Source organism: Micromonospora echinaurantiaca, from assembly GCF_900090235.1.
Taxonomy (GTDB): domain Bacteria; phylum Actinomycetota; class Actinomycetes; order Mycobacteriales; family Micromonosporaceae; genus Micromonospora; species Micromonospora echinaurantiaca.
In genome coordinates, this window is the sequence record NZ_LT607750.1 from 745,719 (window position 1) to 803,228 (window position 57,510).

Annotated in this window: 50 protein-coding genes and 2 tRNA genes (2 of these 52 running past the window's edge); 40 read left to right on the plus strand and 12 right to left on the minus strand. The window is 73.3% G+C overall.

The window, feature by feature from the left end:
- On the minus strand, positions 1-431 hold the 5' portion of the coding sequence (locus tag GA0070609_RS03485) for a roadblock/LC7 domain-containing protein (protein WP_088992460.1). 67 nt of this gene lie to the left of the window's left edge; only the first 431 of its 498 coding nucleotides appear in the window; it begins with the start codon at positions 429-431; its stop codon lies off the left edge, out of view.
- 194 nt (positions 432-625) lie between these two features.
- Between GA0070609_RS03485 and GA0070609_RS03490 the strand changes: the two genes are divergently transcribed.
- The 7 genes from GA0070609_RS03490 (at position 626) to GA0070609_RS03520 (ending at position 7,692) form a co-directional block, all read left to right on the plus strand.
- Complete coding sequence (locus GA0070609_RS03490; RefSeq protein WP_088997464.1) at positions 626-979, plus strand: VOC family protein; 354 nt, start codon at positions 626-628, stop codon at positions 977-979.
- Positions 980-1,078: 99 nt separating this feature from the next.
- On the plus strand, positions 1,079-2,335 hold the full coding sequence (locus GA0070609_RS03495) for a deoxyguanosinetriphosphate triphosphohydrolase (RefSeq protein ID WP_088992461.1): 1,257 nt from the start codon (positions 1,079-1,081) through the stop codon (positions 2,333-2,335).
- A 10-nt stretch (positions 2,336-2,345) separates the two neighbouring features.
- Positions 2,346-3,182 (plus strand): siderophore-interacting protein, encoded by an 837-nt coding sequence (locus GA0070609_RS03500; RefSeq protein ID WP_088992462.1) that lies wholly within the window; start codon positions 2,346-2,348, stop codon positions 3,180-3,182.
- 93 nt (positions 3,183-3,275) lie between these two features.
- A complete protein-coding gene (locus GA0070609_RS03505) occupies positions 3,276-4,910 on the plus strand; it encodes a BCCT family transporter (protein WP_088997465.1) in 1,635 nt (544 codons plus the stop codon).
- An 84-nt stretch (positions 4,911-4,994) separates the two neighbouring features.
- Positions 4,995-5,150, plus strand: coding sequence for a hypothetical protein (locus GA0070609_RS03510; protein WP_157748046.1), 156 nt, complete (start codon positions 4,995-4,997; stop codon positions 5,148-5,150).
- A gap of 107 nt (positions 5,151-5,257) precedes the next feature.
- On the plus strand, positions 5,258-7,156 hold the full coding sequence (dnaG, locus tag GA0070609_RS03515) for a DNA primase (protein ID WP_088992464.1): 1,899 nt from the start codon (positions 5,258-5,260) through the stop codon (positions 7,154-7,156).
- Positions 7,156-7,692, plus strand: coding sequence for a hypothetical protein (locus tag GA0070609_RS03520; RefSeq protein ID WP_088992465.1), 537 nt, complete (start codon positions 7,156-7,158; stop codon positions 7,690-7,692). Before dnaG ends, GA0070609_RS03520 begins: the two co-directional genes overlap by 1 nt.
- Positions 7,693-7,755: 63 nt before the next feature.
- On the opposite strand, the gene GA0070609_RS03525 is transcribed toward GA0070609_RS03520, so the two are convergent.
- Positions 7,756-8,775 carry a TAXI family TRAP transporter solute-binding subunit gene (locus GA0070609_RS03525; RefSeq protein ID WP_231928518.1) on the minus strand — a complete coding sequence of 340 codons (1,020 nt, stop codon included), beginning with the start codon at positions 8,773-8,775 and terminating at the stop codon, positions 7,756-7,758.
- Positions 8,776-8,777: 2 nt separating this feature from the next.
- Positions 8,778-10,883, minus strand: coding sequence for a TRAP transporter permease (locus GA0070609_RS03530; protein WP_088997466.1), 2,106 nt, complete (start codon positions 10,881-10,883; stop codon positions 8,778-8,780).
- Between the two features lie 477 nt (positions 10,884-11,360).
- Between GA0070609_RS03530 and GA0070609_RS03535 the strand changes: the two genes are divergently transcribed.
- Together GA0070609_RS03535 and GA0070609_RS03540 are read left to right on the plus strand one after the other, a co-directional pair.
- Positions 11,361-12,293, plus strand: coding sequence for an ABC transporter ATP-binding protein (locus tag GA0070609_RS03535; protein ID WP_088992467.1), 933 nt, complete (start codon positions 11,361-11,363; stop codon positions 12,291-12,293).
- Positions 12,294-12,375: 82 nt separating this feature from the next.
- Positions 12,376-12,921, plus strand: coding sequence for a hypothetical protein (locus tag GA0070609_RS03540; RefSeq protein ID WP_157748047.1), 546 nt, complete (start codon positions 12,376-12,378; stop codon positions 12,919-12,921).
- 44 nt (positions 12,922-12,965) lie between these two features.
- Here the strand turns inward: GA0070609_RS03540 and GA0070609_RS03545 are convergent, their stop codons facing one another.
- Positions 12,966-13,211, minus strand: coding sequence for a flavin reductase (locus tag GA0070609_RS03545; protein WP_088992469.1), 246 nt, complete (start codon positions 13,209-13,211; stop codon positions 12,966-12,968).
- 496 nt (positions 13,212-13,707) lie between these two features.
- Between GA0070609_RS03545 and GA0070609_RS03550 the strand changes: the two genes are divergently transcribed.
- Positions 13,708-14,511, plus strand: a complete 804-nt coding sequence (locus tag GA0070609_RS03550) for a helix-turn-helix domain-containing protein (protein WP_231928520.1) — start codon at positions 13,708-13,710, stop codon at positions 14,509-14,511.
- A complete protein-coding gene (locus tag GA0070609_RS03555) occupies positions 14,502-14,690 on the plus strand; it encodes a DUF397 domain-containing protein (RefSeq protein WP_088992470.1) in 189 nt (62 codons plus the stop codon). The genes GA0070609_RS03550 and GA0070609_RS03555 overlap by 10 nt, the downstream gene beginning before the upstream one ends.
- 59 nt (positions 14,691-14,749) lie before the next feature.
- Here the strand turns inward: GA0070609_RS03555 and GA0070609_RS03560 are convergent, their stop codons facing one another.
- Positions 14,750-15,088: a hypothetical protein gene (locus GA0070609_RS03560; protein ID WP_088992471.1), complete on the minus strand. Its 339-nt coding sequence runs from the start codon at positions 15,086-15,088 to the stop codon at positions 14,750-14,752.
- Positions 15,088-15,402, minus strand: coding sequence for a PadR family transcriptional regulator (locus tag GA0070609_RS03565; protein ID WP_088992472.1), 315 nt, complete (start codon positions 15,400-15,402; stop codon positions 15,088-15,090). Before GA0070609_RS03565 ends, GA0070609_RS03560 begins: the two co-directional genes overlap by 1 nt.
- Before the next feature lie 137 nt (positions 15,403-15,539).
- Between GA0070609_RS03565 and GA0070609_RS03570 the strand changes: the two genes are divergently transcribed.
- On the plus strand, positions 15,540-15,851 hold the full coding sequence (locus GA0070609_RS03570; RefSeq protein ID WP_231928521.1) for an ArsR/SmtB family transcription factor: 312 nt from the start codon (positions 15,540-15,542) through the stop codon (positions 15,849-15,851).
- Positions 15,848-16,261: an SRPBCC family protein gene (locus GA0070609_RS03575; RefSeq protein ID WP_088992474.1), complete on the plus strand. Its 414-nt coding sequence runs from the start codon at positions 15,848-15,850 to the stop codon at positions 16,259-16,261. Before GA0070609_RS03570 ends, GA0070609_RS03575 begins: the two co-directional genes overlap by 4 nt.
- A gap of 33 nt (positions 16,262-16,294) precedes the next feature.
- Here GA0070609_RS03575 and GA0070609_RS33015 read toward each other — a convergent pair whose 3' ends face one another.
- Complete coding sequence (locus GA0070609_RS33015) at positions 16,295-16,462, minus strand: hypothetical protein (protein WP_157748048.1); 168 nt, start codon at positions 16,460-16,462, stop codon at positions 16,295-16,297.
- A 96-nt stretch (positions 16,463-16,558) separates the two neighbouring features.
- Between GA0070609_RS33015 and GA0070609_RS03580 the strand changes: the two genes are divergently transcribed.
- The 21 genes from GA0070609_RS03580 to GA0070609_RS03680 all read left to right on the plus strand — a co-directional run bounded on the left by GA0070609_RS03580 (position 16,559) and on the right by GA0070609_RS03680 (position 44,344).
- Positions 16,559-17,359 (plus strand): ABC transporter permease, encoded by an 801-nt coding sequence (locus GA0070609_RS03580; RefSeq protein WP_088997468.1) that lies wholly within the window; start codon positions 16,559-16,561, stop codon positions 17,357-17,359.
- Between the two features lie 11 nt (positions 17,360-17,370).
- Positions 17,371-18,180: an ABC transporter permease gene (locus GA0070609_RS03585; RefSeq protein ID WP_088992475.1), complete on the plus strand. Its 810-nt coding sequence runs from the start codon at positions 17,371-17,373 to the stop codon at positions 18,178-18,180.
- A gap of 182 nt (positions 18,181-18,362) precedes the next feature.
- The gene (locus tag GA0070609_RS03590) at positions 18,363-19,394 is read left to right on the plus strand and encodes an LLM class flavin-dependent oxidoreductase (protein ID WP_088992476.1); all 1,032 of its coding nucleotides are present in this window, start codon (positions 18,363-18,365) and stop codon (positions 19,392-19,394) included.
- A gap of 19 nt (positions 19,395-19,413) precedes the next feature.
- Entirely contained in the window at positions 19,414-20,151 is a 738-nt protein-coding gene (locus GA0070609_RS03595; RefSeq protein WP_269459288.1) for an NADPH-dependent F420 reductase, read from the plus strand.
- A gap of 231 nt (positions 20,152-20,382) precedes the next feature.
- Positions 20,383-21,396: a YihY/virulence factor BrkB family protein gene (locus tag GA0070609_RS03600; protein ID WP_088992478.1), complete on the plus strand. Its 1,014-nt coding sequence runs from the start codon at positions 20,383-20,385 to the stop codon at positions 21,394-21,396.
- Between the two features lie 315 nt (positions 21,397-21,711).
- On the plus strand, positions 21,712-22,890 hold the full coding sequence (locus GA0070609_RS03605) for an ROK family protein (protein WP_088997469.1): 1,179 nt from the start codon (positions 21,712-21,714) through the stop codon (positions 22,888-22,890).
- A complete protein-coding gene (locus GA0070609_RS03610) occupies positions 22,887-24,476 on the plus strand; it encodes a sugar ABC transporter ATP-binding protein (RefSeq protein ID WP_088992479.1) in 1,590 nt (529 codons plus the stop codon). The genes GA0070609_RS03605 and GA0070609_RS03610 overlap by 4 nt, the downstream gene beginning before the upstream one ends.
- Positions 24,473-25,594, plus strand: a complete 1,122-nt coding sequence (locus GA0070609_RS03615; protein WP_088992480.1) for an ABC transporter permease — start codon at positions 24,473-24,475, stop codon at positions 25,592-25,594. The genes GA0070609_RS03610 and GA0070609_RS03615 overlap by 4 nt, the downstream gene beginning before the upstream one ends.
- A gap of 120 nt (positions 25,595-25,714) precedes the next feature.
- Positions 25,715-26,770, plus strand: a complete 1,056-nt coding sequence (locus tag GA0070609_RS03620; RefSeq protein ID WP_088992481.1) for a substrate-binding domain-containing protein — start codon at positions 25,715-25,717, stop codon at positions 26,768-26,770.
- Between the two features lie 53 nt (positions 26,771-26,823).
- Positions 26,824-28,035, plus strand: coding sequence for a Gfo/Idh/MocA family protein (locus tag GA0070609_RS03625; RefSeq protein ID WP_408630654.1), 1,212 nt, complete (start codon positions 26,824-26,826; stop codon positions 28,033-28,035).
- A 578-nt stretch (positions 28,036-28,613) separates the two neighbouring features.
- Positions 28,614-29,774, plus strand: a complete 1,161-nt coding sequence (locus GA0070609_RS03630; RefSeq protein ID WP_088992483.1) for an inositol-3-phosphate synthase — start codon at positions 28,614-28,616, stop codon at positions 29,772-29,774.
- Positions 29,758-30,666 (plus strand): SCO3242 family prenyltransferase, encoded by a 909-nt coding sequence (locus tag GA0070609_RS03635; RefSeq protein ID WP_088992484.1) that lies wholly within the window; start codon positions 29,758-29,760, stop codon positions 30,664-30,666. The genes GA0070609_RS03630 and GA0070609_RS03635 overlap by 17 nt, the downstream gene beginning before the upstream one ends.
- A complete protein-coding gene (locus tag GA0070609_RS03640; protein WP_088992485.1) occupies positions 30,663-31,724 on the plus strand; it encodes a sugar phosphate isomerase/epimerase family protein in 1,062 nt (353 codons plus the stop codon). Before GA0070609_RS03635 ends, GA0070609_RS03640 begins: the two co-directional genes overlap by 4 nt.
- 123 nt (positions 31,725-31,847) lie before the next feature.
- Complete coding sequence (locus GA0070609_RS03645) at positions 31,848-32,468, plus strand: EboA domain-containing protein (RefSeq protein ID WP_088992486.1); 621 nt, start codon at positions 31,848-31,850, stop codon at positions 32,466-32,468.
- Positions 32,468-33,334, plus strand: coding sequence for a TatD family hydrolase (locus GA0070609_RS03650; RefSeq protein ID WP_088992487.1), 867 nt, complete (start codon positions 32,468-32,470; stop codon positions 33,332-33,334). Before GA0070609_RS03645 ends, GA0070609_RS03650 begins: the two co-directional genes overlap by 1 nt.
- Positions 33,334-34,530 (plus strand): metabolite traffic protein EboE, encoded by a 1,197-nt coding sequence (gene eboE / locus GA0070609_RS03655; protein ID WP_088992488.1) that lies wholly within the window; start codon positions 33,334-33,336, stop codon positions 34,528-34,530. Before GA0070609_RS03650 ends, eboE begins: the two co-directional genes overlap by 1 nt.
- A gap of 76 nt (positions 34,531-34,606) precedes the next feature.
- Positions 34,607-36,064, plus strand: a complete 1,458-nt coding sequence (locus GA0070609_RS03660; RefSeq protein WP_231928522.1) for an alkaline phosphatase family protein — start codon at positions 34,607-34,609, stop codon at positions 36,062-36,064.
- Positions 36,061-37,128 (plus strand): polyprenyl synthetase family protein, encoded by a 1,068-nt coding sequence (locus GA0070609_RS03665; protein WP_088992489.1) that lies wholly within the window; start codon positions 36,061-36,063, stop codon positions 37,126-37,128. Before GA0070609_RS03660 ends, GA0070609_RS03665 begins: the two co-directional genes overlap by 4 nt.
- Positions 37,129-37,454: 326 nt before the next feature.
- A complete protein-coding gene (locus GA0070609_RS03670) occupies positions 37,455-40,325 on the plus strand; it encodes a PQQ-dependent sugar dehydrogenase (RefSeq protein WP_088992490.1) in 2,871 nt (956 codons plus the stop codon).
- 76 nt (positions 40,326-40,401) lie between these two features.
- Complete coding sequence (locus GA0070609_RS03675; RefSeq protein WP_088992491.1) at positions 40,402-42,510, plus strand: ThuA domain-containing protein; 2,109 nt, start codon at positions 40,402-40,404, stop codon at positions 42,508-42,510.
- 826 nt (positions 42,511-43,336) lie between these two features.
- The gene (locus GA0070609_RS03680; RefSeq protein ID WP_088992492.1) at positions 43,337-44,344 is read left to right on the plus strand and encodes a sugar phosphate isomerase/epimerase family protein; all 1,008 of its coding nucleotides are present in this window, start codon (positions 43,337-43,339) and stop codon (positions 44,342-44,344) included.
- Positions 44,345-44,512: 168 nt separating this feature from the next.
- On the opposite strand, the gene GA0070609_RS03685 is transcribed toward GA0070609_RS03680, so the two are convergent.
- The 3 genes from GA0070609_RS03685 to GA0070609_RS03695 form a co-directional block, all read right to left on the minus strand.
- Positions 44,513-45,586, minus strand: coding sequence for a sugar phosphate isomerase/epimerase family protein (locus GA0070609_RS03685; RefSeq protein ID WP_231928523.1), 1,074 nt, complete (start codon positions 45,584-45,586; stop codon positions 44,513-44,515).
- A gap of 123 nt (positions 45,587-45,709) precedes the next feature.
- Positions 45,710-49,039: a ThuA domain-containing protein gene (locus GA0070609_RS03690; RefSeq protein ID WP_088992494.1), complete on the minus strand. Its 3,330-nt coding sequence runs from the start codon at positions 49,037-49,039 to the stop codon at positions 45,710-45,712.
- A 278-nt stretch (positions 49,040-49,317) separates the two neighbouring features.
- A complete protein-coding gene (locus tag GA0070609_RS03695; RefSeq protein WP_088992495.1) occupies positions 49,318-49,728 on the minus strand; it encodes a hypothetical protein in 411 nt (136 codons plus the stop codon).
- A 281-nt stretch (positions 49,729-50,009) separates the two neighbouring features.
- On the opposite strand from GA0070609_RS03695, the gene GA0070609_RS03700 reads away from it, so the two are divergent.
- The 6 genes from GA0070609_RS03700 (at position 50,010) to GA0070609_RS03725 (ending at position 56,530) form a co-directional block, all read left to right on the plus strand.
- Positions 50,010-50,085, plus strand: a tRNA-Asn gene (locus tag GA0070609_RS03700).
- A gap of 279 nt (positions 50,086-50,364) precedes the next feature.
- A complete protein-coding gene (locus GA0070609_RS03705; protein ID WP_088992496.1) occupies positions 50,365-52,479 on the plus strand; it encodes an MMPL family transporter in 2,115 nt (704 codons plus the stop codon).
- Complete coding sequence (locus GA0070609_RS03710; protein WP_088992497.1) at positions 52,469-53,707, plus strand: NAD(P)/FAD-dependent oxidoreductase; 1,239 nt, start codon at positions 52,469-52,471, stop codon at positions 53,705-53,707. Before GA0070609_RS03705 ends, GA0070609_RS03710 begins: the two co-directional genes overlap by 11 nt.
- Positions 53,708-53,751: 44 nt before the next feature.
- The gene (locus GA0070609_RS03715; protein WP_088992498.1) at positions 53,752-54,705 is read left to right on the plus strand and encodes a hypothetical protein; all 954 of its coding nucleotides are present in this window, start codon (positions 53,752-53,754) and stop codon (positions 54,703-54,705) included.
- Positions 54,702-56,390 (plus strand): M16 family metallopeptidase, encoded by a 1,689-nt coding sequence (locus tag GA0070609_RS03720; RefSeq protein WP_088992499.1) that lies wholly within the window; start codon positions 54,702-54,704, stop codon positions 56,388-56,390. Before GA0070609_RS03715 ends, GA0070609_RS03720 begins: the two co-directional genes overlap by 4 nt.
- A gap of 63 nt (positions 56,391-56,453) precedes the next feature.
- Positions 56,454-56,530 (plus strand) — tRNA-Ile (locus GA0070609_RS03725).
- A gap of 15 nt (positions 56,531-56,545) precedes the next feature.
- Here GA0070609_RS03725 and GA0070609_RS33500 read toward each other — a convergent pair.
- Both GA0070609_RS33500 and GA0070609_RS33505 read right to left on the minus strand, forming a co-directional pair.
- The gene (locus GA0070609_RS33500; protein WP_197700210.1) at positions 56,546-57,190 is read right to left on the minus strand and encodes a site-specific integrase; all 645 of its coding nucleotides are present in this window, start codon (positions 57,188-57,190) and stop codon (positions 56,546-56,548) included.
- Positions 57,187-57,510, minus strand: the 3' portion of a protein-coding gene (locus GA0070609_RS33505; RefSeq protein ID WP_172899282.1) for a phage integrase central domain-containing protein. It continues 54 nt past the right edge of the window; only the last 324 of its 378 coding nucleotides appear in the window; its start codon lies off the right edge, out of view — the gene reads right to left on this strand; the stop codon is at positions 57,187-57,189. The genes GA0070609_RS33500 and GA0070609_RS33505 overlap by 4 nt, the downstream gene beginning before the upstream one ends.

Here is a 57,510-nt window from a genome sequence, read left to right on the forward strand (position 1 = left end):
CGGGTGGGGGTGCGCGTGGCGAGCGGGCCGAGCGTGGCCGGCAGCGCGCTGGCGCCGACCGGGCGCCGGTGCTCCAGCGCGGCACCGGCCCGGCGGGCGACCGCGCGGGCGTCGGCGTGCAGCGCGGCGAGGTCGCCGGTGGCCTCGGTGACCAGGGTGAGCAGCGCGTCGGGGCCGGCCGGGTAGGTCACCACGCAGCCGGCCGAGGTGTGCACCACGGACTCGCGGAACTCGCCCCGGCGTGCCGTGTCGGCCACCCGGTTGCCGAGGCCGAAGCCGGCCGCCGCCAGCGCCGCCAGGTGGGTCGCGTCCGTCGTCGGCAGGTCGCTGGAGATGAGCAGGCCGTCGGTGCCGGCGAGCACCGCGCCGACGACCTCCGGGCGGCGCCCGCGCAGCCCTCGCAACTCCGTTCCCACCACGTCCTCGTCCACGCGTGTCTCCCCGTCGTGTCTCCGGTCGGTCGGTCACGTTCCGCATCGACGACGCTACCGGTGGCCCCTGCCGTCCCGCGATCCCGTGACGGTCGGCGATCGGTTGGCAACTCTCGTCTGATCGGGGGTTGCGGGCCGCCGCACCGGACGTCGCGGGCGCGCCGGGACGGTCGTCCGGGCGTACCCTGATCGACATGAGCAGCGCCTGGGAGAGCCTGACCGTCGATGCCCGGGACCCGGCCCGACTGGCCCATTGGTGGGCCGAGGCGCTGGGCTATCAGGTGGTCACCGAGAAGCCGGACGAGGTGGAGATCCGCCAGTCCGCCGACCGGCTGCCGGGCATCGTGTTCGTGCCGGTGGCCGACGGCAAGGAGGGCAAGAACCGGCTCCACCTCGACCTGCGCCCCAGCGACCAGGAGGCCGAGGTCGAGCGGCTGGTGGACATGGGCGCCCGGCACGTGGACGTCGGGCAGGGCGACGTCGGGTGGACGGTGCTGGCCGACCCGGAGGGCAACGAGTTCTGCGTGCTGCGTGAGCGCGAGGGGTGAGCGGGTCTTGCGAGCCCCCAGCCGCGAACCGGGGTGGCCCGGCAGCGTGACCAGGCCGGTGGCCGGTTGACTGTCCAGCCCGAGCCCGGCCGGCCCGGGGTGGACGACCCGGCCGAGCGCCGGGTCGAGGAGCCGCCGAAAGACTCCGGCTACGGGCGGTCGCCGTACGAGCGGGACCGCGCCCGGGTGCTGCACTCGGCGGCGTTCCGCCGGCTCGCCACGAAGACCCAGGTGCACACGGCCGGCACCGACGACTTCCTGCGTACCCGGCTCACCCACTCGCTGGAGGTCGCCCAGATCGCCCGCGAGATGGGCGCACGGCTGGGCTGCGACCCCGACGTGGTGGACACCGCCGGGCTGGCCCACGACCTGGGCCACCCGCCGTTCGGGCACAACGGCGAGGCCGCGCTGGACCAGCTCGCCGCGGCCTGCGGCGGCTTCGAGGGCAACGCGCAGACGCTGCGGGTGCTGACCCGGCTGGAGGCCAAGGTGCTGGGCCCGGACGGCTCCTCCGCCGGGCTGAACCTGACCCGGGCCTCGCTCGACGCGGTCGCCAAGTACCCCTGGCCGCGCCGCCCGGGGCAGCGCAAGTTCGGGGTGTACGCCGACGACCGGCCGGTCTTCGACTGGCTGCGTACCGGCGGCCCGGGCGGTGACCGGTGCTGCCTGGAGGCGCAGGTGATGGACTGGGCCGACGACGTGGCCTACTCGGTGCACGACGTGGAGGACGGCATCCACGGCGGCTACGTCACGCTGCACCCGCTGCTGACCGACCCGGACGAGCGGGCCGCCCTCTGCGCCGACGTCGCCGCCACCTACTCCGGCGAGTCCCCGGCCGACCTCGGTGAGGTGCTGGTCGACCTGCTCGCCGACCCGGTGCTCGCCCCGCTCGCCGGGTACGACGGCAGCCACCGCGCGCAGGCGGCGCTGAAGGCCACCACCAGCGTGTTGACCGGCCGCTTCGTCTCCGCCGCGGTGGCCGCCACCCAGGAGCGCTTCGGCGTCGGCCCGCACCGCCGGTACGCCGCCGACCTGGTGGTGCCGCGGTCGATCCGGGCCCGCTGCGCCCTGCTCAAGGGCATCGCCCTGCGCTATGTGCTGCGCCGACCGGGCGCGCGGGGTCGGTACGAGCGGCAGCGGGAGGTGATCGCCGACCTGGTCGCGGTGCTGGCCGACCGGGCACCGGACGCGCTCGACCCGGTCTTCGCGCCGCTGTGGCGGGCCGCCCCGGACGACGCCGCCCGGCTGCGGGTGGTGGTCGACCAGGTGGCCTCGCTCACCGACCCGGCGGCGGTGGCCTGGCACACGCGGCTGGTGGGCGGTACCCCGGTCGGGGACCTGCCGAAGTTAGGCTAACCTAACTGGCATGACGGAGCGCGCCAAGAAGGTCACCACCGCCCGGGTGCTGCGCACCTCGCGGCCCACCCCGCACCTGATCCGGCTGGTGCTCGGCGGCGAGGAACTGGCCGGCCTGCCGGTGGGCGAGTTCACCGACCACTACATCAAGATCCTCTTCCCGGCGCCCGGCGTCGACCACCCCGACCCGGTGGACCTGGCCGCGATCCGTCGTGACCTGCCCCGCGAGCAGTGGCCCCGGCTGCGCGCGTACACCGTGCGGGCCTGGGACCCGCTGGCCGGGGAGCTGACCGTCGACGTGGTGCACCACGGCGACGAAGGGCTGGCCGGCCCGTGGGCGGCCGCGCTGCGCCCGGGCGACCCGGTGCGCTTCGTCGGCCCCGGCGGGGCGTACGCGCCCGACCCGACCGCCGACTGGCACCTGCTGGTCGGCGACGAGAGCGCGCTGCCGGCGATCGCCGCCGCCCTGGAGCGGCTGCCCGTCGGCGCCCCGGCCGTCGCGCTGGTCGAGATCGGCGACCCGGCCGACGAGCAGCTGCTGCTCAGCCCCGGCGCGGTCCGGCTGTCCTGGCTGCACCGCGGCGACCGGCCGGTCGGTGAGGGGCTGCTGGCCGCGATCCGCGAGCTGGAGTTCCCGCCCGGTGACGTGCACGCCTTCGTGCACGGCGAGGCGACCTGGGTCAAGGAGCTGCGCCGGCTGCTCCGGGTGGAGTGGGGCGTCGCCCGGGAGCGGCTCTCCATCTCCGGCTACTGGCGGCGGGGCATGAACGACGAGGGCTGGCGTTCCACCAAACCCGAGTGGAATCGCCAGGTCGAGGCGGAGGAGTCCACCAGCCTCGCCGCCTGACCCGCCGCGACCCCCGGCGAAGCCCCCGGGCTGACGTTTCCGCGATCCCCACCGGCGGCCCCCTCCGGTCAGCAGGATGGGGTGGGGGTGCGGATGACCGAGCAGCAGGAGGCGCCGGTACACCGGGGGCGCGTCGACCCGGTGGTACTGGCGCTCAGCGTCGGCGGGGTGCTGGCCGTGGTGGCCTGGGGCGTGCTCGCCCGCGGCTCCCTGGCGGCTTTCGGGGAGTCCGGGCTGGCCTGGACGATCGGCACCTTCGGCTGGTTCTTCGTCCTGGCGGCCGACGCGTTCCTGGTGCTGGCGGTGGTGATCGCGGCGAGCCGGTTCGGCCGGATCCGGCTCGGCGCCGACCAGGACGAGCCCGAGTTCAGCTCGCTGGCCTGGATCGCGATGATGTTCAGCGCCGGGATGGGGATCGGCCTGGTCTTCTTCGCCGTCGCCGAGCCCATCCAGCACTACGCGACGCCGCCGCCGGCCACCGGCGTCGCACCGCAGACCGGCGCGGCCGGCGCGACGGCCATGCAGTACACGCTCTTCCACTGGACGCTGCATCCCTGGGGGATCTACGCGGTGGTGGCGCTGGCGCTGGCGTACTCGACCTTCCGGAAGGGCCGGGAGAACCGGATCTCCGCCGCGTTCCGTCCGCTGCTCGGCGACCGGGCCGACGGGGCGGCCGGGCGGGCGATCGACCTGCTGGCGGTCTTCGCCACCGTGTTCGGTTCGGCGACCAGCCTCGGCCTCGGCGCGCTCCAGGTCGCCGCCGGCCTCGACCTGGTGGCGGGCGTCCCGGACACGACAGCGGTGGAGCTGGTCGTGATCGGCGGGCTCACGCTGGCCTTCGTGATCTCGGCCTTCTCCGGCCTGCACAAGGGCATCAAGTGGCTCTCCACCACCAACGTCCTGCTGGCGGTGCTGCTGATGCTCTTCGTCTTCGTGGTCGGGCCGACCATCTACACGCTGGAGGTGCTGCCGGCCTCGGTCGGCGACTACCTGAGCAACCTGCTGTTCATGTCCACCCGTACCGGCGCCTTCTCCGACCCGTCGTGGCTCGGCTCCTGGACGATCTTCTACTGGGCCTGGTGGATCTCCTGGGCGCCGTTCGTGGGCACCTTCATCGCCCGCATCTCCAAGGGGCGGACGATCCGGCAGTTCCTGGTCGGGGTGCTGCTGGTGCCGAGCGGGGCCAGCGCGGTCTGGTTCGCGGTGATGGGCGGCAGCGCGCTGCGGGCGCAGGCCACCGGCGCGCGCGACCTGGTCGCGGACGTCGAGGCGGGCACCGAGCAGGCGCTGTTCGGCCTGCTGGACGCGCTACCGCTGGCGACCCTGACCAGCGTCCTGGCCATGGTGCTGATCGGGCTGTACTTCGTCACCAGCGCCGACTCCGCGTCGCTGGTGCTCGGCTCGCTGAGCTCCCGGGGAGCGCTGCGCCCGCACCGGGTGCTGGTGGTCACCTGGGGGGTGCTGATCGGCGCGACGGCGGCGGTGCTGCTGCTGGCCGGCGGGCTCGACGCGCTGCAACAGGCGACGATCATGGTGGCGCTGCCGTTCGTGGTGGTGATGCTCGGCCTGGCGGTGGCGCTGGTCCGGGACATGTCCCGGGACCCCACGGTCAACCCGCCGGCCCGCAACCGCCGTTACGGCCTGGCCGCCGCGATCCGCGCCGCCCGGTCGTACCAGGAGGAGGATCCGCCGCCGGTGCGGCGCTACCTGCGCCGCCGCCCCCGGTGACCCGCGCCCACCGCCGTCATCGCGCAGGTGCTGCACTGCGTGCACGACGACGGTGGGCGCCTGACGCCGTCGGCGTGCCCGGGCATGGTCGAGCACCTGGAGCGGGAGCGGGCCCGCATCGCCGAGGCGATGGCGCGGCTCGGCACCGAACGGCAGGCGCTCGACACCCTGCTCGCCGCCATGCCGACGCGGGACGGCCGGTCCGACGTCCCCGGCCGGGAGCAGCCGGCCGGGGAGTAGCCTCGTCCGCGTCCCGGTCGGCCGCGTCCTTCCCTCCGGCTCGGCGTGGCGGTCGGCGCCACACCGGGGCGTCCCCCGGCGGCGGAGCGTCGGTCCGGCAGGGCAGGATGTACGCCGAGGGGGTGGCGAGCATGGCTGGGCGGATCCGAGACGAGGACATCGCGCTGGTCCGCGAGCGCACCTCGATCGCGGACGTGATCTCCGAGACGGTGACCCTGAAGTCGGCCGGCGGCGGCAACCTCAAGGGCCTGTGCCCGTTCCACGACGAGAAGAGCCCCTCGTTCAACGTCTCGCCCGCCCGCAACGTCTGGTACTGCTTCGGCTGCGGCGCCGGTGGCGACGCGATCAAGTTCCTGATGGACGCCGAGCACCTGAGCTTCGTCGAGGCGGTCGAACGGCTCGCCGCCCGGGCCGGCATCCAGCTGCGCTACGTCGAGGGCGACCAGGCCGCGCCGCGGGCCGCCCGGCCGCAGCACGGGCAGAAGCAGCGCCTGGTCGCCGCGCACGCCGCCGCCGTCGAGTTCTACCGGGCCCAGCTCGGCACGGCCGGGGCCCGGCCGGCCCGGGAGTTCCTCGCCCGCCGCGGCTTCGACAAGGCCGCCGCCGAGCGCTACGGGTGCGGGTTCGCCCCGGACGGCTGGGACCTGCTCACCAAGCACCTGCGTCAGCAGGGCTTCACGCACGACGAGCTGGTCACCGCCGGGCTGTCCCGGCCGGCCCGTTCCGGCTCGCTGATCGACCGGTTCCGCCGCCGGTTGATGTGGCCGATCCGGGACATCACCGGTGACGTGATCGGCTTCGGCGCCCGGAAGCTCTTCGACGACGACGACGGCCCGAAGTACCTGAACACCCCCGAGACGCCGATCTACAAGAAGTCGCACGTCCTCTACGGCATCGACCAGGCCAAGCGCGAGATCGCCAAGCAGGGCAAGGTGGTCGTGGTCGAGGGCTACACCGACGTGATGGCCTGCCACCTGGCCGACGTGCCGACGGCGGTGGCGACCTGCGGCACCGCGTTCGGCGCCGACCACATCGCCGTGCTGCGCCGGGTGCTCTTCGACAGCGACGAACGGGCCGGCGAGATCATCTTCACCTTCGACGGGGACGCCGCCGGGCAGAAGGCCGCGCTGCGGGCGTTCGAGGACGACCAGCGCTTCGTCGGGCGTACCTTCATCGCGGTCAGCCCCGACAACATGGACCCATGCGAGCTGCGGCTGGCCAAGGGTGACCTGGCGGTGCGCGACCTGGTCGCCCGCCGCGAGCCGCTGGTCGACTTCGCGCTGCGCCACGTGATCAGCCGGTACGACCTGGACACGGTCGACGGTCGGGTGGAGGCGATGCGTCGGGCCGCGCCCCTGGTCGCCAAGCTCAAGGACCGGGAGAAGCGCCCGGAGTACGTCCGCAAGCTCGCCGGCGACCTCGGCATGGAGATCGAGCCGGTGCAGCGGGCCGTGCTGGCCGCCGCCTCCGGCCAACCCGGCCGGGAGGCCGCGCCCGCACCGTCCCGGCCGGCCAGGCCCGAACCGACCGTGGACAGCCCGCAGTCGATGGTCGAGCGCGAGGCGCTCAAGCTCGCCCTCCAGGAGCCGGTGCTGGCCGGGCCGATGTTCGACGCGGTCGAGGCGGTGGAGTACCGCCATCCAGTGCACGCCGCGGTGCGCGCCGCCGTGGCGGCGGTCGGCGGGGCGTCGGCCGCGACCGGCGGCGCGGTCTGGATCTCCTCGGTCCGCGACGCCTGCGAGGATCTCGCCGCCCAGGCGCTCGTCGGCGAACTGGCCGTGGAGCCGCTGCGGATCGACGGCGAGCCGGATCCGCGCTACGTCTCGGTAACCATGGCCCGGTTGCAGTGGGGCTCGGTGACCAGCCGGATCAAGGAACTCAAGTCGCGGATCCAGCGGATCAACCCGGTCAGCAACAAGGACGAGTACTTCGCGCTCTTCGGCGAGCTGCTCTCGCTGGAGCAGCACGCCCGGGCGCTGCGCGAGCAGGCCGCGGGAGGGCTGTGATGGGACTGTTCAACCGCAAGCCGAAGCTGCCGGCCGCCGCCCGCCCGCCGCTGGCCGCCGAGGAACGGGTGCTGGCCTGGGCCGCCGCCGGCAACGGCGAGGGCGACGGGGTGGTGGTGGCCAGCAACCTCGGGCTCTGGCTGCCCGGCCGGGGGCACCGGCTGGGCTGGCACGACATCCTCAAGGCGGTCTGGTCGGGCCGCGAGCTGACCGTCACGCCGGCCGAGCGGGTCGCCGAGCGCGACGGCTACCTGGTGGTCGCCGACTGCCCGGCCGAGACGTACCTGCTGCTCGATCCGGGGGACCTGCCGCACCAGGTGCGCGCCCGGGTGACCCGCTCGGTGGCGTACACCCAGCACCACCCGCTGCCCGGCGGCGCCGGCCGGGTGGCCGCCCGGCGGGTGCCCGGCATGGACGGTCTGACCTGGACGGTTCGGCTCGACCCCGGCACCCCGGTCGACGACGACGCGGTGCTCGCCGAGACCGACCGGCTGGTCGCAGCCGCCCGCGCCGCCACCGCACCCACCGACGTCTGACCACACCGGCCACCGGTCACCGGGCCCGGCGGCCGGTGGCGTCCGCGCCGGGCCCGGCCGAGGTCAGTTGGCGCCCAGGTCGCGCAGCGCCTTGTCCGCGCCGCGGTGCAGCGGTACGGGCTCCGTCCGGCGGGCCGTCTCCAGGCTGATGCCCTTCGCGGCCGGGTTGGCCTGGGCCAGCGCGTCCTTGCGCTCGAACACCGTCCGGGTGATCGCGCAGGCCACGTTCGCGTCCAGGTCCTTGCGCACCAGCAGCACGTTCGGCACCACGATGGTCGGCGTGTCCGCCGCCGTGCCGTACGCGTCCTTGCTGATCGTGCCCGCCTGGTAGGCCGGGTTCAGCTCGGCCATCTTCGGCAGCAGCGGCGTGATGTCGATGAACTTCACCTGGTCACCAGTGGTGGTGAAGAGGTCGGTCAGGCCGCCGGTGGGCACCCCGCCGGACCAGAAGAAGCCGTCGATGCTGCCGTCCTTGACGCCCTGCACCGTCTTGGCGAGGTCGAGCCGCTGCGCCTGGACGTCCTTGGCCGGATCCAGGCCGGCGGCCTCGAGCAGCCGGTTGGCGATCACCTCCGTGCCGGACTTGGGGGAGCCGGTGGAGATTCGCTTGCCCCGCATGTCCGCCACCGAGGCGATGCCCGCGTCGGCCCGCACCACGACCTGCGTGTAGTTGTCGTAGATCCGGGCGAGCGCCTCGACCGGCTGCGCGGCGGTGAAGCTGCCCTTGCCCTGCACCGCGTTGACCGCGCTGTCGAAGAGCGAGAAGGCGACGTCGTACTGGCCGGCGACCAGCTGCTCGATGTTCTGCACCGACGCGCCGGTCTCGGCGGCGGTGCCGGTCAGCTTCCCTCCGGTGGTGCCGGAGAGCTGGCCCGCGAGGGCGTTGCCGACCGGGTAGTAGACGCCGGTCGCGTTTCCGGTCGCGATGCCCACCCGGGTGTCCGCGGTCACCTCGCAGGTGACCTCGCTGGCGGTGTCGTCCTTCGCCGCGCCGCCCTGCCGGCCGCCGCAGCCCGCCACGCCCGCCGCGGCGAGGGCGAGCACGCCCACCCCCGCCAGCAGCCGAATCCTGTTCCCGCTCACTGTCATACCTCCCTGACCTCCGGTGATCCGGCGCGCGGCCCGGCGGCCCGGCCGGCGGATCCGCGTCGTACGAGCACTCCGGTGGCGGCCACGGCCGTCAGCGCGACACCGACCGCCACCGGCACCGGTTCGAGCCAGAGCAGGGTCACGCCGGCCAGCGCGCCGAGGACGCGCTCCGGCACGCCGGCCGGGCCGACGCCGGGCAGCCAGCCGCCCGCCGCCACGGCCAGCACGGCGACGCTGAGCGCCACCACCACGGCGGCGACCGCGATCCGTCGCGCGCCGCCGATGCCGAGCAGCCCGAGACCGGCCGGGGTGAGCACGAAGGCGATCGGCGTCAGGTAGGCCGGCAGGGCGTACCGCAGGGTCTGCCACATGGTCGGCACCAGCCGGCCGCCGGTGACCGCCGCGGCCGCGACGGCGGCCAGCGCGGTCGGCGGGGAGACCTCGGAGAGCACCGCGAAGTAGAAGACGAACATCGCCACGGCGGGCGTCGACACGCCGAGGTCGAGCAGCGCCGGACCGATGATCACCCAGCCGATGATGAACGAGGCGGTGACCGGCACGGCCAGGCCGAGCAGGCTGAGCGCGACGGCGGCGAGCACCGCGGTGAGCGCGAGCACCAGGGTCGGGTCCGAGGCGACCGCCTGCGCGCCGCTCACCAGCAGCGCGGCCGCCTGGGGGCCGAGGCCGGTCTTGGTGGTGGTGGCGGTGATGATGCCGGCGGCGGCGCAGACGGCGGTCACCGCCAGCACTCCGCGTACGCCGGCGCCGAGGGCCGCGGCGAGCCGGGCCGGGGTGAGCCGGTGGGCCCGGTCCAGGAAGGACAGCGCGGCGGCCAGGACGGTGGCCAGCACCACCGCGCGGGTGGCGGAGAACCCGACGGCGAGCAGCACGACGATGGCGACCAGCGAGGCGAAGTGGTAGCCGAACCGGGCCAGCAGCCGCCACGGCGAGGCGGTGTCGATCAGCACCGGGCGAACCCCGGACCGCCGGGCGTCGATCTCCACGGCCAGCAGGATGCCGAGGTAGTACAGGACGGTCGGCACGGTCGCCCAGCCGAGCACCTGCAGGTACGACACGCCCAGGTACTCGGCGATGATGAACGCCGCGGCGCCCAGCGTCGGCGGCGAGAGGATGGCGCCCACCCCGGCCGCCGCGAGCATGCCGCCGGCCCGCTCCGGCGGGTAGCCGGCCCGGCGCAGGATCGGCCAGGTCACCGCGCCGATGCTGACCGTCGTCGCGGCGCCGGAGCCGGAGACGGTGCCGAGCAGGAAGCCGGAGGCGACGGCGGTCCGCCCGGCGGCGGTCCGCGACCGGCGGAACGCGGCGGTGGACAGGTTGACGAAGAACCGCCCGGCGCCGGAGAAGTCGAGCACCGCGCCGTAGATAGTGAAGAGCACGATGTACGAGGCGGCGACGTCGAGCGGGGTGCCGTAGAAGCCGCTGTCGGAGTTGTAGAAGGCGTCGACCAGTTGGGTGAAGTCGAGCCCGGCGTGGGCGACCGGCCAGGACTGCGGCAGCAGCCCGCCGTAGTAGCCGTAGCCGAGGAACAGCAGGCAGACCGCGGGCAGGATCCAGCCGGTGGTGCGGCGGCACGCCTCCAGCAGCAGCAGGAGCAGCACCGTGCCCATCACCAGGTCCAGCGGCACGAGCAGGCCCTGCCGGTCGAGGAAGGCGTTGTACCCGCCGCCGCCTGCGCCGAGGCGGACCGGCAGCACGGGGTAGAGGCAGGCGACCAGGGCCAGGCCGGCCAGCGCCCAATCCGGCAGGGTCGGCCGCGCGTCGCCCACCGGCCGGCCCGGTTCGTCCACTCTGCCCGGTCGGTCCGTGCCGGACCGGGCGGGCCGGGTCGCGCGCCGGAGCCGGGCCGGCAGCGGCAGGTCGGCCGGGTAGGCCAGGAAGACCAGCGGCAGTACGCCCGCCAGGAAGATGATCAGGTAGTACTTGCTGCCCTGCGGCAGTGGGCGGAACACCTGCCAGAGGGCGAGCGTGGCGACCGCGAGCGCCACGCCGGCGAGCAGCAGACCGGCCGGCCCGGTGAGGGTCCGGCCGGGCTTCTCGTCCTCGAACCGGGCGGCCAGGTCGGACGTCGCGGCGTCGGCCACCGCCGGCCCGGTTCCACCCGCTCCGGCCTCCGGCCGCGCAACGCCGCCGCCGTCGGTCGCGATGCCCGCCGGGGTCGCGTCGCCTTCGGCGCGAACCGCGGAGCCGCGCCCCGCTGGCCTGGCGGTGGCGTCGCTGTCCGGGCGGGCGGCGGGCTCGGTGCCGACGGCGTCGCCGGCCGGGTGGTCGGAGTCGCGCGGCACGGCGGGGGAGCCCGCCGGCACCGTTTCCGGTGCGGGCGGTGCCGCCGGCCGGGGCGGCGCCCCGGTTCCGGGTGGACCGGGCGCGGCCTGCGGTGCGTCGGCCGGACGACCGGGTGGCGGTGAGCCGTCGGGTGAGCGGGTGGGCGACACGAACGGACGATACACGTCGATCAAGCGGTGAGCGGGGCATCGACATCCGTCCGCCCCGTGTCGTCGGCGCGGGCGGTCGGGGGTAAATCGGGTGGAGCTGTCGGACCCGGCGGCTAGGGTCGGGCGGTGACCACGGCTCAACCACTCATCCAGGCCCGGGGGCTGGTGAAGCGGTTCGGCGACTTCACCGCCGTCGACGGCATCGACGTCGAGGTGCGCTCCGGCGAGGCGTTCGGCTTCCTCGGGCCGAACGGCGCGGGCAAGTCCTCGACCATGCGGATGGTCGGCTGCATCTCCCCGCCCAGCGGCGGTGAGCTGCGCATCCTCGGCATGGATCCGGTCCGCGACGGCCCGGCGATCCGGGCCCGCCTCGGTGTCTGCCCGCAGCTCGACAACCTCGACCCCGAGCTGACCGTCCGGGAGAATCTGACGACCTACGCCCGCTACTTCGGCATCCCCCGCCGGGTGGCCCGGGCCCGCGCCGCCGAGCTGCTCGACTTCGTCCAGCTCAGCGAGCGCGCCGACAGCAAGGTCGAGCCGCTCTCCGGCGGCATGAAGCGCCGGCTCACCATCGCCCGTGCCCTGGTCAACGAGCCGGAGATCGTCCTGCTCGACGAGCCGACCACCGGCCTCGACCCGCAGGCCCGGCACCTGGTCTGGGAGCGGTTGTTCCGGCTCAAGCAGCAGGGCGTCACGCTGGTGCTCACCACGCACTACATGGACGAGGCCGAGCAGCTCTGCGACCGGCTGGTGGTGATGGACGGCGGCCGGATCGTCGCCGAGGGCTCACCGCGGGCGCTGATCGAGCAGCACTCCACCCGCGAGGTGGTCGAGTTGCGCTTCGCCGCCGAGTCCCAGGAGGCGTTCGCCGGCAAGGTCGACGGGCTGGCGGAGCGGGTCGAGGTGCTGCCCGACCGCATCCTGCTCTACGTCCCCGACGGCGACGCGGCGGTGGCCGAGGTCAACGCCCTCGGGCTCACCCCGGCCAACGTGCTGGTCCGGCGCAGCAGCCTGGAGGACGTCTTCCTGCACCTGACCGGGCGCACCCTGGTCGACTGAGGCCCGCGCCGCCGGGCGGGTCCGGTGCCCGTAGCATCGGCCGGACGCCCGGCCGCCGGTGGCCCGGGCGCGACGAGCGGGGGTGCCGGTGTCTGTCGAGGCGGTTCGGTTGCGGCGTCAGGGCGGGCTCGGAGCGCTCTACCTCGGCATCTTCGCCACCGTCTGGTTCAGCGTGCCGGCCGCCGAGCAGCCGCTGCGCGGCGTGCTGGTGGCCGGCAGCGTGGCGGCGCTGCTCACCGCGATCGGCGGCGGCATCGTCACGGCCCGGTCCCGGGGCGCCGACGCCGGGCCACGCGACCGCGCGGCGGACCGGCGCTACCTGCTGATCGTCGTGGCCGAGTTCGCCGCCGCCGCGCTCGGCGCGGTGGTGCTGGCCGCCGCCGGCTGGTCCGAGTTCACCCCGGCGCTGGTCTGCGCCGTGGTGGGGCTGCACTTCTTCCCGCTCGCCCCGCTGCTGGACGACCCGCTGCTGCGGCCGCTCGGCGTGGCGATGTGCGCGGTGGCGCTGGCCGGGCTGGTCACCGGGCTGGCCACCGGGGTGTCGGCCGGCCTGGTGGTGGGCACCGGCGCGGGAGTGTTGCTGCTCGGCTACGCGCTCCGGTCGCTGCTCCGCGCCCTCCGCGGCTGAGCGGTCCGCGCCCGACCAGGCGGTGCCATCCGAGCTGACGCCGGTCACCGCGCCCTCGCCCAGTTCAGGAAGCGGTCGGCGAGCTTGTCCGGCACCACCTGCCCGTTCAGGTCGGCCAGGTCGCCGGTGGCCTCGCACATCAGCGTGCCGAGGTAGATCAGCAGGCCAACCCGGTTCTCCCGGTACTCGCCGAGCAGCGCCAGCCGCGCCGGGGAGCAGGGCCAGGCGGCGCCGCACACCCGGCAGCGCCAGGACGGCCGCGCCGCCACGTGCGGGCGGTAGCGCGGCATCAGCGCCGGCCGTCCTCGCTCCGGCGCGGGCCCTCCCCGCTCAGGCGCGGGCCCTCCCCGCCCTGGCGCGGGCCCTCGATGCTCCGGCGCGGGGACGGCAGCCTGTGGCCACCGTTGGCCCGCCACTCCTGCGCCCGGGTCAGCCGTCCCGGGCGTCCCGCGCCGTCGATGGGGAAGACCTGCGTCGGCGCGGTCGCCCACGCAGGCCGCTCATTGGGCGTACGCCGGGGGAGCGTTGCGGGTGGCGCCGGGCGCCGGCAGCGCCAGAACCTGAGTCGCATGCGGTGAGCCTCCGTCGAGCTGGGAAGGGGGCGCCCGGGACCTCGTTGTCGTCGGGCGCCCCCCGGCCTGGTTCCGCCCGCCGTCTGATCCCGTGAGCGGTTCCGCTGCGTGACAGTCTGGTGAGGACCCGACTACGGTGGGAGATCCCATGCGCCGACGACCAGGGCGTATGGCGGCTGGTCCCAGGCGGTACGAGGATGTACGGAGGCTGTCCGTGGAACGCTCGTCCATGTTGGACCACTTCGCGGAGGAGCTGCGGCTGGCCCGGGCCACCAGCGGCATGTCACAGACCGCGCTGGCCGAGGCGCTGAGCTACTCGGGCGCGCTGGTCGCCAAGGTGGAGACGTGCGAGCGCCGCCCGAGCCTCGACTTCGCCCGCCGCTGCGACGCGGTCTTCGGCGCGGACGGCCGCTTCGAGCGCATCCAACGCCGGATCAGCCGCGAGACCGTGGTGCCGTGGGTCCGCGACTGGACCGGGATCGAGGCGGAGGCGACGGCGCTGCGCTGGTTTGAACCGCTGTGCGTGCCGGGCCTGTTGCAGACCGAGGGGTACGCCCGTGCACTACTGACCGGTGCCGGACTGTTCGCGCCGGACGAGATCGAGCAGCAGATGATAGCCCGCCTGGACCGTCAGGCCGTGCTCACCCTCGATCGGCCGCCGCTGCTCACCGCCGTCGTGGACGAGTACGTGCTCCGACGACGGATCGGTGGATCGGAGGTCATGCGCGAGCAGCTTCGCCAGCTGGTGAAGCTCGGCTCGGCCCTGCCGCGGGTCCGAATCCAGGTCGTGCCGTTCTCCGCGGGTGCCTATGGTGGGGTCAACGGACCTTTCGTGATTGCCACCTCGCCGCAGAGCGAGGATGTCGTCTACTTGGAGGGACAACTCCACGGACAGGTGATCGACCGTGCCGAGTATGTGCGGCAGATGGTCGACGTTTGGGAGTCGATCCGTGGTGAGGCACTATCGCAGCAGCAGTCCCTTGACCTGATAGCGGAAGTGGCGGAGACATGGACCTGACCGGCGCCCGTTGGCGCAAGAGCAGCCGAAGCAACGGCCAAGGTGGTGCGTGCGTGGAGGTGGCCGACAACCTGCCCGGTCTGGTGGCGGTCCGCGATTCCAAGGACCCGAGCGGCCCGGCCCTGACCTTCGGCCCGGACGCCTGGCGCGCGTTCATCGCAGGCGTCGCCCGGCGGTAGCTCGCTCACCCCGCATGCCATCGCCGGTCCGGGCGGCCGGCGGGCTGAGCGGTCGCCGGTCAGCCGGCGATGAGCATGCCGACGCCGGCCAGCAGGGTAGCGGTGAGCACGGCGGCGAGAGTGGCGGCGCGGCGGCGGGCGTGCGTGCCGCCGACCAGCTTCAGGGCGAGGGCGAGCGGGCCGATGGGCTGCATGGTTCGAGGTCCTTTCCGGTTGGTGGCGGCGATCCGTACGGCGGCGCCGAGGGTGCCCGCGGCGAGCCGCAGGGGTGACATGCCGAGTTCGGCGGCACCGTGGACGTCCGCCTGCCACTGTTCGAGATGGCGGGCGCGGGAGGCATGGGGGAGCAGCGCCGTGGCGCAGCGCACGAGGACGAGCGCGGCTCGGACGGATGCCATCACGCCTCCCGCAGTCGGGCCGGGCGCTGGTTCGCCGCCCGGACGACGGCCTGGGCGCAGACCCGCCGGGCGGCCACCGCGCCGTCGGCGGTGAGCTGGTACATCCGCCGCCGTGGGCCGCGGCGGTCGGTCTCGTCCTCCCAGTGCGAGGTCACCCAGCCGTTGCGCTCCAACCGTTCCAGCAGCGGGTAGACGCTGCCGGACGGCCGCCCGGTGACCTTGATGATCTCCAACCCCCAGCGCGGCCGGTCGCTGTCGACCAGCACCCGCAGGACGTCGACCGTCGCGGCACCGATGCGTCCGAGTGGCTCCACGAGGCTAAGGCTACCTATGTAGATTAAGCCTGTCTAGGGGCCGTGGCGGCCCGCCCGGGGGAAGCTGCCACGACAGGACGCGGTCAATGCGTCGGAAATCATTGATATGTCGGCAACCTCCGACATATCTTGGGACGGTGCCTGAAGACGACGTGTTCCTCGCGCTGGCAAACCCGGTTCGTCGCAGACTGCTGCAGTTGCTCGCGGAGGGACCTCGAACGGCTGGCGACCTCGCCGACCAGTTCGAGTTGAGCCGGCCCGCGGTCGCCGAACACCTGCAGGTGCTCCGGCGCGCCGCGCTGGTGTGCGATGAACCCAAGGGTCGCCAACGGCACTACCACCTCACCGCGGAGCCCCTCGCCCAGGTCGGCGACTGGCTCCACCCGTTCGAGCGATTCTGGCGCCAGCGGCTGCGCTCGCTCGCCGATGTTGCCGAGGAGGACGAATGACCACAACCAACACCGACACGATCGCCATCGACCAGTTCGTCGACGCCCCACCGAGCAAGGTCTGGCGCACGCTCACCGAGCCCGAACTGCACGCCCGCTGGTGGGTTCCCGGCGACATCGCCGCGACCGTCGGTCACCGCTTCCACCTTCAGATGCCCGGCTGGGGATCGGTGCCCTGCGAAGTGCTCGAAGTCGTCCCCGAACAGAAGCTCGTCTACACCTTCAACGAGACCTGGACGCTGACCTGGCGTCTCGCCGCGGAAGGCAGAGGCACTCGCCTGTTCTTCGAGCACAGCGGATTCGACTTCGAACAGAAGTCCGAACGTGACGCCTTCAACCGCATGGGACCCGGATGGCGAAACAAGGTGCTGCCGCAACTCGTCCAGACCGCCAGCCAGCTCACCGACTGAATTTCAAGCCCGGCCGGCCCCGTGCAGCGGCCGTCACGCCTCCCGCAGTCGGGTCGGGCGCTGGTTCGCCGCCCGGGCGGCGACCTGGGCGCAGGCCCGCCGGGTGGCCACCGCGCCGTCGGCGGTGAGCTGGTACATCCGCCGCCGTGGGCCGCGGCGGTCGACGTGCTCGGGAGCCCCGCCCGCCGCGGAAACTGCCACGACAGGTGCGTACGCCGGCCGTAGGGTGGCCACGGCCTGTCGTACCCCCGGGGTAGGAAGGCCGTGGTGGATGGCGACGGGGGTGAGCGGGTGAGCGTGACGCAACAGGCGCGAGAGCGGGCGCGGCCGCCGCTACCCCGGGTGCCGGCGCTCGCCGTGCTGGCGCACTACCTGGTCGGTTACCGGCGCACCTGGCGCGCCGGGGTGTTCTCCTCGTTCCTGCTGCCGGTGCTGACCGTGGTCGGCTTCGGGCTGGGCGTCGGGGCCTACATCGACCAGGGCGTCGGCGGGGTGCGCTACCTCGACTGGCTGGTGCCGGGGCTGATCGCCTCGACGGCGTTGCAGGTGGCCATCGGCGAGTCGACCTGGCCGGTGTTCAGCAACTTCCAGTGGATCAAGACGTACTTCGCGCAGAGCGCCGCGCCGCTGCGGGTGGCCGACATCCTCACCGGTCACCTGGCCTTCGTGCTGTTCCGGGTGCTCACCACAATCGCCGCGTTCCTGCTGGTGACCGCCCTGTTCGGGGCGCTGCGATCGCCGTGGGCGCTGGTGGTGCCGGCGGTGGTGGCGCTGCTCGGGCTGGCCGTGGCGGCGCCCACCTTCGCCTACGCGTCGGCGGTCGACAGTGACAGCTGGCTGGCCATGCTGTTCCGCTTCGCGGTCATCCCGATGACGCTCTTCGCCGGGGTGTTCTTCCCGGTCGAGTCGCTGCCGGTGGGGCTGCGCTGGGTGGCGTACGCGACGCCGCTCTGGCACGGCGTCGACCTCTGCCGGGCGGCCACCCTGGGCGTCGCTCCGCAGTGGTCGGTCGCCGGCCACCTGCTCTACCTCGCGGCCTGGGCGCTCGGCGGCTGGCTGCTGGCCCACCGCGCGTTCCGCCGCAAGCTGGTCGTCTGAGGAAGGCTGTCGTGGTCACTCTCGTGCTGCCCCGGCTGGTCGACGTCTCCGCCGCGAGCCGACGGTCGGTGTCGGTCGCCGAGCGCAACGTCGCGGCGCTGAAGTCGGTCTACTGGTTGCTGCTCCTGTCCGGCTTCGTGGAGCCGCTGCTCTACCTGCTCTCCATCGGGGTCGGGGTGGGCGCCCTGGTCGGCGACCTCACCCTGCCCGGCGGGCAGGTCGTCACGTACGCGGCGTTCGTCGCGCCGGCGATGCTCGCCTCGTCGGCGATGACCGGCGCGCTGGCCGAGACCACCTTCAACTTCTTCGGGAAGATGAAGTACATGAAGCTGTACGACGGGGTGATCGCCACCCCGGTGCAGCCGTTCGAGATCGCCCTCGGCGAGCTGGGCTGGGCGATGCTGCGGGGCAGCGCCTACTCGGCGGCCTTCCTCGCCGTGATGGTGGCGATGGACCTCACCACCCCCGCGCGGGCGCTGGTCGCCTTCCCGGGGGCGGTGCTGGTCGGCTTCGCCTTCGGGGCGATCGGCATGGCCATCTCCACCTTCATGCGCAGTTGGCAGGATTTCGACCTGATGGGGTCGGCCCAGTTCACCCTCTTCCTCTTCTCCGGCACGTTCGTGCCCGCCGAGGCGTACCCGTCGGTGCTGCGCTGGCTGGTCGAGGTAACCCCGCTCTACCGGGCGGTGCACCTGATCCGGGGCGTCACCGTCGGCGGCGACGGCTGGTCGTGGCTGCCCGACGTGCTCTACCTGCTGGCCGTGCTGGCCGTCGGGTTGCTGGTGGCTTCGCGCCGGATGGGCAGGTTGCTCTACAAGTAGGCGACGGCCCGACTCCGGGGTGGTCTGGGCTCCCGGCTGTCGGTGGCGGTGCCCTCCACGCGCCGGTTGCTGACCCGCCCGCCGCGGTGTGTCGACCGTCATGCCGGCACCCTTTGCTTGACCGGTCAAGCAATGCACATACTTGACCGGTCAATTGCCTGCCCGCACCCTGGAGGCCACCCATGCCTGAGCTGGAGTTCGGACTCGACACCTTCGGCGACGTCCCGGAGGACGACTCCGGTGCGCTGGTCTCCCACGCCGCCGCGATCCGGCAGGTCGTCGACGAGGCGGTGCTGGCCGAGCAGGTCGGCGTCGACGTCATCGCCCTCGGCGAGCACCACCGGCCCGAGTACTCCATCTCGACCCCGGAGACCGTCCTCGCCGGCATCGCCACCCGCACCTCACGGATCCGGCTCGCCTCCGGCGTGACGGTGCTGAGCTCGGACGACCCGGTCCGGGTGTTCCAACGCTTCGCCACCGTGGACGCGATGTCCAACGGCCGTGCCGAGGTCATCCTCGGCCGTGGCTCGTTCACCGAGTCCTTTCCGCTGTTCGGCTACGACCTGAGCGACTACGACGTGCTGTTCGAGGAGAAGATCGAGCTGTTCGTCAAGCTGCTCGACGAGAAGCCGGTCACCTGGAGCGGCACCAAGCGTGCCCCGCTCGACAACGCCGACGTCTTCCCGAAGACGGAATCGGGGCGCCTCACCACCTGGGTGGGCGTCGGTGGCTCGCCGCAGTCGGTGGTCCGCACCGCCCGATACGGCCTGCCGCTCATGCTCGCCATCATCGGTGGCCAGCCGGGACGCTTCGCGCCCTACACCGACCTGTACCGCCGGGCCTCCGCGCAGTTCGGCACGACCGCGTACCCGGTCGGCATGCACTCGCCGGGCTTCATCGCCGACACCGACGAGGAAGCCAAGGAGATCTACTGGCCGCACTACCGGATCATGCGAAACCGGATCGGCGCGCTCCGCGGCTGGCCGCCCATCCGGCGGGCCGAGTTCGACGCCGAGGTCGAGCAGGGGTCCCTCTACATCGGTTCCCCGGAGACCGTCGCTCGCAAGATCGCCCGCGCGGTCAGCGCCCTCGGCGTCGGCCGGTTCGACCTCATCTACACCGCGGGCGCCCAGCCGATCAGCGCGCGGCTGCGGGCCATCGAGCTCTACGGCACCAAGGTGGTCCCGATGGTCCGCGACATCCTCGCCGGCTGACCCGCGTTCGAGGCGGCGCATCCGCCACGCCGGCACCGGCGAGACAACCTGGGAGAAGGACATGAACGACGTCGTCCGGCAGGGCCCGCAGACCCTCGGCATCCTCGGCGCCGGCAAGGTGGGCACCGTGCTCGCCCGGCTCGCCCTGGCCGCCGGCTACCAGGTGCTCATCGCGGGCTCCGGCGACCCGGCGAAGATCGCCCTCACCGTCGACGTGCTCACGCCCGGGGCGGTCGCCGTCACCGCCACCGAAGCCGCGGCCCGGGCGGACCTCGTCATCCTCGCCCTTCCGCTGGGCAGGTACCGCACCATCCCGGCGGACGCGCTGCGCGGCAAGCTGGTCGTCGACGCCATGAACTACTGGTGGGAGGTCGACGGCATCCGCGACGACCTCACCGACCCGCGCACCTCGTCCAGCGAGACCGTCCAGGCCTTCCTGCCCGGCGCTCGGGTGGTCAAGGCGTTCAACCACATGGGCTACCACGACCTTGAGGACGGGGCCCGGCCCGCAGGCGACGCCGGCCGCAAGGCCCTGGCCATCGCCGGCGACGACCCGGCCGACCTCGACACGGTCGCCGCGCTGGTCGACGCGCTCGGCTTCGATCCGGTCGTCGCCGGCCCGCTCGCGGCCGGCGTCCGTCTCGAACCGGGCACCGACCTGTTCGGCGCCAACGTCGACGCGGACGAGATTCGCGCCCGGCTCGACCGGTTCCCGCAGTCGGAGCGCGGGCAGCTCATCGCCCGTGCGCGAGCCTGAGCCGGCACCCGGGGCGGGCCACGGCGGGGCGGCGTCCGGCCGGTCCGCCGTTGCCCGATACCGCCTGCCTCCTGAGGTCCGCCGACGCCGACGCCGACCCCCACTGCCACGCCGAGGCCCACGCTGGCCCCCGGCGTCGGCGCCGGACGGGCAGGTTGCGCTCCCACCGGGTGGTTAACCGGCCCCTGCCTCGGGCATGTCGGGGATGACGCCGACGACGAGGGAGGGGCGATGGCCGCCGACAATTCTTCCGCCCGCGAGGGGCGGGACCCCGCCGGGCCGGTCGGGTCCGACGAGGGGCCGGAGAGCCCGGCCCAGCTGCCGGGCACCGGGTGGAAGGCGGCGCTGCGGCGCACCGTCCGCGAGTTCCAGGACGACAGCCTGACCGACTGGGCGGCGGCGCTGACCTACTACGGCGTGCTCTCCATCTTCCCCGGCCTGCTGGTGCTGATTTCTATCCTCGGCCTGCTCGGGCCGCGGGCCACCCAGGGCGTCAAGGACACAGTCAACGACGCGGTGCCCCAGGAGAACATCCGGGAGATCATCGACACCGCGATCGGCCAGGCGCAACAGAGCGGCGGGCTGGCGAGCCTCGCGGCGATCCTCGGTCTGCTGGCCGCCTTCTGGTCCGCGTCCGGCTACATCGCGGCCTTCATGCGCGCCTCGAACACCATCTACGACGTGCCCGAGGGCCGGCCGATCTGGAAGACGCTGCCGATCCGGATCGGGGTCACCGCGGTGATCGGGGTGATGCTGCTGGCCTCCGCGGTCATCGTGGTCTTCACCGGCGGCCTGGCCGAACAGGTGGGCGAGGCGATCGGGGTCGGCGCCACCGTGGTGACGGTCTGGAACATCGCCAAGTGGCCCGTGCTGCTGATCCTGGTGAGCCTGATGTTCGCGATCCTCTACTGGGCCTCGCCGAACGCGCGGCACGGCGGGTTCCGCTGGGTCAGCCCCGGCGGCGTGCTGGCCGTGGTGATCTGGCTGGTGGTTTCCGGCCTGTTCGCGCTCTACGTGAGCAACTTCGGCTCGTACAACAAGACGTACGGGGCGCTGGCCGGCGTGATCATCTTCCTGGTCTGGCTCTGGCTCAGCAACATTGCGATCCTGCTCGGCGCCGAGTTCGACGCCGAGCTGGAGCGCAGCCGCGCCATCTCGGCCGGGCACGCGGCCGACGAGGAGCCGTACGTCGAGCTGCGCGACGACCGCAAGCTCCGCAAGAAGCGCAACACCGGCCACCGCTGACCCCGCCCACCCCACCCCCTCGCCCCGCCCCCACCCCGGGAGGCGGGGCGCCCTTCGTCTCCCTCCGCGATCTTGCACTTTCGGCCCGGGTTGTGCCCTGATCTGCGGCCTTTGCCGGGGCACAAAGTGCAAGATCGCGGGGGGTGACGAGCGGGGCTCTTTTCTTGATCCACTATTAGCTTTTGTTCGGACGGACAAAAGTTGGCGTCAGATTGGCCGAAGCTCTGGACAGGCGGCACGGAACGCTCCTACTGTGTCGGGCACAACACCTCGGCGTTGCGCCGACGTGGACGAGCCCCTGAAGAGGTGAGCCCGGTGCGGAGCGTGGACCCGTTGCACGTACGGCTGTTGCGGTTGCTCCGCGACGAGGGGGCGGTGTCCCGGGCCGAGCTGGCCGACCGGTTGCAGATGCCCCGCCCCCGCCTGCTCGCCGAGCTGGAACGGCTGGTCGGCCTCGGTTACGTGGCCGAGGCGGGGCTGGCCGCCTCCCGCGGCGGTCGACGCTCCACCCTGGTCGAACTCAGCCCGCACCTGCGATTCGCCGCGGTCGACCTGGGCGCCAGCTCGATCGACGTCGAGGTGGTCAACGGCCGGCTGGAGCCGGTGGCCGCGTACGCCGAACCGGCCGACATCCGCTCCGGGCCGAAGCTGATCCTCCAGCGGGTCAACGAGTTGCTGCACAAGGCCAAGGTGGACGGCGCCTACGAGCGCCTCGACGCGGTCGGCATCGGCGTGCCCGGCCCGGTCAGCTTCCGCGACGGCGTCCCGGTCTCCCCGCCGATCATGCCCGGGTGGGACCGGTTCCCGGTGCGCGAGCTGCTCACCCGGGAGCACGGCTGCCCGGCCGTGGTCGACAACGACGTCAACATCATGGCGATCGGGGAGCGGCACGGCGGGGTGGCCCACTCGGTGGACGACTTCCTCTTCGTCAAGATCGGCACCGGCATCGGCTGCGGCATCTACCTCAGCGGCGAGGTCTACCGGGGCACCGACGGCTGCGCCGGGGACATCGGCCACATCCAGGTCGACTCGCACGGTCCGATGTGCTCCTGCGGCAACGTCGGCTGTCTGGAGGCGCTGTTCAGCGGCGCCGCGCTGGCCAAGGACGCGACCGCTGCCGCGCGCAGCGGCGCCTCGCCGGCGCTGGCCGAGCGGCTCGCCGCCCGGGGCGAGGTGACCGCGCTGGACGTCGCCGAGGGCGCCGTCGAGGGCGACGTCACCTGCATCCAACTGATCCGCGACGGGGGGCGGCGGGTCGGCGGCGTACTGGCCGGGCTGGTGAGCTTCACCAACCCGTCGATGATCGTGATCGGCGGCGGCCTCGCCCAGCTCGGTCACATCCTGCTCGCCGAGATCCGCAGCGTGGTCTACCGCCGGTCGCTGCCGCTGGCCACCGGCAACCTCCCGGTCGTCCTGTCCGAGCTGGGGCCGCGCGCCGGGGTCGCCGGCGCCGCCGTCCTCGCCAGCGACGTGGCCTTCGGGGAGGCGTCATGACCGAGCAGCCCGAGGAGGTCGTCGTGACAGATGCTCCGCTGGTCGAGGCGCCCGCCGACGCCGTCGCGGGCGAGGTGGTGCTGCGCCTCACCGACGTGGTGAAGACCTTCCCGGGCGTACGGGCCCTGGACGGGGTGCAGCTGGAGGTGCGCGCCGGTGAGGTGCACTGCCTGCTCGGGCAGAACGGCGCCGGCAAGTCCACCCTGATCAAGGTGCTGGCCGGGGTGCACCGGCCCGACTCGGGGCTGGTCGAGTGGCGCGGCGAGCCGGTCACCTTCGCCAACCCGCAGGCCGCCATGCGCGCCGGCATCGCCACCATCTACCAGGAACTCGACCTGGTCGAGGACCTCTCGGTAGCGGAGAACACCTTCCTCGGCCACGAGCCGCGCCGGCTCGGCTTCGTCCGGCGCGGGCACATGGCCCGGCGTACCCGGCAGATCCTCGGCCGGCTCGGCCACGCCGAGATCGCGCCCGGGCGGATGGTCCGCGCCCTGCCGGCCGCCGGCAAGCAGGTGGTCAGCATGGCCCGCGCGCTCTCCCACGAGGCGCGACTGATCATCATGGACGAGCCGAGCGCGGTGCTGGCGCACGACGAGGTCGGCAACCTGTTCCGGATCATCCGCGAGCTGACCGCCCAGGGCATCGCCGTCATCTACATCTCCCACCGGTTGGAGGAGATCCGCGAGATCGGCGACCGGGTCACCGTACTCAAGGACGGCCGGACCACCGCGGCGAACCTGCCGGCCCGCGAGACCCCGACCCGCGACCTGGTCAGCCGGATGACCGGCCGCACCATCGAGTACGTCTTCCCGGACCGCCCGGCCGCCGAGCCGCGCGGCGAGGAGCTGCTGCGGGTGGACGGACTGACCCGGACGGGGGAGTTCGCCGACGTCTCGCTCAGCGTCCGGCCCGGCGAGATCGTGGGCATCGCCGGGCTGGTCGGCTCGGGCCGCTCCGAGCTGCTGGAGACCATCTACGGCGCCCGCCGGGCCGAGGCCGGCACGGTCACGATGGCCGGCCGGACGCTGCGTCCGGGCAACGTCGGCGCGGCGGTACGGGCCGGCATGGGGATGGCCCCCGAGGAGCGCAAGAGCCAGGCGCTGCTGCTCGGCGAGCCCATCTACCGCAACGTCACGCTGGCCACCTTCGGCCGGTACGCCCGGTTCGGGTTCACCGACACCGGCCGGGAGCGGGCCGAGGCGGACCGGATCGCGGCGAGCCTGGAGCTGCGCCCCCGCGACGTCCGCCGGCCGGTGCGCACCCTCTCCGGCGGCAACCAGCAGAAGGTGGTGGTCGGGCGGTGGCTGCTCGGCGACACCCGCCTGCTGCTGCTCGACGAGCCGACCCGGGGCGTGGACGTCGGCGCCCGGTCCGAGCTGTACCAGGTCATCCGGGCCCTGGCGGCCCGCGGCGTCGGGGTGCTGCTGGTCTCCAGCGAGGTGCCCGAGGTGCTCGGTCTGGCCGACCGGGTGCTGGTGATGCGGGAGGGGCGGGTCGTCCGCGAAGCCCCGGCCGGCGAACTCGACGAGAACACCGTGCTCGACCTCGTCATGGCGGGGTCCCTGATGGAAGGCGCACCGGCATGAGCGATGTACCCTCCACACCCACCGCGGAGCGGGCGGCGCAGCTGCCGGCGCAGTCCCCGCCGGTGGACCCGGCGGAGACGGCCGCGGCCGGCGACCACGCGGCGGCCGTCGGGCGGCTCTCCTGGTGGCGGGGTGACGGCGGCGAGGGTGCCCGCCGCAACCTCGCGCTGATCGGGGTGCTGCTGGTGCTGATCGTGATCGGCGCGATCACCAGATCCGACCTCTACTCCAACCCGGACTGGGTCTGGGACAACGTGCTGAGCATCCTCAAGCTGGCCTCGGTGGTCGGCGTGGTCACCGTCGGGATGACCTTCGTCATCATCGGGGGTGGCATCGACCTCTCGGTCGGCGCGATCGTCGCGCTGGCCGGGGTCTGGTGCACCACGGTGGCCACCCAGAGCTACGGCGCCGGCGGCATGATCTTCAGCGCGCTCACCGTCGGGCTCGCGGTCGGCCTGGTCAACGGGCTGCTCATCTCGTACGGCCGGCTGGTGCCGTTCATCGCCACGCTGGCCATGCTGGTGGCCGCCCGCGGCCTGGCCGCCGAGATCTCCGACAAGCAGACCCAGGTGTCGGACAACTCCTTCATCAACGGCCTGGCCAGCAACGACCTGCTCGGCATCCCGCTGCTGGTCTACATCCTCGCCGCGGTGGTGGCGGCCGGCTGGGTGCTGCTCAACCGCACCACCTTCGGCCGGCGCACGGTGGCCGTCGGCGGCAACCCGGAGGCGGCCCGGCTCGCCGGCATCAACGTCAAGCGGCACACCCTGCTGCTCTACGCGCTCTCCGGGCTGTGCTGCGGCATCGCCGCCATCATGCTCACCGCCCAGGCCAACTCGGCCCAGGCGGCGATGGCGAACCTCTACGAGCTGGACGCGATCGCCGCCGCGATCATCGGCGGCACGCTGCTCAGCGGCGGGCGGGGCACCATCATCGGTTCCCTGCTCGGGGTGGTCATCTTCGCCACCATCACCAACCTCTTCGCCATCAACGGCCTCTCCACCGAGGCCCAGAACATGGTCAAGGGCGGCATCATCGTCGCGGCCGTCCTGGTCCAGCAGGTCAAGTTCCGCAGCGTCACCCAGTTCCTGGGCCGCAACCGGCTCACCACCACCTGACCCGATCCCGACCACGCACCACCCGGGCCGCCGGCGCACGCGACGGTGGCCTGGCCCCGCACACCCTTTTCCGAGCACCGCGAACCCTTCCCTCCACCACCGCGAACACAGGAGGTCGTCATGACCCAGCACAGTCGCGACCTGTCGCGCCGCCGACTGCTCTTCGGCGGGGCCGCCGTGGGCGCCGGCGTGCTCCTCGCCGGGTGCACCAGCAACGAGGAGCAGCCGACCGAGGCGCAGACCAAGGCGGCCGGCGCGCCGGGCGGCAACAGCGAGCCCGGCAAGCGGGTGACGGTCGGCTTCTCCGCGCCCGCCGCCGACCACGGCTGGATCGCCGCCATCACCAACAACGCCAAGGCCCAGGCCGGTACGTACTCCGACGTGGAGTTCAAGACGGTCGAGGCCGGCGCGGACGCGGCGGCCCAGCGGGCGGCGCTGTCCACCCTGATCTCCCAGAAGCCGGACGTCATCGTGCTGCTGCCGCACGACGGCAAGGAACTCAACGCCTTCGGCCTGGAGGCGATGAACGCCGGCATCCCGGTGGTCAACCTGGACCGGGCGTTCCCGGACGCGCGGGCCTACCGGCTGCAGATCAAGGGCGACAACTACGGCATGGGGGTGGCCGCCGCCACCTACATGATCGCGCAGTTCAAGGCGAAGAACCTCACCAACCCGGTGATCGGCGAGATCGCCGGCATCGACTCGCTGGAGCTGACCCAGGAGCGGTCGAAGGGCTTCGCCGACACGCTCACCGCGGCCGGTTTCCGGATCGCCAACCGCCGGGCGGCGGAGTTCACCGCCGACTCGGGCCAGCGGGAGGCCGCCCAGCTGCTCCAGGCGCTGCCGAAGATGGACGCGCTCTGGAACCACGACGACGACCAGGGCATCGGCGTGCTGGCCGCGATCAACCAGGCCAATCGCAAGGAGTTCTTCATGGTCGGCGGCGCCGGCTCGAAGAAGGCGATGGAGGACATCCAGGCGGACAACACCCCGCTCAAGGCGACGGTCACCTACAGCCCGTCGATGGCCTCGTCGGCCATCTCGCTGGCTCGGCTGATCGCCCAGGGCCGGGGCATGTCCGACCTGGTGGAGCTCCAGGTGCCGAAGGAAATCATCCTCGCCTCCGAGACGATCACCAAGGAGAACGCGAGCAACTACCTCAAGCTCGGGTTCTGACACACGGGGGGAGACCCACCTTGTCCACGACAGACAAGCAACTGCGGGTCGGCATGGTCGGCTACGCGTTCATGGGCGCCGCGCACTCGCAGGCGTGGCGCACCGTGAACCGGGTGTACGACCTGCCGGCGCGGGCCCGGATGGCGTTGATCTGCGGCCGGGACGCCGGGAAGGTGGCCGACGCCGCCGACCGGCTCGGCTGGGAGACGTACACCACGGACTGGCGTGACCTGGTCAGCCGGGACGACATCGACGTGGTGGACGTCTGCACGCCGGGCGACAGCCATGCCGAGATCGCGCTCGCCGCGCTGGCCGCCGGCAAGCACGTGCTGTGCGAGAAGCCACTGGCCAACACGGTCTCCGAGGCTCGGGCGATGGCCGCCGCGGCGGCCACCGCCCAGGCCGCCGGGGTGCGGTCGATGTGCGGGTTCAACTACCGCCGGGTGCCCGCGGTCACGATGATGCGGCAGCTGGTCGCCGACGGACGGCTCGGAGTGATCCGGCACGTCCGGGCGACGTACCTGCAGGACTGGATCGTGGACCCGCAGTTTCCGCTGGTCTGGCGGTTGCAGAAGGACAGGGCGGGCTCCGGCGCGCTCGGCGACATCGGCGCGCACATCATCGACCTGACCCAGTTCGTCACCGGGCAGCGGATCACCGGGGTCAGTGCGGTGACCGAGACGTTCGTCAAGGAGCGGCCGCTGCCCGCGGAATCGAGCGGGTTGGCGGCCACCGTGGACGGTGCCGGCCCGGTCGACGGGCACGGCTCCGTCGACGGGCACGCCCCGGCCACCGGCCCGGTCACCGTCGACGACGCCGCGGTCTTCGTGGCCCGGCTCGACGGCGGCGCGCTGGCCACGTACGAGGCGAGCCGGTTCGCCACCGGCCGCAAGAACGCCCTCCGGGTGGAGATCAACGGCTCCCTCGGAACCGTGGTCTTCGACCTGGAACGCCTCAACGAGCTGGAGTTCTACGACGCCACCCGACCCACGGCCGAGCAGGGCTTCAGCCGCATCCTGGTGACCGAGGGCGAGCACCCGTACATGTCGGCCTGGTGGCCGCCCGGCCACATCATCGGCTACGAGCACTCGTTCACCCACCAGATGCGGGACTTCATCGAGGCGATCGCCACCGGCGTCGACCCGGCTCCCTCCTTCGCCGACGCGTTGCAGGTCCAGCTGGTGCTGGACGCGGTCACCCGGTCGGCGGAGCTCGGTTCCTCGTGGACCGAGGTGGAGCCGGCGCTGGCCCCGGTGGCCGCCTGAGCCACCTCCGGGACCGGCCGGCGAGGGCCTGGCCGCGGTTTGCGCCCCGCGGTCGGGACGAGGCCGGTTCCGGAGGACGTGCAACCGGGCCGTACGGCCCGGTGACGCACGAGCAGGACGGCCGTCCGGTGCGGCCGGACCGGGATTCCCCGGCCGCACCGGAGGGCCGCCACCAACCCGGCGATCCGGAGGACCAGATGGCACTCCCCACCGCTCGCGTCCACACCGTCCACCGCTCACACCCCCGCGGGTGGTCCGCACCGCGGGCATCGACCGTTCCGGCGTTCGGCGCCGGCTGAGACGTCCGGCCGGGGCGTGCCGTCGCTCCGACCGGCCGGATGCGGGGGAGGCAGGGTCGAGACGCCGACCGACCCTGCCTACCAGCCCCGTCCGTCCGGCCCGCACCGGGAGCCGGTCCGGCGCCGTTGCCGCCGACTTCGACGCCGGCCGGTCAGCTCCACCCGAGGTGGACGGCCGGACGGGGCCCATCCGCTCCGCACGAAGATCTTCCGCAACGCAAAGAAATATGTATATAATTCTATTTCCGGCTGGTTCCTCCTGATCTGGGAAGGAGCACCATGCGTACGGGTGTCTGGCTGGTGGGGGCGCGCGGCTCGGTCGCGACCACCAGCATCGTCGGAGCGCTCGCCCTGCGGGCCGGGCTGGCCGGCCCCACCGGCTGCGTCACCGAGCTGGCCGAACTGCGCGGCCCCGCCCTGCCGTCCTTCGCCGACCTGGTCTTCGGCGGCCACGACGTGGTCGCCACCCCGCTGGTCAAGCGGGCCGAGGCGCTCGCCGACGCCGGCGTGCTGCCGGGGCGGCTGGTCGCCGCGCTGGCCGACGAGCTGGCCACCGTCGAGCGGGAACTGCGCCCCGCGCCGGCCGGCGGCAGCCAGGCCGACCGGGCCACCGCCACCATCCGCGACCTTGACGACTTCCGCCGCCGGCACGAGCTGGACCGGGTGGTGGTGGTCAACGTCTCGGCCACCGAACCGGTCGCCCGGCCGCACCCGGCGCACGCCGACCCGGCCACGCTGCGGGCCGCGCTCGCCGGACCCGAGGAGGTGCTGCCGGTCAGCTCGCTCTACGCGTACGCGGCCGTCACCGCGGGCTGCCCGTACGTCGACTTCACCCCGTCCACCGGGCTGCGGCTGCCGGCGCTGCGCGCGCTGGCCGACGAGCGCGGCCTGCCGTACGCCGGGCACGACGGCAAGACCGGGGAGACCCTGGTCAAGTCGGTGCTCGCCCCGATGTTCGCGATGCGGCACCTGGCGGTGCGCTCCTGGTCCGGGGTGAACCTGCTCGGCGGCGGCGACGGCGCCACGCTGGCCGACCCGGCCGCCAACGCCGCCAAGGTCGAGAGCAAGCAACGGGTGCTCGGCGAGACCCTCGGCTACCAGCCGCAGGGCGGCACCCGGATCGACTACGTGGAAAGTCTCGGCGACTTCAAGACCGCGTGGGACCTGGTCACCTTCGCCGGGTTCCTGGGCACCGGGATGCGGCTGGAGTTCACCTGGCACGGCTGCGACTCCGCGCTGGCCGCTCCGCTGGTGCTCGACCTGGCCCGGCTCACCGCCGCCGCGCACGCCGCCGGGCACCGCGGGCCGCTCGCCGAGCTCGCCTTCTTCTTCAAGGACCCGCTCGCCGCGCCCACCCACGCGCTGGCCGAGCAGTGGACCCGGCTGTGCGAGTTCACCCGCCGGCTGCACGCCGGAGGCAGCGATGACCAGCCCGGCTGACCTGGCCGAGCTGGTCCGCGCACCGGCCGCGCTCTCGGTCCCCGGCGACGTGTTCGCCGGCGCCGCGGCGGCCGGCACGCTGGGCCCGCGTACGCCCGCGCTGGCCGGCGCCTCGGTGCTGCTCTACTGGGCCGGCATGGCCGCCAACGACTGGGCCGACCGGCGGCTGGACGCCGTCGAGCGGCCGGAGCGGCCGATCCCCAGCGGCCGGGTCAGCCCGCCCGCCGCGTTCGGCCTGGCGGCCGGGCTCACCGCCGCCGGGCTCGCGCTGGCCACCGCCGCCGGCGGGCGGCGGGCCGCCGCGGTCGCGCTGCCGCTCGCGGCCACCGTCTGGGGGTACGACCTGGCGGCCAAGAACACCGCCGCCGGGCCGGCCGTGATGGCCGCCTGCCGAGGGCTGGACGTGCTGCTCGGCGCGTCCGGTGGCCGGCTGCGCCGGGCGGTGCCGGCGGCGGTCACCGTGGCCGCGCACACCTGGACGGTCACCGCGCTGTCCCGCCGCGAGGTCAGCGGCGCCGAGACCGGCCTGCCGCTGCGGACCCTGGCCGGCACCGCCCTGGTCGCGGCCGCCGCCGCGACGCCCCCGGCCGCCACCCGTACCCGGTCCACCGGCGACCCGACGCGGGCCCCGGCCCGGCTGGCGCGGGTCGCGACGGCCCTGCCGGCCGTGCTCGCCGGCTGGTACGCCGCCCGCTACGGCGCGGCGCAGGCGCGGGTGGTGGCCGAACCCTCGGCCGGCCGGGTACGCGCCGCGGTGGGCGCCGGGATCACCGGGCTGCCCGCCCTGCAGGGCGCGCTCACCGCGCGCTCCGGCGCCGGCCTGCTCGGGCTCGCGGTGGCGGCGGCGGCGCCGCTGGGCCGCCGGCTCGCCCGGAAGGTCTCCCCGACATGACAGCCAGCCCCGACCCCGCGCTCCGCCCCACCGACCTGCGCTTCGGCTACGGCACCAACGGGTTCGCCAACCACCGGCTGGACGACGCGCTCGCGGTGATCGCCGACCTCGGCTACACCGGTGTCGCGCTCACCCTGGACCACGACCACCTCGACCCGTTCGCGCCGGCGCTGGCCCGGCGGGTGGCCGCCGTCCGGCGCCGGCTGGCCGACCTCGGCCTCGGTGTGGTGATCGAGACCGGGGCGCGGTACCTGCTCGACCCCTGGCACAAGCACGCGCCGACGCTGCTGCACGACGACCCGACCCGGCGGGTGGAGTTCCTCCGCCGCGCCGTCCGGATCGGCGCCGACCTGGGCGCCGAGGCGGTCTCGTTCTGGGCCGGCGTACGCCCCGAGCGGGTCGCCCCCGCCGCCGCCTGGGACCGGTTGGTCGCCGGCTGCGCGGCGGTGGTGGACGCCGCCGACGCGGCCGGGGTGCCGCTCGGCTTCGAGCCCGAGCCGGGCATGCTGGTCGAGGACATCGCCGGTTGGCGGCGGCTGCGCACCGCGCTCGGCGACCCCGGCGTCTTCGGCATCACCCTGGACATCGGGCACTGCCGCTGCCTGGAGCCGCAGCCGGTGCCGGCCTGCGTGCTGGACGTGGCCGCGCACCTGGTCAACGTCCAGATCGACGACATGCGCCGGGGGGTGCACGAGCACTTGGAGTTCGGCACCGGCGAGATCGACTTCCCGCCGGTGCTGGGCGCCCTCGCCGACGCCGGCTACCGCGGTCTGGTCGCCGTCGAACTGCCCCGGCACTCGCACGCCGCACCGGCCGTCGCCGCCCGCTCGATCGACTTCCTGCGCGCCGCCGCCACCCGCGCCGAGGTGCCCGCCCACGCCGAGGCGTCCGCCCGTGCCGAGGCGCCCGCCCGTGCCGAGGCGCCCGCCCGTGCCGAGGCGTCCGCCCGTGCCGAGGCGCCCGCGTCTGCCGGGGCGTCGGCCCGGCCGGCTCGCGCCGCGGCCCCCCGCTCCGCACCCACCGACACCCCGGGCCGGAAGGCCGCGGTGCGTATGTAGGTGCGGAACGAGGGCCGAGGGTGCCCACCGGCCGGTGCCGGTGGCGGGGCGGCCAGGCCGCCCACCGGGCGCCACTAGACCGCGCCGGCTCCCGGTCGGGAGCCGGCGCCGAGGGGAGGCACGATGACAGCCGATCAGCTGCGGGCCGCGCTGCGGGAGGTGTCCGATCCCGACTGGCTGGCCGAGGCCCTGCGCCGGGTCGCCGCCGAACCGGGCAGCATCGCCCGCTGGTTCCCGGCCGCCGGCCGGCGCTGCGGGCGGCACGAGCTGGCCGACCTGCCCGGCTGGACCGCCGACGAGGCGGCCCGGGCGCTGCTGCTGGCCAGCCTGCCCACCCGGCACGCGGAGCGCGCCGACGTTCTCTACCGGAACGGCGACGCCGCCGAGAAGCGGGCCGTGCTGAAGGCGCTGCCGTTGCTGCCGATCGGCGCGGCCGGGGTGCCGCTGCTGCACGACGCGATCCGCACCAACGACACCCGCCTGGTCGCCGCCGCCCTCGGCCCGTACGCCCGACACCTGGACCCGGCGGCCTGGCGGCAGGCGGTGCTCAAGTGCGTCTTCACCGGGTTGCCGCTGGCCGCGGTGGCCGACCTCGACACGCGCGCCGACGCCGAGCTGGCCGCGATGCTGGCCGCGCTGGCGGCCGAACGGAACGCCGCCGGCCGGAGCATGCCGGCCGACGCCACCGACCTGCTCGACCGGCTCACCGCCGGCTCCGGCCGGCCCACCGCCAGGGAGGCGTGATGCGCATCTTCGACCCGCACATCCACATGACCTCGCGTACCACCGACGACTACGAACGGATGGCCGCGGCCGGGGTACGCGCGGTGGTGGAGCCCGCGTTCTGGCTGGGCCAGCCGCGCACCAGCGCCGACTCGTTCGCCGACTACTTCGACTCGCTGATCGGCTGGGAGCCGTTCCGGGCCGGCCAGTTCGGCGTCCGGCACCACGCCACCATCGCGCTCAACCCGAAGGAGGCCAACGACCCGCGCTGCCGCCCGGTGCTCGACCTGCTGCCCCGCTACCTGGAGAAGGACGGCGTGGTGGCGGTCGGCGAGATCGGCTACGACTCGATGACCCCGGAGGAGGACGCGGCGTTCGCCGCCCAGCTCGCCCTCGCCGTCGCGCACGACCTGCCGGCGCTGGTGCACACCCCGCACCGGGACAAGGCGCGGGGCGTGGAGCGCAGCCTCGCGGTGGTCCGCGAGAGCGGCATCGAGCCGGGCCGGGTGGTGCTCGACCACCTCAACGAGGTGACCGTGAAGCTGGCCCGGGACACCGGCTGCTGGCTCGGCTTCTCCATCTACCCGGACACCAAGATGTCGCCGCCGCGGATGGTGGAGCTGCTGCGGGCGTACGGGACGGAGCGGATGCTGGTCAACTCGGCGGCCGACTGGGGGCGCTCGGACCCGCTGCTCACCCGGGCCACCGGCGAGGCGATGCTGCTCGCCGGGTTCACCGCCGACGACGTCGACCAGGTGCTGTGGCGCAACCCGGTCGAGTTCTACGGCCAGTCCGGCCGGCTCGACCTGACCGACCTCGACCTGGCCGACGTCGACCCGCCCACCGGCACGTACGCCGGCAACTCGATCCTGCGCGGGGGCAGCTGATGCGGCTGCGGCACGCCGGCGGCAGCACCGTCCACCTCGGCTACTGCACCAACGTGCACCCGGCCGAGGACCTCGCCGGCGTCCTCGCCCAACTGGACAGCTACGCCCTGCCGGTGCGCCGCCACCTCGACGCCGACCTGCTCGGCCTCGGGCTGTGGCTGGCCGCCCCGGTCGCCGCCGAGCTGGCCGCCGACCCGGCGGCCCGCCGCCGGCTGCGCGCCGAACTGGCCGCCCGGGGCCTGGAGGTGGTCACCCTCAACGGCTTCCCGTACGCGGCCTTCCAGGCCCCGGTGGTCAAGGGCGACGTCTACCACCCGGACTGGACCACCGACCGGCGGCTGCGCTACACCCTCGACCTGGCCCGGGTGCTGGCCGACCTGCTGCCCGAGGACGCCGCCCGGGGGTCCATCTCCACTCTGCCGCTGGCCTGGCGGCACCCCTGGGACGGCAGCCGGGCGGACGCCGCCCGCCGCCGGCTGGACCAGCTCGCGGCCGGGCTCGCCGCCGTCGAGCGGGACACCGGCCGGCCGATCCGGGTCGGCTTCGAGCCGGAGCCCGGCTGCCTGGTGGAGAGCACCGGGCAGGCGGCCGGGGTACTGTCCGGTATGGACACCGAGCGGCTGGGCGTCTGCCTCGACCTGGCGCACCTCGCCTGCGCCTGGGAGCAGCCCGCCGAGGCGCTGGCCCGGCTGCGCGCCGCCGGGCTGCCGGTAGTGAAGGTGCAGGTCTCCGCGGCGATCGAGGCGCCGGCCGAGGCGACGGAGGCGTTGCGCCGCTGGGTGGAGCCGCGCTTCCTGCACCAGACCCGGGCCGCCGGCTGCGCGGGCGCGGCGGACCCGGCCGACCCGTCGTACGCGGCGGACGACCTGGACGCCGCGCTGGCCGCCCGGCTGCCCGGGCCCTGGCGGGTGCACTACCACGTGCCGCTGCACGCCCCGCCGGAGGAGCCGCTGGGCGCCACCCTGCCGGTGCTGCGCGCCGCGCTGGCCGCGCTCTACACCGGCCCGGAGGCCGGCTGCGACCACCTGGACGTCGAGACGTACACCTGGGGGGTGCTGCCGGAGGCACGCCGGCCGCGCACCGACGCGGAGCTGGCCGCCGGGATCGCCGCGGAGCTGGCCTTCGCCCGCGACGAACTGGCCGCCCTCGGCCTCACCCCACTCGCCGGTGCCGAGCGGAGCGAGGTGGCGGCATGAGCGAGCCTTGGCGAGCGAATCATCGACACAGCGCCGGGGTGCCTCATGGCGGCGCCGAGCGGAGCGAGGTGGCGGCATGAGTAGGCGGCTGGTGGTGCTGGACGTGGTCGGGCTGACCCCGCGGCTGCTGGCGCACATGCCGCGGCTGCGCGCGGTCGCCGACGCCGGTTTCCGGGCCGAGCTGGGCACCGTGCTGCCCGCGGTGACCTGCTCGGTGCAGTCGACCTTCCTCACCGGTGCGCTGCCGGCCGAGCACGGCATCGTCGGCAACGGCTGGTACTTCCGGGAGCTCGGCGAGGTGCTGCTCTGGCGGCAGCACAACGCGCTGGTCGGCGGCGAGAAGCTCTGGCAGGCGGCCCGCCGGGCCGAGCCCGGCTACACGGTGGCCAACGTCTGCTGGTGGTACGCGATGGGCGCGGACGTCGACTGGACGGTCACCCCCCGGCCGATCTACTTCGCCGACGGTCGCAAGGAGCCCGACTGCTACACCGACCCGCCCGAGCTGCACGACGCGCTGACCGGCCGGCTCGGCACCTTCCCGCTGTTCACCTACTGGGGCCCGGGCGCCGGCATCCCCTCCTCGACCTGGATCTGTCGGGCGGCCGAGCAGATCCTCGCCGACCAGGCACCGGACCTCACCCTGGTCTACGTCCCGCACCTCGACTACGACCTGCAACGCTTCGGCGCCTCGTCGCCCCGGGCGGCCGCCGCCGCGGCCGAACTGGACGGCGTGCTCGGGCCGCTGCTGGACGCCGCCGCGGCCCGGGACGCGACGGTGGTGGTGCTCTCCGAGTACGGCATCACCGACGTGTCCCGCCCGGTCGACGTCAACCGGCTGCTGCGCGCCGAGGGGCTGCTCCGGGTGCACACCCAGGCCGGCATGGAGTACCTCGACCCGTGGACCTCGCGGGCGTTCGCTGTCGCCGACCACCAGGTCGCGCACGTCTACGTCCGGGACCCGGCCGACGTGCCGGCGGTGGCGAAACTCTGCGCCGGGCTGCCCGGGGTGGCCGAGGTGCTCGACGCCGACGGCAAGACGGCACACGGGCTGGACCACCCGCGCGCCGGTGAGCTGGTGCTGGTGGCCGAGCCGGACGCCTGGTTCACGTACTACTACTGGCTGGACGACGCGCGGGCGCCGGACTTCGCCCGGCTGGTGGAGATCCACCGGAAGCCGGGCTACGACCCGGCCGAGCTCTTCTTCGACCCGGCCGCGCCCGGAGCGGCGAAGCGGCGGGCCGCGGTCGCGCTGGCCCGCAAGAAGCTCGGGCTGCGCTACCTGATGAGCGTGGTCGGGCTGGACGCCGGCGCCCGGGCGGTCCGCGGCTCGCACGGGCGGCTGGCGGCCGACCCGGCCGACGGGCCGGTGCTGCTCTGCTCCGACCCGGCCGCGGCCCGGGACCGGATCGCCGCCACCGAGGTCAAGGCGCTGCTGCTGGAGCTGGCCGGGCTGCCACCCGCCCCGGCCGGTGACCGCGTCCCGGCTGGTCGGCGGCGCCCGCCGGCCGGTGGGCCGACGGGGGAGGCGCCGTGACGGTGACCGTCGCGCCGACCGACGCGAGCGGGCTGCGTGCCCGTTTCGACGCCGAGTTGGCCGCGTTCCTCGACCGGCAGGGCCCCGAGTGGCCGGACGGCGCGCCCCGGGGCGTCTTCACCGCGCTGCACCGCTTCGTGCTGGCCGGCGGGAAGCGGCTGCGCCCGCTCTTCTGCTACTGGGGCTGGCGCGGTGCCGGGGGCGCGGACGGCACCCCGATCGTGGTCGCCGCCGCCGCACTGGAGCTGTTCCACGCCTTCGCGCTGATCCACGACGACATCCTCGACGGCAGCGACCGGCGCCGGGGCGAGCCGTCGGTGCACCGGCTCTTCGCCGACCTGCACGCCCGCTCGGCCTGGCGCGGCGACCCGGAGGCGTACGGGCGCAACACCGCGCTGCTCTGCGGCGATCTCTGCGCCGCCTGGTCGGACCAGATGTTCCACGAGTGCGGCCTGAGCACCGAGCAGATCCACCGGGGGTACGCGGTCTTCGCGCTGATGCGCACCGAGGTGATCGCCGGCGAGTACCTCGACCTGGTCTCCGGGGTCGGCGACGGCTCGGTGGCCAGCGCGTTGACCGTGATCCGGATGAAGGCGGCCCGCTACACGGTCACGCGGCCGTTGCAGATCGGCGCGGCGCTGGCCGGCGGCGGGCCGGACCTGCTCGCCGCGCTGGCCGAGTTCGGCGACCCGCTCGGCGACGCGTTCCAGCTCCGCGACGACGTGCTCGGGGTCTTCGGCGACCCGGCGGTGACCGGCAAGTCGGTCCTGGACGACCTGCGCGAGGGCAAGCCGACGGTGATGATGGCGCTGGCCCGCAGCGCCGCCGACCGGGCCCAGACGGCCCGGCTGCGGGACCTGTTCGGCAACCCGGCGCTGGACGCCGACGGCGCGGCCGAGCTGCGCGACATCATCGAGCGCACCGGCGCCCGCGAGCGGATCGAGCAGATGATCCGGGTCCGCACCGACGCCGCACTGGCCGCGCTGGCGCACGCGCCGCTGGTCGACGAGAGCCGGGCGGCGCTGATCCGCCTGGCCGGCCAGGCGGTCGACCGCCGGCTCTGAGCCGCGACCCGCGACCCATCCGCGGGGTAGGGAACGCGCCGACTTTCGCCCAGATCGACAAAAGTCCATTCTGGATCCGCAGAAGGTATGGACACATCGACGTACGCAACTTAATGTCGTGGCCAACACGACACTGTTTCGTCGAGGTGAACCGGCGGCGCGGTAACCCATCGACTGGTGACCTCCGAGACGTGGCCCCACCGACCGGTGGTCACGGCCGGCCGGGACGGCACCCCGGCGGGCCGCCGCATCCCCCGCTACGGCATCCGGCGCGACGGCGCGCGCCCCGCCCTGGCAGTCACTCGTCAGGAAGGGACAGCTCAACGATGTCCACCACGGACGGCTCCACCCACCGACCCCGACGATGGTTCTCCGCCGGCTCGGCACTGCTCCTGGTCGCCGCGGCCGGCACGGTCTCCCTCGGCGTTGGCCCGGCCGCACTCGGCGGCCCCGCGCCGGCCCAGGCCCACCCGATCACCGCCACCGACTTCCAGCAGGTCGAACTCGCCCGCGGCGTGGCCGAGATGGGCGAACCGATGTCGCTGGCCGTGCTGCCCGACCGCTCGGTGCTGCACACCGCCCGCAACGGCACGCTGCGCCGCACCGACGCGGCCGGCACCACCTCGGTGATCGGCACGATCCCGGTCTACACGCACGACGAGGAGGGCCTGCAGGGCGTCGGGGTCGACCCGAACTTCGCCAGCAACCGGCACATCTTCCTCTACTACGCGCCGCCGCTGTCCACCCCCGCCGGGGACGCGCCGGCCACCGGCAGCGACTTCTCCGCCTGGCAGGGCGTGAACCGGCTGTCCCGGTTCACCCTCAACGCCGACTTCACGCTCAACCAGGCCAGCCGGGTCGACGTGCTCGACGTGCCGGCCGACCGGGGGCTCTGCTGCCACGTCGGCGGGGACATCGACTTCGACGCCGCTGGCAACCTCTACCTGTCCACCGGCGACGACACCAACCCGTTCGACTCCGCCGGGTACGCGCCGATCGACGAGCGCACCAACCGCAACCCCGGCTACGACGCGCAGCGCAGCGCGGCCAACACCAACGACCTGCGCGGGAAGATCCTGCGGATCAAGGTGAACGCGAACGGGACGTACTCGATCCCGGCCGGCAACATGTTCGTCGACTCCGACGCCCGGACCCGGCCGGAGATCTACGCGATGGGCTTCCGCAACCCGTTCCGGATGAGCGTGGACAGGGCTACCGGCATCGTCTACGTCGGCGACTACGGCCCGGACGCCGGCTCCACCAGCGCCACCCGCGGCCCCGCCGGCCAGGTCGAGTTCAACCGGGTCACCGGCCCGGGCAACTACGGCTGGCCGTACTGCACCGGCACGAACACCAGCAGCGAGACCTACAACGAGTGGAACTTCGCCAGCAACGCCACCGGGCCGAAGTTCAACTGCACCGGCGGGCCGACCAACAACTCGTTCCGCAACACCGGGCTGCCCACCCTCCCGGCGGCCAAGCCGTCCTGGATCCGGTACGGCGGCGACGCCGGCACGCCGCCCGAGTTCGGCGGCGGCTCCGAGTCCCCGATGGGCGGGCCGGTCTACCGGTACGACGCCGCGTCGACCTCGACCACCAAGTTCCCGCAGTCCTTCGACGGGCAGTTCTTCGCCACCGAGTTCGGCCGCGGCTGGATCAAGCCGATCCACGTCAACGCCGACGGCTCGCCCGGCACCATCGACAGCTTCCCGTGGACCGGCAAGCAGGTGATGGACTCGGCGTTCGGCCCGGACGGCGCGTACTACGTGCTCGACTACGGCACCGGCTACTTCAACGGCGACGCCAACTCCGCGCTCTACCGCTTCGACCACATCGGCGGCGGCAACCGGGCACCGACGGCGGCGGCGAGCGCCAACCGCACCTCCGGCGCCGCCCCGCTGGCCGTCACCTTCTCCTCGGCCGGCTCGTCCGACCCGGAGGGTGGGGCGCTCACGTACGCCTGGAACTTCGGCGACGGTACCAGCTCGACGGCGGCCAACCCGACGAAGACGTACACCGCCAACGGGACGTACACCGCCACGCTGACCGTCCGCGACCCGCAGGGCGCCACCGGCAGCGCCAGCGTGGTCATCACCGTGGGCAACACCGCGCCGACGGTGACCATCAACAGCCCCGGCAACGGCCGGCTCTTCTCCTACGGCGACACGGTGCCGTTCAGCATCACCGTCACCGACCCGGAGGACGGCACGATCGACTGCACCAAGGTCAAGATGACCTACGTGCTCGGCCACGACCAGCACGGGCACCAGATCACCTCGCAGAACGGCTGCTCCGGTGCGATCACCATCCCGGTCGACGGGGAGCACGACGAGGCGGCGAACATCTTCGCCATCTTCGACGCCGAGTACACCGACGCCGGCGGGCTGACCACGCACACCCAGCACACCCTCCAGCCCCGGCACCGGCAGGCCGAGCACTTCAAGACCTCGTCGGGGATCAACACCTTCGACAAGGCCGCCGCCGAGGGCGGCAAGACCGTCGGTGACATCCACAACGGCGACTGGATCGCCTTCCAGCCGTACCAGCTGGGCAACGTCACCTCGTTCACCGCCCGGGTCTCCTCGGCGGGCGCGGGCGGCACGCTGCAGGTCCGGGCCGGCTCGGCCACCGGCACGGTGCTCGGCTCGGCGACGGTGCCGGTCACCGGCGCCTGGGACGCCTTCACCACGGTGAGCGGGACGGTGGCCGGCGCGCCGGCCGGCACCACCACGCTCTACCTGACCTTCGCCGGCTCGGGCACCGGGGCGCTCTACGACGTGGACGCCTTCACGCTGAACACCGGCACCGCGAGCGGCGGCACCGGGCCGATCCGGGGGTTGGCCAGCAAGTGCCTGGACGTGCGCAACGCGGGTACGGCGGACGGTACGCAGATCCAGCTGTACACCTGCAACGGAAGCGCCGCGCAGACGTGGACGGTGACGCCGAACTCGACGATCCGGGCGTTGGGCAAGTGTCTGGACGTCTCCGGTGGTGGTTCGGCGGACGGTACGAAGATCCAGTTGTGGACGTGCAACGGCACGGGTGCGCAGAACTGGTCGGCGCAGGCGGACGGGACGGTGCGTAACCCGCAGTCGGGCAAGTGTCTGGACGTCTCCGGCAACAACTCCGCCGACGGCACCGTTGTGCACCTGTGGACCTGCACCGCCGCCGCGAACCAGAAGTGGACCCTGCCCTGAGTTGACCGGAGGGGCCGCCGGTCCCGGCGTACCGTCGGCAGTGGCGGCCCCTCCTGACCGGAATTGGGAGAGCGACATGCGCAGACTCCTCCGACCCGTCCTCGGCGCGGCCACCGCCGTCCTCGCCACCCTCGCCTGCACCACCCCGGCCACCCCGGCCAGCGCCGCCGACGCCCCGTACGACGTGCTGGTCTTCTCCAAGACCGCCGGGTTCCGGCACGACTCCATCGCGGTCGGCACCCAGGCCATCCGCGACCTCGGCGCGGCGAACAGCTTCACCGTCACCGCCACCGAGGACGCCGCCGCGTTCACCACCGGGAACCTGGCCCAGTACGAGGCCGTGGTCTTCCTCAACACCACCGGCGACGTGCTCAACGCCAGCCAGCAGAGCGCCTTCGAGTCGTACATCGGCTCCGGCGGCGGGTACGTCGGGGTGCACGCCGCCGCCGACACCGAGTACGGCTGGTCGTTCTACGGCAACCTGGTCGGGGCGTACTTCGCCTCGCACCCGGCCATCCAGCAGGCCAACGTCAAGGCGGAGAACCGGGCGCACGCGGCCACCGCGCACCTGCCGCAGACCTGGACCCGCACCGACGAGTGGTACAACTACCAGACCAACGCCCGGTCCACGGCCCGGGTGCTGGCCACCCTCGACGAGTCGTCATACTCGGGCGGCTCGATGGGCGCCGACCACCCGCACTCCTGGTGCAAGACCTACAACGGGGGCCGGGCCTTCTACACCGGCGGCGGGCACACCCAGGCGTCGTACGCCGAACCGGCGTTCCGGGCCCACCTGCTCGGCGGCATCCGGTACGCGGCCGGTCGGGCCAAGGCCGACTGCCGGCCGGAGACCGGCTACACCACCCTCTACAACGGCTCCACCACCGGCTGGTCCCAGGCCGGACCGGGCAGCTTCAGCAACGCCGACGCCACCCTCACCTCGGTCGGCGGGATGGGCCTGTACTGGTACAGCGCGAAGCAGTTCACCAACTACTCGCTCAAGCTGGACTGGCGGCTCGCCGGCGACGACAACTCCGGGGTCTTCGTCGGCTTCCCACCATCGAGCGACCCGTGGTCGGCGGTGAACAACGGCTACGAGATCCAGATCGACGCCACCGACGCGGCCGACCGGACCACCGGGGCGGTCTACACCTTCAAGTCCGCCGACATCGCGGCCCGGGACGCGGCGCTGAACCCGCCGGGGGAGTGGAACACCTACGAGCTGCTGGTCGAGGGGGAGCGGCTCCAGGTCTTCCTGAACGGGGTGAAGATCAACGACTTCACCAACACCGACCCGGCCCGCTCGCTCGCCGGCCACATCGGGTTGCAGAACCACGGCACCGGCGACGACGCCTCGTTCCGCAACGTCCGGATCAAGGAACTGGGCACCACCCCGCCGCCCACCGGCACCATCCAGGCGGAGGCGTTCAGCTCGGCCAGCGGCGTCACCCCGTTCAGCAAGGCCGGGGCGAACGGCGGCCAGACGCTCGGCTACATCGACCCGGGCGACTGGGCGGCGTACAACGGTGTCGACCTGACCGGGGTGACCTCGTTCAAGGCGCGGGTCGTCTCCGGCGGGCCGGGCGGCACCATCCAGGTACGCACCGGCTCGGCCACCGGCACCGTACTCGGCTCGGTCGCGGTGCCGAACACCGGAAGCTGGACCACCTTCGCCGACGTGACCACGAACCTCTCCGGCGTCCCGTCCGGCGCCCAGAACCTCTACCTGACCTTCACCGGCTCGGGCTCGGGGCTCTTCGACGTGGACGACTTCACCCTGGTGAGGTCCACCGGCGGCGGCACCGGCACCGGGCCGATCCGGGGCCTGGCTGGCAAGTGCCTGGACGTGCGCAACGCGGGTACGGCGGACGGTACGCAGATCCAGCTGTACACCTGCAACGGAAGCGCCGCGCAGACGTGGACGGTGACGCCGAACTCGACGGTCCGGGCTCTGGGCAAGTGTCTGGACGTTTCCGGTGGTGGTTCGGCGGACGGTACGAAGATTCAGTTGTGGACGTGCAACGGCACGGGTGCGCAGAACTGGTCGGCGCAGGCGGACGGGACGGTGCGTAACCCGCAGTCGGGCAAGTGTCTGGACGTCTCCGGCAACAACTCCGCCGACGGCACCGCCGTGCACCTGTGGACCTGCACCGCCGCCGCGAACCAGCGGTGGACCCTGCCCTGACCCCGACCTGACCTCGACCTGACCCTTCTCCGGCAGCCGCTCGCCTTGGCGCTGCTCGCATCGGGCCCCCTGCCTTGCGGGGGGCCCGTCGCCGGTCCGTCGCCGGCCACGGGTCGCAGGTCCCGGCGGCACGCCCCAGACCCGGTCCCCACTCCGCCGTTGAATGCGCCGCCCGTCACACCCCCCAAAGCGGGCATTCACGTCCGAGGTTCGGGGTGATCGACTCGGTGTGCGGTATGTCGGGGTATCGGCCGCCGGCGGACAGCCCGTTTCACCGCACACCGAGTTGATGTTGGCAGCGCGGCCCGGGCCTCGACCGCGAAGGCGAGAGCTTTCCTCTGGAGAGTGATGACTCAGTGGCATAAATATGCCGCTGAGTCATCACGCTGAGCCGGGGCCTGTCGCCCGGATCGCGACACGCCGGGGAGAGCGTGCGCCCGCGCCCGAAGACCCGGGATCATGCCGCTGCCGCTGCCGCTGCCGCTGCCGCTGCCGCTGCCGCTGCCGCTGCTCGTTGCGGTTTCCCAATGCTCGTTGCCTGCTGCCTGCCGCTTGTTGCCCACTGCCCGCTGCCCGCCGTCTGCCGTCTGCCGCCGACGACCTGCTGGCTGCCGCCCCTGGGTGGGGCCTTCCGTGGCGGTGGCGGCGGCCATAGAGTGGGGGCGGCGATCGTGGAGGTGGCCGACGACCCGGCGGGAGGCGCAACCTGTCGGGCCCAGGTGCGTCCCGCACCCGTCGGCGTCCGCCGCGCTCGCCGGGCAGCACCCGGTCACCCTCGCCCCGGTCCGCAGGTACGGAATCCCCATCACGACAGGGGAGAAGGACAATGGCGCGACCCATCACGCTCTTCACCGGCCAGTGGGCCGACCTTCCGTTCGACGAGATCTGCCGGCTCGCCTCAGAGTGGGGCTACGACGGGCTGGAGATCGCCTGCTGGGGCGACCACTTCGAGGTCGACAAGGCGCTGGCCGACGACTCGTACGTCGACCGCAAGCGGGAGACCCTCGCCAAGCACAACCTGAAGGTCTACGCGATCTCCAACCACCTGGTCGGCCAGGCCGTCTGCGACCACCCGATCGACGAGCGGCACCAGGGCATCCTGCCCGCCCGGATCTGGGGCGACGGGGAGCCCGAGGGAGTGCGCCAGCGGGCCGCCGAGGAGATCAAGGACACCGCCCGGGCGGCGGCGAAGCTCGGCGTGAAGACCGTCGTCGGCTTCACCGGGTCGTCGATCTGGCACACCCTGGCGATGTTCCCGCCGGTGCCGCCGTCGATGATCGAGCGCGGCTACCAGGACTTCGCCGACCGGTGGAACCCGATCCTCGACGTGTTCGACGAGGTAGGGGTGCGGTTCGCCCACGAGGTGCACCCGAGCGAGATCGCGTACGACTACTGGACGACGAAGCGCGCGTTGGAGGCGATCGGCCACCGGCCCGCGTTCGGGCTGAACTGGGACCCGTCGCACTTCGTCTGGCAGGAACTGGACCCGGTGAACTTCATCTTCGACTTCGCCGACCGGATCTACCACGTCGACTGCAAGGACGCGAAGGTGCGCACCGGGGACGGCCGGCGCGGCCGGCTCGCCTCGCATCTGCCCTGGGCCGACCTGCGCCGCGGCTGGGACTTCGTCTCCACCGGCCACGGCGACGTGCCCTGGGAGGACTGCTTCCGGGCGTTGAACGCGATCGGCTACGACGGGCCGATCTCCATCGAGTGGGAGGACGCCGGCATGGACCGGCTGGTCGGTGCCCCGGAGGCGCTCCAGTTCGTTCGTCGGCTCGCCTTCGACGCCCCGGCCGCGGCCTTCGACGCCGCCTTCAGCAGCAAGGACTAGCAGGCCGCGTTCAGCTCGCAAGGACTGAGCGGGCCACGCTCAGCAGCAAGGACTGAGCAGGCCGCGTTCAGCCCGCAAGGACTGAGCGCGCCGCGGAGACCGACCGCGTAGCGCGAGGGGCCGCGCCCGGTGTTCCCGGGCGCGGCCCCTCCTGCGGTGTCGGGTCTGTCAGCCCCGCAGACCCGACATGTGCTGGAAGCTGACCTCCGCGTAGCGCAGCGACCGGCCCGGGTCGGCGGCGCCGCCCGGCGCGTTGTCCTGCTCCCACATCGGGTTGTGGTAACCCTTGGCGCCCATGTTGGCGAAGAAGTGCCCGTAGTCGATGTCGCCCTGGCCGAGCGGCACCATGTCGTACCCGGCGCTGTTGGCCGGGTTGAACGCGCCGTCCTTCGCGTGGAACAGCGGGAACCGGATGGGCTGGGCGGCGACCACGGCCAGCGGGTCGAAGACGCTGGTCTGGGTCACCCCGTCCGGGTCGGTGTAGCTGCGGAACCGGTGCTGGGCCACGTGCGCCCAGTAGATGTCCATCTCGAACCAGACCCAATCCGGGTTGGTGCGCGCGATGAAGTACTCCAGCTTGCGGACGCCGGAGGACCGGGTGGGCCGGCCCTGTGCGTCCAGCGGGCCGCTGTCCAGCAGGAAGTTGTACGCCGCGTCGTGGTTGTGCGTGTACAGCTTCAGCCCGCGGGCGGCGGCCATCTCGCCGAAGGTGTTCCACCGGTCGACGGCGGCGTCCCAGTCGGCCTTGTAGTTGCTGCCGGTCGGGTCGCTGCCGGTGCCGATGTGCTGCATGCCGAGGATCTCGGCGGTGTCCAGCGTCCGCTCGAAGGCGGCGATGGTGTCCGGCGTGACGGTGCCCGGGATCGAGGCGTGCGAGCCGTTGGCCCGCAGCCCGTTGTCGTCCAGGATCTTGCGGATCTCCTGCGGGGTGATCTGCCGGCCGAGGATGGAGGTGTGCTGGTTGTAGCCGGCGAACTCCACCTCCTTGTAGCCGATCTCGGCGAGCCGGGCGAGCACCCGCTCGAAGCCGTACGGCACACCGCTGGCGTCCGGGGCGGCGCCGATGCGGTCCCGGACGCTGTAGAGGATGATGCCGCGCTTGCCGGCCGGGACGAGCAGGCCGTTGCCGTTGGCGCCGGCGGCGGAGGCCCAGCCGGTGGCCCCGACGGCGGCCGCGCCGGCGACACCGGCGAGGGCGCCGAGCATCCGGCGACGGCTCATGCCGTGCTGACTGTCGTTCATCTGCTGCTGCCTTTCTCGGTGCTGGTGATGGGTGGGCCCGGCCCGGGTCACCGGCGGTGACCCGGCGCGCGGGTGGACTCGGAGGTGCCGGGGGCCGCCGGGCGGCGGCCCCCGGTCACCGCGTCAGGGCGCGACGCCGATGCCCTGGCCGGCGAACTCGACCCAGTTCAGGTTGCCGAAACCGCTGGCCGGGCCGCCGGGGACGGTGGTGAAGACGAGGTAGAGCCGGTGCGTGCCGCCCGGGTCGGTGATCGGCACGGTGGTGCTGGTGAAGGCGTTGTTGCCGGTGGTCGCGTTGACCGTGGCGGTGCCCAGCAGCGGGCCGGTGGGCGAGTCGAGCCGGAACTCGACGCCGAACCGCGGCTGCCCGGCGGTCGCGGCGCTGCCGCCGCTGGTCCGCAGGGTGACCGACTGGATGTCGTGCAGGTTCACCGTGTTGTTCACCGCGATCCAGTCACCCGGGTCCAGGCTGCCCCGTTGCTGCCCGCCGCCGGTGTCGGCGCTGTTGCCGACGGTGGTGCCGGACTGGTCGCGGGCGAACTCCACCTGTTGCCGCTTGTCCTGGATGATCTGCTGGTCCACGGTGGTCAACGCGGGCTGCCCGTTGGCGCCCTCGTCGGTGTAGGAGGCGCTGACCACGCCGTAGATGTAGCCGCCGTGCGAGGCGTCGTCGGCGATCGTGGGCAGCACGCCGGAGCAGCCGAACTGGTTGGCCTCGCCGTGGCCGTGCTCGTCGTGGCCGAGCACGAAGGTCACCTCGACCTTGGCGCAGTCGATCGGCCCGTCCTCCGGGTCGGTGACCGTCACCGACCAGGGGATGTTGTCGCCCCAGTTGAAGAAGCCGCCCTCCAGCGGGGTGTTGACGGTCACCGTGGGCGCGGTGTTGCCGACCGTGATCGTGGTGTTCGCCGACGCGCTCTTGCCGCTGGAGTCGGTCACCGTGAGCCGCGCGGTGTAGACGCCGTTGGCGGTGTAGGTGTGCGTCGGGTTCGGGTCGACCGAGTCGGTCGTGCCGTTGCCGTCGAAGTCCCAGGCGAACGAGATGGAGTCGGCCGGGTCCGGGTCCTTCGACCCTTCACTGGAGAAGGCGACGGTCAGCGGCGCGTGCCCGTTGGTCGGCGTGGCGCCGAGCACCGCGTTCGGCGCCCGCAGGCCCTTGACGTAGCTGAACTTCAGCATCGCCGCGTCCGGGTTGACGTTGAAGAACCCGTCGCCGTACGTCAGCAGGTAGAAGTTGCCGTCCGGGCCCCACTTCATGTCCATCGGGTTGTCGCAGAGGAACGGCCGGGCCGGCGTGCTCGGGCCGGGGCCGCAGTCGAGCACATTGTTGATCTTCAGGATGTCGCCCTGGCCGTCCAGCCGGATCTCCTTGAGGGTGTCCCGGGTGAACTCGCCGAAGAAGATCGAACCGTCGAAGTACGCGGGGAACTTCGTCTCCGACCTCAGCTCCGGGTCGTAGTCGTAGCGCGCCGCGCCGTGCGGCCCGACGCCGCCGGTGCCCAGCTCGGGGAAGAGCACCGGGCAGGTCTGCGTCGGGGTGGACAGGTAGGACTCCGGGCACGGGGTCGGGGCCTGGAACGAGTACCACAGCTCCGACTTCTCGACCGCCGGCAGGTCGGTCAGCCCGGTGTTGTGCCGGGAGGTGTTCCGCGGGGCCGCGCAGTCGAACGGCGCGATCGGGGAAATCGGGCTGGTGGTCCAGTTCATCTCGATGTACGGCAGGTTCGGCTGCACGCACATCGGCCAGCCGTAGTTCGCCGGCTTGTCGACCACCATCATCCGGCCGGTGCCCGCCGGCCCCCGGCCCACCGCGGCGGTCGAGGAGTCGGGGGAGTAGTCGGTGATGTAGGCGACGTCGTTGCGGTCGAGCGTGATCCGGAACGGGTTCCGGAAGCCCATCGCGTAGATCTCCGGTCGGGTCTTGTCACCCGGGTCCTGCGCCTCGGGGAAGAGGTTGCCCGCCGGCACCGTGTAGCTGCCGTCCGGCTGCACCGAGATGCGCAGGATCTTGCCCCGCAGGTCGTTGGTGTTCGCCGAGCTGCGCCGGGCGTCCACGAAGGGCGCCTGGTAGACGCCGGTGGCGCTCACCGAGTCGTTGTGCGGGGAGAAGCCGCCGGAGCCGCCACCGCCGGCCGGGGTGTCGTCGCCGGTGACCAGCCAGAGGTTGTTCTTCGAGTCGAAGGCGATGTCGCCGGCCACGTGGCAGCAGGCGCCCCGGTCCACCGGCACCTGGAGGATCTTCTGTTCGGTGGCCAGGTCCAGCGACGGGGTGTCGCCGTCGACGAACTTGAACCGGGACAGCTGGAAGTAGCCCTTCCACCGGTCCCAGGCCGTCGGGTCGGTGCTGGTGGTCGGCGCCCCGCCGGCGGGGGTGTCCAGCGGCGGCGCGTAGAAGAGGTAGACCCAGCGGTTGGTGGCGAACTCGCGGTCGATCGCCGGGCCGTACATCCCGTCCTCGCTGTGGGTGTAGACCGGGATCTGGGCCAGCACGGTGGTCTCGTTGCTCTCCGGGTCGTGCAGGCGTACGCCGCCGCGGCGGTCGGTCTGGATGACCCGGCCGTCGGGGAGCACGTCGAAGCCGATCGGCTCGTTGACGTTGGGCTGCGCCCCGATCACCTCCATCTGGTAGTTGGCCAGGACGGTGGCGCCGCAGTCGCCGTCGGTCACGCCGGCCGCCCACTGGATCGCGCCGCCGAGGTGCGCCCGCAGGTCGGTGCTGCCGAAGCTCTCCGGCGTCGCGCCGAGCCCGGTGTAGAAGGAGCGGCCGCCCTGGTAGTCCTTGCACCAGGTGACCGGGTGGTCGAAGCCCATCGTCCCGCCGGCGTACGTCTTCTCGTCCACCGTGGCCAGGACGTGCGAGACGCCCCGGACGTTGGCCGCGAAGTTGTACCAGCGGTCCGGGTGGGTCCAGCGCTCCGGCAGCGGGGCCGAGGCCGGGTGCACCCGGTCGGCGACGGTGACGGTGGCCGGGGCGGCGGCCGAGGCGGCGCCCACCGCCCGGGTGCCGAGCACGTCGTCCAGGAAGGACCAACCGGGCTCGGCCTCGATCGCGGAGTGCACGCCGACGAAACCGCCGCCGGCCCGGTAGTACCGCTCGAAGGCGGCCCGCTGGTCGTCGGTGAGGACGTCGCCGGCGGTATTCAGGAACACCACCGCGCGGAACTGCTTGAGGTGCGGCTCGTCGAACTTGCGGGCATCGTCGGTCACCTCGACGGTGAAGCGCCGGTCGTTGCCGAGCTGGCGGATCGCGTCCACCCCGGCGGCGGTGGCGGCGTGGCTGCCGCCGGCGGACCGGGTGAAGACGAGGACCTTGTACTGGATGCCGTTACTGGTCGGTGCCGGCGCGGCGAGCGCCGGCGCGGGCTGCTGCTGGGCCGTCGCGACGAGGGTCGCGCCGACGAGGGTGAGCAGGCTGAGGAAGGTGGTGGCCCGTCGGCCGGTCGGTCTGCGCATCGAACCTCGCTCTGGTCGGGCGGGTCCGCCCCAGCGCCGAGACGTCGCTGAGGAGGTCGCGGGGGAGTACCAATGAGCCTGGCCAGGTTCTACGCAGGACGATATTTGCGAGTGGGACTAAAGAGAAGAGGCTAGGGGCAGAAGTTTTCGATGTTCGGGTCGAACTTTTGCTCCAAACCGGCGAAAGTGGTGGCTGGTGCAGCCCACCTGGGCGGGAACGTGCCCGGACACGCGGACGGGCCGGCCACCACCAGGTGACCGGCCCGCTCGCGGATGAGTCAGAGGGTGCTGCCGCTGGTGCCCGAGCTGGACGGCTTGCGGGACGCGGTGCCGGCCGACGTCGACCCGGAGGTCGAACCGGCCGAGGCGGAACTCGACGAGCCGGAGCCGGACTTGGCGCCGATCGTGGCCGGCGTGCCGGCGAACGCGTCGTCGGCGGCGGTCAGTTCCTGCTTGTTGCCGTTGCCGCTGAGCTTCTCGCCCAGCTTCGACTGGCCGAGCTTGTCCTTGCCCTCGCTGTAGAGCCGGGTCGCCTGGGCCTGCGCGACCCCCGCCGCCTCCTGGACGGTGGGGTGGTCGAGCACCTTGCGGCCCCGGATCACCAGCTCCTCGTACTTCTCCCGGCCGGCACGGGCGCCCAGGACGAATCCCGCAGCCAGCCCGCCAAGAAACATGATCTTTCCGCGCATGGCGGCTCCTTCCGTACCTGACGCGCCGTCGTCCCGTCGGGCTCACCCCGGCGGGAGCGACCACCTCGCGCCTGCGTTCTCTGTCCGCAGCTAACTACCCATCCTGCTCTCCGCTCATACCTCCTTGTGCCGCGATGACGATTTGTCCTTATTATTGATGGTCGGTCCGGGTCGCCGGCGGCCCGGATCGGTGGGTAACCCCCTCGACCAACACCCCCCGGAGTCCTGTACTCTTGTCCCCGTCGCACGGCGAAGGAGAGATCCGGAACCGGGCAGCGCGGTCCCCCGTAGCTCAATTGGCAGAGCAGCCGGCTGTTAACCGGCAGGTTTTTGGTTCGAGTCCAAACGGGGGAGCCACTCCACTCGACGCCCGTCGGCACCGCCGGCGGGCGTTTCGTCGTTCCGGCCGGACGTACGGCCGCCGGGCCTGGCCGTTGCAGGCCGCCGTGGCCCAACTCCATGCCCTCGCCCCGCGGTGCTGCTGCCACCGCTCGCCCCAGCCCCGGTACGTCCCACCCGCCCGCAAAGGTGAGCCTCGCCCGTTTTGCCCACCCCGGTGCCGCTCGCCCGGCAGGATGGTCGCTGTCGACTGACTCCGGCGCGTCGATCGGTGCGTCGACCGTTGGGTGGGTGGGGATGTCCGGACGAGGCGGCAGGGTCACCCTGGTCGCGCTGGCGGTCGTGCTCGGCTGGCTGCTCGTCGGCGCGGTGACCGGGCCCTTCGCGGGGCGGCTCGGCGAGGTCGCCACCAACGACAGCGCCGCCTTCCTGCCCGCCGACGCCGAGGCGACCCGGGCCCAGGAACTGTCCGGGCGGTTCGTCGACCGGCAGACCACCCCGGCCCTGGTCGTCTACGAACGCACCTCCGGCATCACCGACGCCGACCGGCAGCGGGTGGCCGCCGACGCCGCCCGGTTCGCCGAGGTGCCCGGGGTGATCGGCCCGCTGCCCCCGCCGATCCCCAGTCAGGACGGGCAGGCCGTGCAGGTGGTGGTGCCCATCGACGACGGCGAGGGGGAGCGGATCGGCACGACCGTGGAACGGCTGCGCGACATCGCCGGCGGCGACCGGGACGGGTTGACCGTCGACGTGGCGGGGCCGGCCGGGCTGCTCGCCGACCTGATCGAGGTCTTCTCCGCCATCGACGGCACGCTGCTGCTGGTCACCCTCTGCGTGGTGCTGGTCATCCTGCTGGTGGTCTACCGCAGCCCGGTCCTGTGGATCTTCCCGCTGCTCTCAGCCGGTACGTCCTTCGCGCTGGCCGCCGCCTTCGTCCACCTGCTCGCCGACGCCGACGTCATCACGCTCAACGGGCAGGCGCAGGGCATCCTCACCGTGCTGGTCTTCGGCGCCGGCACCGACTACGCGCTGCTGCTGGTCGCCCGCTACCGCGAGGAGCTGCACCGGCACGCCCGCCCCTGGGACGCGATGCGCACCGCCTGGAAGGGGGCCGCCCCGGCGATCATCGCCTCCGGCGGCACGGTCATCCTGAGCCTGCTCTGCCTGCTGCTGTCCAGCCTGAACTCCAACCGCGCGCTCGGCCCGGTCGCCGCCATCGGCATCGCCGCCACCCTGCTGGTGATGCTCACCTTCCTGCCCGCCCTGCTGGTGCTCGGCGGGCGGTGGGCGTTCTGGCCGCGCCGGCCCCGCGAGGACGAGGCGGAACCGCAGGCCGAGCAGGGCATGTGGCGCCGGATCGCCGGTTTCGTGGCCCGCCGGGCCCGGCCGGTCTGGCTGGTCACCAGCGTGCTGCTGGCGGCCCTGGCGCTCGGCCTGACCCAGCTCGGCGCCACCACCCTCGGCCAGTCCGACCTGTTCACCCAGCGCACCGACTCGGTGGTCGGCCAGGAGGTGATCGCCCGGCACTACCCGGCCGGCACCGGCAGCCCCGCCACCATCCTGGTCGACCAGCGGGCCGCCCGGCAGGTCGCCGAGGTGGCCCGGACCGTGCCCGGGGTGGCCGCCGTCCGGCCGGTCACCGGCGACCGGGCCGGGCCGCCTGACCCCGCCGCGCCGCCCAGGGTGGTCGACGGCACCGTGCAACTGGAGGCGACGCTGGCCGACCCGCCGGACAGCGACGGCGCCGAGCGCACCATCCGCGACCTGCGGGCCGCGGTGCACCGGGTGCCCGGCGCGAACGCCGCGGTCGGCGGCTTCACCGCGATCAACGTGGACACCGCGGCGGCCGCCACCCGCGACCAGAACGTCATCATCCCGGTGGTCCTGGTGGTGATCGCGATCATCCTGGCCCTGCTGCTCCGCGCGCTGCTCGCCCCGATCCTGCTGATCGCCACCGTGCTGCTGTCGTTCGCCGCCACCCTCGGGCTCTGCGCGCTGGTCTTCCGGCACGTCCTTGACTTCCCCGGCGTGGACGCGTCGTTCCCGCTGTTCGCGTTCGTCTTCCTGGTCGCGCTCGGCATCGACTACAACATCTTCCTGATGAGCCGGGTCCGGGAGGAATCCGTCCGGCGGGGCACCCGGGCCGGGGTGCTGGCCGGGCTCGCGGTCACCGGCGGCGTCATCACGTCGGCCGGGATCGTGCTGGCCGCGACCTTCTCGGCGCTGGCCGTCCTGCCGCTGGTGGTCCTGGTCGAACTGGGCGTGGCCGTCGCGGTGGGCGTGCTCATCGACACCATCGTGGTCCGCTCGCTGCTGGTGCCGGCCCTGGCGTACGACATCGGGCCGCGGGTGTGGTGGCCGGGCCGGCTGGCCCGGGCGAACGGTGAACGGGAGGCGCGCCGTGCTGGCTGAGACCGATGTGGTGATCGTCGGCGGCGGGCTGGCCGGCCTCGCCGCGGCCCGGCGGCTGCACCGGGCCGGGGTGCCCTGGCGGCTGCTCGAGGCCGGTAACCGGCTCGGCGGCCGGATCGCCACCGACGCCGTCGACGGCTACCTGCTCGACCGGGGCTTCCAGGTGCTCAACACCGCCTATCCGCGACTCGGCGCGCTGCTCGACGTCGACCGGCTGCGCCTCGGCCACTTCACCCCCGGCGTGCTGGTGCGCAAGGGAGACGCGCTGCACCGGCTGGTCAACCCGTTGCGCGAACCGACCGGTGGGCCGCGCACCGCGCTGGTCGGGATCGGCTCGCCACTCGACCGGCTGCGGTTCGCCGCGCTCGCCGCCGGCTGCGCCGCGCTGCCACCCGGGCGGCTGCTCGCCGCGCCGGAGACCACCACCGAGGCGGCGCTGCGCCGGGCCGGGCTCTCCGACGCGATCGTCGAGGAACTGCTCCGGCCGTTCCTCTCCGGCGTCTTCATCGACCGGGAACTGGAGACCTCCAGCCGGGTGTTCGCGATGGTGCTGCGCTCGTTCGCCCGCGGCCGGATCGGCCTGCCCGCCGAGGGGATGGCCGCGCTGCCCCGGGCCGTCGCCGACCCGCTGCCGGCCGACCTGATCGAGCTGGACACCCCGGTCTCGCAGGTCGCGCCCGGACGGGTCCGCACCCAGGCCGGCGACATCGGCTGCCGCGCCGTCGTGGTCGCCGTCGACCCGCCGGCGGCGACCACCCTGCTGCCGGACCTGCCACCGGTACGGATGCACAGCTACACGACCTACTACCACAGCACCGCCGAGCCACCGCTGGCCGAGCCGATCATGCTCGTCGACGGCGACCGGCGGGAGTTGATCGCGAACACGGTGGTGGTCAGCCAGGCCGCACCCACGTACGCGCCGGCGGGGCGGCAGCTGGTGGCCACCTCGGTGGTCGGCCCAACGGCCCCGCCCGAGCCGGCCGTACGGCTCGAACTGGCCCGGCTCTACGGCCGGTCCACTGCCGACTGGACCCACCTGACCACCGTGTCGATCCCGGCCGCGCTGCCCGCCGCGCCACCACCGCAGGGCCGGCTGCGCAAGCCGGTGGCGCTCGGCGACGGCCTGTTCGTGGCCGGGGACCACCGGGACAGCCCGTCCATCCAGGGGGCGCTGACCAGCGGCTGGCGGGCTGCCGGGGCGGTGCTGGCGCAGCTGCGGGCCGGCTGAAAGCGGGCTCCCCGGCGGGTTGTTGATCATTTATCATCCTCGCCATGCCTGCCCCCCTTCCGCCGCCGAACTTCGACGCCGCGGCGGCGTACCCCCAGGTCAGCGCGGTGCGCGCGGCGCTCGCCGCGCGTGACTGGCCGGCCCTGCGCGCACAGCTGGCCGAGCCCGACCCGCACGGCCGCACGGTCCTGGTCGGCGAGGTCGGCGACGCCACCGACATCGAGGAGTTCCTCCGCGGGGCGCTGGCCGCGCAGCCCGAGGACCCGGTGGCCGGCACGCTGCTCGGCGCGTACCTGATCCGAGCCGGCTGGCGGATCCGCTCTGCCCGCCGCGCCCAGTACGTCAGCCGCGAGCAGTTCGCCCAGTTCTTCGACCACCTGCGCCGCGCCGAGCAGGTGCTGATCGAGGTCACCGCCCGCCACCCGGACGACGCGGCGGCCTGGACGCAGCGCATCACCAACGCCCGTGGCCTGCAACTCGGCCAGGCCGAGGCGCGCCGCCGCTACGACCAGCTCGCCAAGCACCACCCGCACCACCTGCCGGCGCAGGCGTCGCTGCTGCAGCAGTTCTGCCCCAAGTGGAGCGGCAACTGGGAGCGGGCGCACGGCTTCGCCCAGGAGTGCGCGGCGGCGGCCCCGGCCGGCGCCCCGAACGCGGTGCTGGTCGTCGAGGCGCACCTGGAGCAGGCGCTGGACCAGGACACCCTCGGCAAGGCCGGCGCCCACCTGCGCAGCGCGCAGGTCAGCCGGGAGATCCACGAGGCGGCGCAGCGGTCGATCTGGCACCCCGACTTCCGCAACGGCTGGGGCTGGCTCTGGGTCCGCAGCACCTTCGCCATGGCGTTCTGCCTGATGGAGGAGTGGCCGGCGGCCGCGCAGCAGTTCCAGGCCATGGGGCCGCTCGGCCACGAGGCGATGTTCGGCTACATCGACGGCGACGAGACGAAGCAGTTCCAGCGGTTCCGCGACAAGGCGTACGCGAAGGGCGGCCTGGCATGATCCAGCACCTGGACGTGGACGGGGTGCCCACCCTGCTGGCCCCGACCGGCGGGCCGATGCGCGCCGGGCTGACCTTCCGGGTCGGCACCGCCGACGAGACGCTGGCCCGCAGCGGCATCACCCACCTGGTGGAACACCTGGCGCTCGCGCCGCTCGGGATGGCCGACTACCACTTCAACGGGGCCACCTCGCCGGTCTTCACCACCTTCCACATGCAGGGGTCCGAGCAGGACATCGCCACCTTCCTCACCGCCGTCTGCGCCAACCTGACCGAACTGCCGACCGGCCGGCTGGAGGTGGAGAAGGAAATCCTGCGTACCGAGTGGAGCAACCGGGGCGGCTCGCCGGTGGAGGCGGTGCCGCTGTGGCGGCACGGCGCCCGGGACTTCGGCCTGACCAGCTACCCCGAGTGGGGGCTCGGCGCGCTCACCGGCGACGACCTGCGGCAGTGGGCCGCCCGCTGGTTCACCCGGGAGAACGCGGTGCTCTGGATCGCTGGCGACCGGGTGCCCGCCGGGCTGCGGCTGGCGCTGCCGGCCGGCGTACGCCACCCGGTGCCGGCCGCGTCGTCGGCGCTGCCGCGCACCCCGGCGTACTTCGTCAGCGGCTCGCGGGCGGTGGTGCTCGACGCGGTGGTGCGACGCTCGACCGCCGCGAGCCTCTTCGCCGACGTGCTGGAGCGCGAGCTGTTCCGGGCGCTGCGGCAGGAGGGCGGTCTCTCCTACACCACCACCGCCGGCTACGACCCGCGTGGCGACGGATACGCCAGCCTGCGCGCGCTCGCCGACGCGCTGCCGGAGAAGCAGGACGCGGTGCTCGGCGGCTTCATCGACACCCTGGCCAAGCTCCGGGTCGGCCGGATCGAGCAGAGCGACCTGGACTCCTGCGTGGCCAAGCGGGAGGACCTGCTCGGCACCGCCGAGGTGGACGCCGCCCGGCTGCCGGCGTACGCCTGCAACGTGCTCACCGGGGAGCGCAACCTCACCATCGACGAGCACCGGGCCGAGCTGAAGGCGGTCACCGTCGCCGACCTGCACGCGGTGGCCTGGGAGGTGGCCGGATCGGCGCTGCTGATGGTGCCGGAGGGGAACACCGCCGACTGGGCCGGGTTCGTCGAGGCACCCACGTGCTCGGAGCGGATCGTCGACGGCACCGCGTACCGGGAGCGGGAGGGCGACGGCGAGCTGCGGGTCGGCGTCGACGGGGTGAGCTACGTCGGGCCGGGTGGCCCGCTCACCGTCACGTACGCCGACTGCGCGGTGCTGCTCGCCTGGCCGGACGGCGCCCGGCAGCTGATCGGGTCCGACGCCATCTCGATGCGCATCGAGCCCACCATGTTCGAGCTGCACCCCGGCGCGATCCGGGTGATCGACTCGCAGGTGCCGGCGGACCGCCAGGTGGTCATGCCGGCCCGCGACCCGGAGCGCATCCCGCAGCCCCGCGCGACCGAGTCGGCGTCCCGCCGGGAGCCGGTCGCGCGGTCCTGGTGGGAGATCCCGCTGATGGTGGTCAGCGGCCTGGCGGCGCTGGCGGTCGGCGGGTTGACCGCCCTGCTCACCCTCGGCATGTTCATCACCGAGACGGCCGAGGGCGAGGGCTGGCTGTGGGGCGTCGTCGTGGTGGGGTGGCTGCTCACTGTTATCCTCGCGTTGCCCATCGTGCTGCTGCGCCGACGACGCCGATGAGCGACCGGGCCGGTTCGTGCTGGCCGGTCATCGACCGGCCGGGATAGGATCCGGCGCGGTGCCGGGGCGGTAGCTCAGCCGGTTAGAGCAGGGGACTCATAATCCCTCGGTCGCGGGTTCGAGTCCCGCCCGCCCCACCACGCAAAACGCCCTGCTCAGGCAGGGTGCCGACGACCCGGACGAACCGCGTCAAGATTCGGACCGAGACCCTCAGTCCGCACTGAGTCCGCAGCAGCACGAGCCGCCGCCCGGTCCAGGCGGTCCGCCACCTGGTCCAGGTCGCCCTCGAAGAGGTCCGCGTACACGTCCAGCGTCATCGCCGCCGAGGCGTGCCCGAGCATCCGCTGCACCGCCTTGACGTTGGCGCCCTCGGCCACCGCCAGACTGGCCGCCGTGTGCCGCAGCTCGTGCGGAGTGAGGCCGGCGAGACCGATCGACTCCGCAGCCCGGTCGAAGACCCGGCGACGGAAGTTGTTGTTGCGCAGCACCTCACCGGCCGGGGACGTGAACACCAGCTCGTCACCGGAACGACCGGCGACCTGTGCGGCGATCGGCTCCACCAAGAACCGGGGGAGCGGCACCGACCGGCGCTGATGCGTCTTCGGCGTGCCGAACACCGCCCGACCGTTGACCTCAGTCACTGACTCCGCCACCAGCAACCGACGCTTCACCAGGTCCACCCGGCGCACCCGAAGTGCCGCCAACTCGCCCCAGCGCAGCCCCGTGTAGGCCAGCACGCGGACGATCAGCCCGTGTGGCTCTGCCGCCGCTGCCAGCTCGCCCACCTGGGCGTGCGTCACAGGAACACCTTGTCGGCGCGCCCAACGCGGGGGAGGCGCACACCGGCCGCGACGTTGCGAGTCAGCCGGCCATCCCGAACGGCCAGAGCCAGCAGCAGCGAGAACACCCGGTGGGCTTGCCGAACCGTGGACGAAGCAAGACCGGCCTGCGTCATGCGGCGCACCCACTCGCCAACGTCGGCGTGCGTGACTGCCGAAAGCGGGACGCGTTCCCACACCGGGAGCACTTGCCTCCGCAGGAGACTGGCGTACCGCTGGCGGGTCGACGGCTTGAGCTGCACCTGATTGGCGAACCACCGGGCGGCCCAGTCACCAACGGT

What these genes read in the sequence shown, in the direction of transcription:
- GA0070609_RS03635 (WP_088992484.1), top strand. Translation starts at nt 29,758, where the DNA reads ATGACCAGCCCGGCTGACCTGGCCGAGCTGGTCCGCGCACCGGCCGCG.
- GA0070609_RS03715 (WP_088992498.1), top strand. Translation starts at nt 53,752, where the DNA reads ATGCCTGCCCCCCTTCCGCCGCCGAACTTCGACGCCGCGGCGGCGTAC.
- GA0070609_RS03705 (WP_088992496.1), top strand. Translation starts at nt 50,365, where the DNA reads ATGTCCGGACGAGGCGGCAGGGTCACCCTGGTCGCGCTGGCGGTCGTG.
- GA0070609_RS03680 (WP_088992492.1), top strand. Translation starts at nt 43,337, where the DNA reads ATGGCGCGACCCATCACGCTCTTCACCGGCCAGTGGGCCGACCTTCCG.
- GA0070609_RS03640 (WP_088992485.1), top strand. Translation starts at nt 30,663, where the DNA reads ATGACAGCCAGCCCCGACCCCGCGCTCCGCCCCACCGACCTGCGCTTC.
- GA0070609_RS03620 (WP_088992481.1), top strand. Translation starts at nt 25,715, where the DNA reads ATGACCCAGCACAGTCGCGACCTGTCGCGCCGCCGACTGCTCTTCGGC.
- GA0070609_RS03645 (WP_088992486.1), top strand. Translation starts at nt 31,848, where the DNA reads ATGACAGCCGATCAGCTGCGGGCCGCGCTGCGGGAGGTGTCCGATCCC.
- GA0070609_RS03690 (WP_088992494.1), bottom strand. Translation starts at nt 49,039, where the DNA reads ATGCGCAGACCGACCGGCCGACGGGCCACCACCTTCCTCAGCCTGCTC.
- GA0070609_RS03590 (WP_088992476.1), top strand. Translation starts at nt 18,363, where the DNA reads ATGCCTGAGCTGGAGTTCGGACTCGACACCTTCGGCGACGTCCCGGAG.
- GA0070609_RS03505 (WP_088997465.1), top strand. Translation starts at nt 3,276, where the DNA reads ATGACCGAGCAGCAGGAGGCGCCGGTACACCGGGGGCGCGTCGACCCG.
- GA0070609_RS03510 (WP_157748046.1), top strand. Translation starts at nt 4,995, where the DNA reads ATGGTCGAGCACCTGGAGCGGGAGCGGGCCCGCATCGCCGAGGCGATG.
- GA0070609_RS03650 (WP_088992487.1), top strand. Translation starts at nt 32,468, where the DNA reads ATGCGCATCTTCGACCCGCACATCCACATGACCTCGCGTACCACCGAC.
- dnaG (WP_088992464.1), top strand. Translation starts at nt 5,258, where the DNA reads ATGTACGCCGAGGGGGTGGCGAGCATGGCTGGGCGGATCCGAGACGAG.
- GA0070609_RS03615 (WP_088992480.1), top strand. Translation starts at nt 24,473, where the DNA reads ATGAGCGATGTACCCTCCACACCCACCGCGGAGCGGGCGGCGCAGCTG.
- GA0070609_RS03560 (WP_088992471.1), bottom strand. Translation starts at nt 15,088, where the DNA reads ATGGCATCCGTCCGAGCCGCGCTCGTCCTCGTGCGCTGCGCCACGGCG.
- GA0070609_RS03675 (WP_088992491.1), top strand. Translation starts at nt 40,402, where the DNA reads ATGCGCAGACTCCTCCGACCCGTCCTCGGCGCGGCCACCGCCGTCCTC.
- GA0070609_RS03695 (WP_088992495.1), bottom strand. Translation starts at nt 49,728, where the DNA reads ATGCGCGGAAAGATCATGTTTCTTGGCGGGCTGGCTGCGGGATTCGTC.
- GA0070609_RS03660 (WP_231928522.1), top strand. Translation starts at nt 34,607, where the DNA reads ATGAGTAGGCGGCTGGTGGTGCTGGACGTGGTCGGGCTGACCCCGCGG.
- GA0070609_RS03630 (WP_088992483.1), top strand. Translation starts at nt 28,614, where the DNA reads ATGCGTACGGGTGTCTGGCTGGTGGGGGCGCGCGGCTCGGTCGCGACC.
- GA0070609_RS03555 (WP_088992470.1), top strand. Translation starts at nt 14,502, where the DNA reads ATGGACCTGACCGGCGCCCGTTGGCGCAAGAGCAGCCGAAGCAACGGC.
- GA0070609_RS03670 (WP_088992490.1), top strand. Translation starts at nt 37,455, where the DNA reads ATGTCCACCACGGACGGCTCCACCCACCGACCCCGACGATGGTTCTCC.
- GA0070609_RS03520 (WP_088992465.1), top strand. Translation starts at nt 7,156, where the DNA reads ATGGGACTGTTCAACCGCAAGCCGAAGCTGCCGGCCGCCGCCCGCCCG.
- GA0070609_RS03610 (WP_088992479.1), top strand. Translation starts at nt 22,887, where the DNA reads ATGACCGAGCAGCCCGAGGAGGTCGTCGTGACAGATGCTCCGCTGGTC.
- GA0070609_RS03720 (WP_088992499.1), top strand. Translation starts at nt 54,702, where the DNA reads ATGATCCAGCACCTGGACGTGGACGGGGTGCCCACCCTGCTGGCCCCG.
- GA0070609_RS03625 (WP_408630654.1), top strand. Translation starts at nt 26,824, where the DNA reads ATGGTCGGCTACGCGTTCATGGGCGCCGCGCACTCGCAGGCGTGGCGC.
- GA0070609_RS03545 (WP_088992469.1), bottom strand. Translation starts at nt 13,211, where the DNA reads ATGCCGCGCTACCGCCCGCACGTGGCGGCGCGGCCGTCCTGGCGCTGC.
- GA0070609_RS03685 (WP_231928523.1), bottom strand. Translation starts at nt 45,586, where the DNA reads ATGAACGACAGTCAGCACGGCATGAGCCGTCGCCGGATGCTCGGCGCC.
- GA0070609_RS03500 (WP_088992462.1), top strand. Translation starts at nt 2,346, where the DNA reads ATGACGGAGCGCGCCAAGAAGGTCACCACCGCCCGGGTGCTGCGCACC.
- GA0070609_RS03575 (WP_088992474.1), top strand. Translation starts at nt 15,848, where the DNA reads ATGACCACAACCAACACCGACACGATCGCCATCGACCAGTTCGTCGAC.
- GA0070609_RS03600 (WP_088992478.1), top strand. Translation starts at nt 20,383, where the DNA reads ATGGCCGCCGACAATTCTTCCGCCCGCGAGGGGCGGGACCCCGCCGGG.
- GA0070609_RS03490 (WP_088997464.1), top strand. Translation starts at nt 626, where the DNA reads ATGAGCAGCGCCTGGGAGAGCCTGACCGTCGATGCCCGGGACCCGGCC.
- eboE (WP_088992488.1), top strand. Translation starts at nt 33,334, where the DNA reads ATGCGGCTGCGGCACGCCGGCGGCAGCACCGTCCACCTCGGCTACTGC.